The organism is Acinetobacter sp. KAM396 (genome assembly GCF_021602765.1).
Lineage (GTDB): Bacteria > Pseudomonadota > Gammaproteobacteria > Pseudomonadales > Moraxellaceae > Acinetobacter > Acinetobacter towneri_A.
This window is the reverse complement of record NZ_BPPH01000010.1, coordinates 57,672-100,717: the sequence shown is the minus strand read 5'-3', so window position 1 is coordinate 100,717 and position 43,046 is coordinate 57,672. Positions and strand designations below refer to the sequence as shown.

The 43,046-nt window shown below is 40.2% G+C and carries 37 protein-coding genes and 2 pseudogenes; 15 read left to right on the top strand and 24 right to left on the bottom strand.

The genetic code is table 11. The features are described 5' to 3' along the window. A pseudogene (locus tag L6C30_RS07550) lies at positions 1–102 on the top strand (IS30 family transposase); the annotation flags it as partial. A gap of 357 nt (positions 103–459) precedes the next feature. On the opposite strand, the gene L6C30_RS07545 reads toward L6C30_RS07550, so the two are convergent. From L6C30_RS07545 to L6C30_RS07530, 4 genes and pseudogenes are all read right to left on the bottom strand, one after another. Then, positions 460–2,415: an alkyl/aryl-sulfatase gene (locus L6C30_RS07545; protein WP_000693745.1), complete on the bottom strand. Its 1,956-nt coding sequence runs from the start codon at positions 2,413–2,415 to the stop codon at positions 460–462. Between the two features lie 81 nt (positions 2,416–2,496). Continuing rightward, positions 2,497–2,757: pseudogene (locus L6C30_RS07540) on the bottom strand (integrase core domain-containing protein); the annotation flags it as partial. 58 nt (positions 2,758–2,815) lie between these two features. After that, positions 2,816–3,010 carry a DNA-binding protein gene (locus L6C30_RS07535; protein ID WP_179996868.1) on the bottom strand — a complete coding sequence of 65 codons (195 nt, stop codon included), beginning with the start codon at positions 3,008–3,010 and terminating at the stop codon, positions 2,816–2,818. A gap of 122 nt (positions 3,011–3,132) precedes the next feature. Next, the gene (locus L6C30_RS07530; RefSeq protein ID WP_236094677.1) at positions 3,133–3,630 is read right to left on the bottom strand and encodes a hypothetical protein; all 498 of its coding nucleotides are present in this window, start codon (positions 3,628–3,630) and stop codon (positions 3,133–3,135) included. A 93-nt stretch (positions 3,631–3,723) separates the two neighbouring features. Here L6C30_RS07530 and L6C30_RS07525 point away from each other — a divergent pair, with 93 nt between their 5' ends. From L6C30_RS07525 to L6C30_RS07505, 5 genes are all read left to right on the top strand, one after another. Then, positions 3,724–3,930, top strand: coding sequence for a helix-turn-helix domain-containing protein (locus L6C30_RS07525; protein WP_032057260.1), 207 nt, complete (start codon positions 3,724–3,726; stop codon positions 3,928–3,930). 99 nt (positions 3,931–4,029) lie between these two features. Beyond that, the gene (locus L6C30_RS07520) at positions 4,030–5,511 is read left to right on the top strand and encodes a class I SAM-dependent DNA methyltransferase (RefSeq protein ID WP_087662175.1); all 1,482 of its coding nucleotides are present in this window, start codon (positions 4,030–4,032) and stop codon (positions 5,509–5,511) included. After that, positions 5,508–6,677, top strand: coding sequence for a restriction endonuclease subunit S (locus L6C30_RS07515; protein WP_087662176.1), 1,170 nt, complete (start codon positions 5,508–5,510; stop codon positions 6,675–6,677). The genes L6C30_RS07520 and L6C30_RS07515 overlap by 4 nt, the downstream gene beginning before the upstream one ends. Before the next feature lie 20 nt (positions 6,678–6,697). After that, positions 6,698–10,138, top strand: a complete 3,441-nt coding sequence (locus tag L6C30_RS07510) for a DEAD/DEAH box helicase family protein (RefSeq protein ID WP_087662177.1) — start codon at positions 6,698–6,700, stop codon at positions 10,136–10,138. A gap of 30 nt (positions 10,139–10,168) precedes the next feature. After that, positions 10,169–13,432, top strand: a complete 3,264-nt coding sequence (locus tag L6C30_RS07505; protein WP_087662178.1) for a DEAD/DEAH box helicase — start codon at positions 10,169–10,171, stop codon at positions 13,430–13,432. A 251-nt stretch (positions 13,433–13,683) separates the two neighbouring features. Here L6C30_RS07505 and L6C30_RS07500 read toward each other — a convergent pair whose 3' ends face one another. The 7 genes from L6C30_RS07500 to L6C30_RS07470 all read right to left on the bottom strand — a co-directional run bounded on the left by L6C30_RS07500 (position 13,684) and on the right by L6C30_RS07470 (position 18,342). Continuing rightward, positions 13,684–13,983: a hypothetical protein gene (locus L6C30_RS07500; RefSeq protein ID WP_178319533.1), complete on the bottom strand. Its 300-nt coding sequence runs from the start codon at positions 13,981–13,983 to the stop codon at positions 13,684–13,686. Positions 13,984–14,559: 576 nt separating this feature from the next. Next, positions 14,560–15,033: a peptidoglycan-binding protein LysM gene (gene lysM, locus L6C30_RS07495; RefSeq protein ID WP_070152986.1), complete on the bottom strand. Its 474-nt coding sequence runs from the start codon at positions 15,031–15,033 to the stop codon at positions 14,560–14,562. Between the two features lie 247 nt (positions 15,034–15,280). Next, on the bottom strand, positions 15,281–15,517 hold the full coding sequence (gene acpP, locus L6C30_RS07490) for an acyl carrier protein (RefSeq protein ID WP_001279871.1): 237 nt from the start codon (positions 15,515–15,517) through the stop codon (positions 15,281–15,283). A gap of 83 nt (positions 15,518–15,600) precedes the next feature. Next, positions 15,601–16,335: a 3-oxoacyl-ACP reductase FabG gene (gene fabG / locus L6C30_RS07485; protein WP_019837736.1), complete on the bottom strand. Its 735-nt coding sequence runs from the start codon at positions 16,333–16,335 to the stop codon at positions 15,601–15,603. Continuing rightward, positions 16,332–17,318 (bottom strand): ACP S-malonyltransferase, encoded by a 987-nt coding sequence (fabD, locus tag L6C30_RS07480; protein WP_019837737.1) that lies wholly within the window; start codon positions 17,316–17,318, stop codon positions 16,332–16,334. Before fabD ends, fabG begins: the two co-directional genes overlap by 4 nt. 204 nt (positions 17,319–17,522) lie before the next feature. Further along, the gene (gene rpmF, locus L6C30_RS07475; protein WP_000290730.1) at positions 17,523–17,708 is read right to left on the bottom strand and encodes a 50S ribosomal protein L32; all 186 of its coding nucleotides are present in this window, start codon (positions 17,706–17,708) and stop codon (positions 17,523–17,525) included. Positions 17,709–17,784: 76 nt separating this feature from the next. Next, complete coding sequence (locus tag L6C30_RS07470; protein WP_019837738.1) at positions 17,785–18,342, bottom strand: DUF177 domain-containing protein; 558 nt, start codon at positions 18,340–18,342, stop codon at positions 17,785–17,787. 98 nt (positions 18,343–18,440) lie between these two features. On the opposite strand from L6C30_RS07470, the gene L6C30_RS07465 reads away from it, so the two are divergent. The 5 genes from L6C30_RS07465 (at position 18,441) to rluB (ending at position 22,598) form a co-directional block, all read left to right on the top strand. Continuing rightward, positions 18,441–19,103, top strand: coding sequence for an elongation factor P hydroxylase (locus tag L6C30_RS07465; RefSeq protein ID WP_236162772.1), 663 nt, complete (start codon positions 18,441–18,443; stop codon positions 19,101–19,103). Between the two features lie 91 nt (positions 19,104–19,194). Then, positions 19,195–19,812, top strand: a complete 618-nt coding sequence (locus L6C30_RS07460) for an L-threonylcarbamoyladenylate synthase (RefSeq protein WP_236162771.1) — start codon at positions 19,195–19,197, stop codon at positions 19,810–19,812. Between the two features lie 232 nt (positions 19,813–20,044). Next, entirely contained in the window at positions 20,045–20,839 is a 795-nt protein-coding gene (locus L6C30_RS07455; protein ID WP_236162770.1) for a ScpA family protein, read from the top strand. After that, positions 20,836–21,429: an SMC-Scp complex subunit ScpB gene (gene scpB / locus L6C30_RS07450; protein WP_019837742.1), complete on the top strand. Its 594-nt coding sequence runs from the start codon at positions 20,836–20,838 to the stop codon at positions 21,427–21,429. The genes L6C30_RS07455 and scpB overlap by 4 nt, the downstream gene beginning before the upstream one ends. A gap of 41 nt (positions 21,430–21,470) precedes the next feature. Next, the gene (gene rluB, locus L6C30_RS07445) at positions 21,471–22,598 is read left to right on the top strand and encodes a 23S rRNA pseudouridine(2605) synthase RluB (protein WP_019837743.1); all 1,128 of its coding nucleotides are present in this window, start codon (positions 21,471–21,473) and stop codon (positions 22,596–22,598) included. Positions 22,599–22,687: 89 nt separating this feature from the next. Here the strand turns inward: rluB and bioD are convergent, their stop codons facing one another. The 6 genes from bioD to bfr all read right to left on the bottom strand — a co-directional run bounded on the left by bioD (position 22,688) and on the right by bfr (position 28,062). Next, positions 22,688–23,338, bottom strand: a complete 651-nt coding sequence (gene bioD / locus L6C30_RS07440; RefSeq protein ID WP_236162769.1) for a dethiobiotin synthase — start codon at positions 23,336–23,338, stop codon at positions 22,688–22,690. Continuing rightward, a complete protein-coding gene (bioC, locus tag L6C30_RS07435) occupies positions 23,335–24,144 on the bottom strand; it encodes a malonyl-ACP O-methyltransferase BioC (protein ID WP_236162768.1) in 810 nt (269 codons plus the stop codon). The genes bioD and bioC overlap by 4 nt, the downstream gene beginning before the upstream one ends. Positions 24,145–24,152: 8 nt before the next feature. Further along, positions 24,153–25,310 carry an 8-amino-7-oxononanoate synthase gene (locus tag L6C30_RS07430; RefSeq protein WP_236162767.1) on the bottom strand — a complete coding sequence of 386 codons (1,158 nt, stop codon included), beginning with the start codon at positions 25,308–25,310 and terminating at the stop codon, positions 24,153–24,155. After that, positions 25,307–26,590 (bottom strand): adenosylmethionine--8-amino-7-oxononanoate transaminase, encoded by a 1,284-nt coding sequence (gene bioA / locus L6C30_RS07425; RefSeq protein WP_019837747.1) that lies wholly within the window; start codon positions 26,588–26,590, stop codon positions 25,307–25,309. Before bioA ends, L6C30_RS07430 begins: the two co-directional genes overlap by 4 nt. A gap of 98 nt (positions 26,591–26,688) precedes the next feature. After that, a complete protein-coding gene (locus tag L6C30_RS07420) occupies positions 26,689–27,420 on the bottom strand; it encodes a hydrolase (RefSeq protein ID WP_230244020.1) in 732 nt (243 codons plus the stop codon). Positions 27,421–27,597: 177 nt separating this feature from the next. Continuing rightward, positions 27,598–28,062: a bacterioferritin gene (gene bfr / locus L6C30_RS07415; RefSeq protein ID WP_004972356.1), complete on the bottom strand. Its 465-nt coding sequence runs from the start codon at positions 28,060–28,062 to the stop codon at positions 27,598–27,600. Positions 28,063–28,386: 324 nt separating this feature from the next. On the opposite strand from bfr, the gene L6C30_RS07410 reads away from it, so the two are divergent. Continuing rightward, positions 28,387–29,448, top strand: coding sequence for an aldehyde reductase (locus L6C30_RS07410; RefSeq protein ID WP_230244019.1), 1,062 nt, complete (start codon positions 28,387–28,389; stop codon positions 29,446–29,448). 88 nt (positions 29,449–29,536) lie between these two features. On the opposite strand, the gene ligA is transcribed toward L6C30_RS07410, so the two are convergent. The 5 genes from ligA to L6C30_RS07385 form a co-directional block, all read right to left on the bottom strand. Continuing rightward, complete coding sequence (gene ligA, locus L6C30_RS07405; protein WP_230244018.1) at positions 29,537–31,573, bottom strand: NAD-dependent DNA ligase LigA; 2,037 nt, start codon at positions 31,571–31,573, stop codon at positions 29,537–29,539. Between the two features lie 181 nt (positions 31,574–31,754). Then, positions 31,755–32,804: a cell division protein ZipA C-terminal FtsZ-binding domain-containing protein gene (locus tag L6C30_RS07400; protein ID WP_236162766.1), complete on the bottom strand. Its 1,050-nt coding sequence runs from the start codon at positions 32,802–32,804 to the stop codon at positions 31,755–31,757. Position 32,805: 1 nt separating this feature from the next. After that, positions 32,806–36,270 carry a chromosome segregation protein SMC gene (smc, locus tag L6C30_RS07395; protein ID WP_236162765.1) on the bottom strand — a complete coding sequence of 1,155 codons (3,465 nt, stop codon included), beginning with the start codon at positions 36,268–36,270 and terminating at the stop codon, positions 32,806–32,808. A 10-nt stretch (positions 36,271–36,280) separates the two neighbouring features. Then, positions 36,281–36,976, bottom strand: a complete 696-nt coding sequence (locus L6C30_RS07390; protein ID WP_178319268.1) for a GntR family transcriptional regulator — start codon at positions 36,974–36,976, stop codon at positions 36,281–36,283. Between the two features lie 234 nt (positions 36,977–37,210). Further along, the gene (locus tag L6C30_RS07385; protein WP_070152947.1) at positions 37,211–38,020 is read right to left on the bottom strand and encodes a sulfite exporter TauE/SafE family protein; all 810 of its coding nucleotides are present in this window, start codon (positions 38,018–38,020) and stop codon (positions 37,211–37,213) included. Between the two features lie 28 nt (positions 38,021–38,048). Between L6C30_RS07385 and L6C30_RS07380 the strand changes: the two genes are divergently transcribed. Continuing rightward, positions 38,049–38,816 carry a biotin--[acetyl-CoA-carboxylase] ligase gene (locus L6C30_RS07380; protein WP_236162764.1) on the top strand — a complete coding sequence of 256 codons (768 nt, stop codon included), beginning with the start codon at positions 38,049–38,051 and terminating at the stop codon, positions 38,814–38,816. After that, the gene (locus tag L6C30_RS07375) at positions 38,813–39,571 is read left to right on the top strand and encodes a type III pantothenate kinase (protein ID WP_236162763.1); all 759 of its coding nucleotides are present in this window, start codon (positions 38,813–38,815) and stop codon (positions 39,569–39,571) included. The genes L6C30_RS07380 and L6C30_RS07375 overlap by 4 nt, the downstream gene beginning before the upstream one ends. Here the strand turns inward: L6C30_RS07375 and L6C30_RS07370 are convergent. Both L6C30_RS07370 and ffh read right to left on the bottom strand, forming a co-directional pair. Further along, on the bottom strand, positions 39,558–40,124 hold the full coding sequence (locus L6C30_RS07370) for an alpha/beta hydrolase (protein ID WP_236162762.1): 567 nt from the start codon (positions 40,122–40,124) through the stop codon (positions 39,558–39,560). The genes L6C30_RS07375 and L6C30_RS07370 overlap by 14 nt on opposite strands. Before the next feature lie 174 nt (positions 40,125–40,298). Further along, the gene (gene ffh / locus L6C30_RS07365) at positions 40,299–41,705 is read right to left on the bottom strand and encodes a signal recognition particle protein (protein ID WP_236162761.1); all 1,407 of its coding nucleotides are present in this window, start codon (positions 41,703–41,705) and stop codon (positions 40,299–40,301) included. A 139-nt stretch (positions 41,706–41,844) separates the two neighbouring features. On the opposite strand from ffh, the gene L6C30_RS07360 reads away from it, so the two are divergent. Further along, a complete protein-coding gene (locus L6C30_RS07360; RefSeq protein ID WP_236162760.1) occupies positions 41,845–42,654 on the top strand; it encodes an inner membrane protein YpjD in 810 nt (269 codons plus the stop codon). Positions 42,655–43,046 lie beyond the last annotated feature (392 nt).

Below are 43,046 nucleotides of genomic sequence, written 5' to 3'. Positions count from 1 at the left end.
ACTCGTCCTAGAAAAGCGTTAGATTGGCTTACACCATTAGAGAAATTTGCTCAGCTTGTTGATTATCATAAGACTTTTCAAACTGTCGCACCTCATGTTTGAATTCGCCCTAATATAAAAGCTTATTTTCAATAAAAAACACATCATAATACCCCCTTGCCTTTTAACCACAAAAATATTGAAGTTATTATTTAGAAGCAATTAATAGAAAAATAAACAAATCTTTTTTAAACAAGCTACTAATAAAAATATCTCCATCGAAAATAAAGTATAAAAATTCAAAAACCATTTAATAAAGTATCAATAGAGTTAAAATACATATAGCTTACTTTTAATTTTAAAGAGGAATACAAGAAATAATTTCTTGTATTCCTGTTATAAGATTGGGAGAACCAAGTTGATAATTTCACCCATTTCTTTGGATCTATTAATTTAAGTTTCGACTTTACTTATTTGAGCTTAGCCATTTGGTCGAGTCACAATCGGGAAAATTGAATCTGGACGTTTAAACATTGCAAAGAATTTTCCAATTTTCAGTGGATTACCTTTGACTTTACTGTCTTTAGAAAGCAGGACTTTTACCCCTTCTATTTGACCTGTAATCATTTTTAGATATAAGGGCTTGGTTAAGGTTAATGTAGGGCAATCCAATGCCAAATCTTTACTTTCATCATAACGCTTAAACTGCATGACTGAGTTTTCAACCCATAATGAAAAATGCTCTTTGGTATCCGACAAAACCAGATTGATACACTGGTTTTCATTTTTTAAATTTTCCACATCTAAATTTGTCGCCATAGCTTCAAGAAATCTTTCAGTTGGTGTATGAATCAATAAATCACTCGGATCAGAAGTATTTTGTAGGGGTACATTATTTTGTAGCTCTTGAGCGCCCACCAAAAAGAAATTACGCCAAGTTGAAGCCTCAGCAGCATAGCCCAATTGACGATAAGTATTCGCCAATAAGTCTTTTGCTTGTTGGTTTTGAGGGTTATTCAACACAATATGTTTTAAAATCTCGGCAGCCCATCTATAGTCAGCTTGAGCGTAGGCATCCCGCGCATTTTTCAATGCATTGTTCTCCCCACCTGCTAACTCAATATATTTTTTTGCAACAGCTTTAGGGGGTAATGGATCTAAATTGGAAGGATGGGCATCGAACCATCCCATATAATATTGGTATACTGCTTTTACATTATGTTTTAGGGTTCCATAATAGCCATGAGCATATAGTTTTTGATCAAGTGCCGCTGGAAGCTTAATTTTTTCGGCAATTTCAGCGCCATTAAAACCAGAGTTCATATATCTCACCGTCTGATCATGCGTGAACTTATAAACATCTCGCTGGGTTTTAATAAAATCTTGAATATTGTCATTGCCCCAGACAGGCCAATGATGCTGTGCAATCAATACATCGGATGCTTTGGCATGCTGCATTGCTTGGTCTAGATAGCCCACCCATTTTAAGGCATCACGGACTTTAGCACCCCGAAGGGTATAAAGATTATGCATGGTATGAGATAGAATTTCTGCGCCGTTATAAAGTTTCAATGATGGGATAGAGAACGTTAATTCTGCTGGTGCTTCTGAACCCGGCACGTTATAAAACACAAAATCCAAGCCATCAACCGTCATTTTCTGTTCTGGTTGAGTGATCAGTTGTGTAGGCTCAAGGATGCCCATTTTTCCCACAGCAACAGCCTTACCTAAACCTGTATCCACCAATCCTTCCGCATTTTTAGGTAGAAAAGTTCCATACATATAAGTCGCACGACGTATCATGGCTGAACCTGCCATCACATTTTCACTGGTCGCTTCTTCCATAAAGCCTTTTGGCGCAATAATTGGAGTTTTTCTAGCGTTAATTTCTTCGCTAGAAAGAACGCCTAATGCACCACCAAAATGATCGATATGGCTATGGGTAAAGATAATGGCTGAAATTTTTTGCTCACCTAAATGCTGTCTAGCAAATTTAAGTGCTGCTTCAGCCGTTTCTTTAGAGGTTAATGTATCCACAATAATCCAGCCAGTATCACCCTGAATGATGGTCATATTTGCCAAATCAAAACCACGAATTTGCCAAACTCGATCTGTTACTTTAAATAGCCCAACATTGTTGTTTAATTTTGCTTGTCGCCATAGAGTGGGATTAACGGTATTTGGTGCTTGATCTTGTAAAAAACTAAATGCATCAAAATCCCAGATAACATTGCCTTTCTCACTTTTAATTTGACCTGTTGGCTTGGCAATAAAGCCCTTTTGAGCCTGATTAAACTCAGTCATATCCTCTAAGTTATACTTCGCCTTATATGTATTATTTGATTCAATGACCGCTTTTTCTACTACAGTATTTGCTGCAAAAACAGAAAATGGCAGAATAAGCATCAATGAAACTGTTAAAAACTTAATTTTCATCTTCTTTCCTTTTTTTAAATAGAGGTGGTCCCACATGTTTGAACAACTAAAAGCTTATTTATAAGTGATACTCTGCTCTAGTTAAGCTACCTTATTTTGTTGTGGTAGCTGGTCATAGTAAAACTCATCTGGAGTCATTTTGTCCAGACTCGAATGAGGTCGTTTCAAATTATAAAATTCAAAATATGCGTTTAATTGCTTCTTCGCATCCAAAACATTGCTGTAGGCTTTGAGATACACCTCTTCATATTTAACGCTCCGCCATAATCGTTCAACCATCACATTATCAACCCATCGACCTTTACCATCCATGCTGATTTGGATGTCATTTGATTTCAATACCACTCTTAAAGAGTGGTAGTTGTATCTAGCACTAAAAAAGAATAATTAAAAGTTAAAATTAATTCATATTTTTTTGCTCCTTAATACCCAATTTCACTGCAATTTTATGACTTTCACCGCGTTTCGGAACTCTATTGTTCTTTAAAATTCGATAAACTAGGTCTGGAGAAAAATGATTATCTCTTGCCCATTCAGCAATGGAAATTCCATTTGCTGAAAACTCTTCTCTAACTTGCTGAATCGATTTGATCATATCGGATAAATTTTGAATGATGTTGACGAAAAAATAGAATATTTTTCAGGATCAATCAATCACTTTTTTATTGTAAGTTATTGTTTTTATTATATTAATATTATATATAATGGTTTTTATAATCATCCATTATATATTTTAATAATGCTATTTATTGTTTTAATCTTTACTTCACAAAAATTAATCTGATAATCAATTTCTTCTTTATATTTTTGAATTGAATCACAAAATTCAGGGTAAGAAACTGCCAATTCATTAATAAAATCTACCTGATTTTTTAGAAAGCTTAACTCTTTGTTTATAGTGTTTTTTTGGGTAAATAGTGGGTTGTTTTCATCAATATCAATCAGTTTTTTTCGCAGTTCTTTTAATTTTGGCGTTTCACTATATAAATATAATCTTTTATTACATAGTGATCTTTGTGCTACCAAAAAATCATTTTTCAATAATACTTGAATTGCTGTGTACATGCGCTCACGTAATGTCTTCATACTTAAAATGCGTGGTCGATCTGATTGTTTAATAATTAACCAAAAGCATTTTGATTCCCAATTTTTAATTTCATTGTTTTTTATTATTTCAACGAAATCTTCGGCTAAGGGAATATTCAATTTCAACATTTTAGACCTCTTTCATAATGAAAATGAGGATTATAAGCCGTGGATGTTTAATCCTCAATTGGTGATATTTCTGTTTTTTGAGAAATTTTTCAAATGTCAGAATTATCTACTGAAATTGGTCGATTATTACGAAAAAAAAGAGCGGAGAAAAAAATTACCCAAGAAGCATTAGCATTACAATGTGGAATTGATCGTAGTTATTTAGGTCGTATTGAACGTGGTGAAGTAAACATCACTGTCTTAAAACTCTATGAGCTTGCTTCTGTGCTTCAGATTGATGCTAAAGAGTTATTGCCTTAAATTTCTCACGCCAAACCATGTCGCATCTCATTTAATTACAATAGCTTTTTCTATTAATATCTACCACAATATCCTCAAAGAAATTTGAGAGTCATCGGTGTGATTACAGGCGAAATTAAAAGCAAAATTGACCAAATCTGGAATGCATTTTGGAGTGGGGGTATTTCTAACCCACTCGAAGTGATGGAGCAGATGACCTATTTGTTATTTATTCGCCGACTTGATGAAATCCAGATTACAAAAGAGCGCAAAGCCAATCGTCTAAAAATAACAATAGAAAAACCAGTGTTCAAACCAGAGCAAGATCATCTGCGTTGGTCAAAGTTCACTACCTTGGGTGATCCTACTCAGCTTTACAATATTATTGCCAATGAAGTTTTTCCGTTTATTAAAAATCTTGGTAATGAAGGTGATACTACATACAGTCATCACATGAAGGATGCCCGTTTCACTATTCCTACACCTGCACTTTTAACGAAAGTGGTCGATCTCTTGGCTGAAGTGCCGATGGATGATAAAGATACTAAGGGTGATATTTACGAGTACATGCTTGGTAAAATTGCATCTGCAGGTCAGAACGGTCAATTCCGTACACCTCGCCATATCATCAAGATGATTGTGGAGTTGATGCAGCCAAAACCAACCGATACCATTTGCGACCCTGCTTGTGGTACAGCAGGCTTCCTCGTTGCTGCAAGTGAATACTTAAATGAACATCACAGCACAGAAATTTTTGCATCACCTGAAGCAGCAAAGCGTTTTAGTGAAGAAACTTTCTTTGGCTATGACTTTGATAGCACAATGCTTCGTATTGGTTCTATGAATATGATGCTGCACGGTGTTGAAAATCCAAGTATTGAAAACCGTGATTCTTTAAGCGAAGCACATTCACATATTGAAAGTCAGTTTAGTTTGATTCTTGCCAATCCACCATTTGCAGGCAGTTTGGACTATGAAAGCTGTGCTAAAAATATTCAGGCGATTGTTAAGACCAAAAAGACTGAATTGCTATTTTTAGCTTTGTTCCTACGATTACTGAAAACAGGTGGTCGTACAGCAATTATTGTGCCTGATGGAGTGTTATTCGGCTCATCTAAAGCACATAAGGATTTGCGTAAAAAGATTGTAGAAGAGCAAAAGCTTGAAGCGATTATTTCGATGCCTTCTGGTGTATTTAAGCCTTATGCAGGGGTTTCGACTGCGATTATGATTTTCACCAAAACCATGTCGGGCGGTACGGACAAAGTTTGGTTTTATGATATGCAGGCGGATGGTTATTCGCTAGATGATAAGCGTAACGAGCTAGATAGTTCAAAGCATGAAAATAATAACATTCCTGACATTCTTGCCCGTTTTAAAAATTTGGATGCTGAAGCAGATCGTAAAGCGACTGAGCAAAGTTTCTTGGTGGATAAAGCGGATATTGCTGCCAATGGTTACGACTTGTCGATTAACCGTTATAAAGAAGTGGTGTATGAGCAAGTGGAATATGAAGCACCAAGTAAAATTTTGGCGGATTTAGAAGTACTTGAGCAGGATATTTTAAAAGGAATGACTAAGCTTAAGGAGTTGTTGAAATGACTATTCCTGTTAAAAAAATAAGTACATTTTGTAAAACAGGTAGTGGTGGTACACCTTCTCGTTCAAATAATGCTTTTTTTGAAAATGGTACAATTCCGTGGGTTAAATCAGGCGAATTAAAAAACCGTTATATCACTGAGATTGAAGAATACATAACTGATTTAGCGGTAGAAAAATCTTCAGCTAAATTAGTGTCAAAAGGTTCTTTACTAATTGCTATGTATGGTGCAACAGTTGGAGAAGTTTCTCAGCTCACTTTTGATGCAACAACTAATCAGGCTATTTGTAATATTCAACCTGATGAAAATGTTTGTGATGTTAATTATTTATACAGATTTTTAGAAGCATCAAAACCATATCTTTTAAGTCGTCGAGTTGGTGGTGGTCAGCCAAATATTTCTCAAAGTGTAATTAAGGATTTAGACGTTCCACTCCCACCACTTTCCGAACAACGCCGAATTGCGTCAATTTTAGATCAAGCGGATGAATTACGCCAAAAACGTCAGCAAGCGATTGAAAAGTTAGACCAGCTTTTACAAGCTACATTTATTGATATGTTTGGCGATCCTGTGAGTAATCCTAAAGGATGGGACATCGGGTGCATTGGAGACATGCTTGAATCAGTAAAATATGGTTCATCTGATAAAGCTACATTGGAAGGCGAAATACCTATTCTTCGCATGAATAACTTGACGTATTCAGGTGAAATGAATTTAACCGATTTAAAATATATAACTAAAGTCCAAGCTGATGAAAAATACCTTGTAAAAGAAGGTGATATTTTATTTAATCGAACGAATAGTAAAGAATTGGTTGGCAAGACTGCTGTTTATAATGGCCCTGAACCAATGGCTTATGCAGGTTATCTTATAAGAGGTAGAACTAAAGCAAATTATACACCTGAATATATCTCTGCTTTTTTAAATTCTCCTTGGGGGAAAGAGAAATTGCAAAGTATGTGTAAAAGTATTGTTGGGATGGCAAATATTAATGCCAAAGAATTTCAATCAATAGTTTTACCTATTCCACCTGAAGCTTTACAAGCTCACTTCAAGAGTAAAGTTTTAGCAATCAGAGAGAAGAAACAATTACTTGCTAATCAATTGAAAGTTTTTGAAATTTTATTTAAATCATTACAAAACCAAGCATTTAGCGGAAATTTATAAAATTATTAGAGGGTGGATACATGAGCAACTTTCAGTTTTTAGAGCCTGAATTTAAAAGCTTGGCAAACACTGCTAAAGAAGCTGAAAAGCTCGTGTATATTTCCCCACAATTTGCCCTTGCTGCTGCAAGAACATCACTAGAAAATCTCGTGCTGTGGCTGTATCAATACGATAAAAAACTCACTCAGCCTTATGACCCATCACTCTACAACCTCATCACCGATGTAAAGTTTAAGGAAATTATCCCACCCTACATTTGGGACAAAATGGATAACATCCGCATGGTGGGAAACAGTGCGGTACACGGTAAAAAATTCAAACAACTGACGACTGAAGAAACAGTTAAACACATTAGCCATCTGTTCCTGATCTATGTCTGGTTTGAGCGTAATTATGGCTCACCATCAAAAGATCGCTCTCAGACCATTTTATTCAATCCTAGACTAATTCCAAATGCTGACCACACACAGCAAATGGCAACGAATCAGGAACAACTGCAAAAAGAAGTTGAAGCCAAAGAAAAAGCATTTGCAGAACAACACAAAGCATTGCGTGAACGTGAACAACAGCTATTTGAATTATCTGCAAGTCTAGAAGAACGTGAAAAACTACTTGCCAATATTGACGCTGAACTTGCTCAAAAACGTGCTGAAGTTGAACAGGCTAAACTTGCCAATAGCCAGATTCCTGATCATACCGACTACAAAGAAGACGAAACTCGTAAACTAAAAATTGATCTTTTACTAGAAGAAGCGGGTTGGGAAATTGGTGTAACGGCAAGAGAGGAAGTTCCAGTTACTGGCATGCCAAGTCCATCAGGTAAAGGTGCTGTCGATTATGTACTGTATGATGCCAATGGCTTGCCTTTAGCCTTGGTAGAGGCTAAACGTACATCGGTTGATCCTGAAGTGGGACAACAACAAGCAAAACTCTATGCAGATTGTCTAGAACAGCAAACAGGTCAACGTCCTGTGATGTTCTACACGAACGGTTATAAAACCCGTATCTGGAATGATGTGCAAGGTGGCCCACCTCGTTTGGTACATGGTTTTTACACGCAAACTGAACTAAAACGCCTAATCGAAAGACGCAAAAATAATCCAGATTTGGGGAGCTTTCCGATCAATGCGGAAATTGTTGAGCGTTATTATCAAACCCGTGCCATTAAAGCGATTTTGGCCGCATTTCAGCGTAAAGAACGTGCAGGTTTACTAATTATGGCAACTGGTACGGGCAAAACCCGTACCGCAATTGCGTTGGTTGATGTACTGATGAAAGCCAATGCTGTTCAGAAAGTTTTATTCCTTGCTGACCGTACCTCATTGGTCGTACAAGCCACCAATGCTTTTAAAGCCAATTTACCTGACTCTGCACCTGTTAATTTAGTAGACAGCAAAAACCAAAATGGACGGGTGTATTTATCTACCTATCAAACCATGATGGGGCTGATTGATGAAGTGAATGCAGATGGTACACGTAAATACGGTACAGGCATGTTTGACATGATTATTGTCGATGAAGCCCATCGTAGCGTGTACCAAAAATTCGGTGAGATTTTTAAATACTTTGATAGCTTATTGGTTGGTTTAACTGCTACCCCACGCGATGAAGTAGACCGTGATACTTATGCACTTTTTGGTTTGGAAAGTGGCGTTCCGACAGATTATTACGATTTAGACCAAGCTATTGCCGATGGTTATTTAGTTCCACCTAAAGCCTTTTCAGTCCCCTTAAAATTCATGCGTGAAGGTGTGAAATTTAATGAGTTGTCCGAACAAGAAAAAGAACACTGGAATGAGCTAGATTGGGGCGGTGATGATGCACCTGAAGAAGTAAATGCATCAAAAATTAATAAGGAACTGTTTAATACAGGCACAGTAGACAAAATGCTGCAGCACTTGATGGAAAATGGCATCAAGGTTGAAGGTGGAGATATGTTGGGTAAAACCATCATCTTTGCAGTCAATCAGAACCACGCCAATTTCATTGCAGAACGCTTTGATAAAAACTATCCACAATATGATGGTAAGTTCGCCCGTGTGATCACGCACTCCACCAAGTACGCACAAAGCCTGATTGATAGTTTTAGTAAAAAAGAGCTGGCTGATCCACAAATTGCTATTTCTGTCGATATGCTCGATACAGGCATTGATGTGCCTGAAGTGGTCAACCTAGTCTTTTTCAAAGCTGTACGCTCTAAAGTGAAGTTTATGCAGATGATTGGTCGTGGTACACGGCTTTGCAAAGACCTCTTTGCCCCAGGAATGGACAAAAAAGAATTCTATATTTTTGATTACTGCTCAAACTTTGAATATTTCAACGAAAATCCTGATGGTGCGCCTGTATCTACTGCTGAACCCTTGGGGCAACGACTATTTAAGGCACGTTTAAATCTTTTGAGTTTGTTGAATGCTCAAGACTATCAAACTGAAGAATTGGCAGCCGTCCGTCAAGACATACAACAAAGCCTACAAACTGAAGTGAAATCAATGAACAAAGATAATTTTATTGTTCGTGATGAGCTTGAGTATGTTGAGCAATTCCAAAAAGATGAGGCATGGAACAATTTAGATGATCTTGCTATTGGTACGTTGCGAGAACACATTTCTAAACTTCCAAATGAACTAGAAGCAGAAACACTAGAAGCCAAGCTGTTTGATATGTTGTGCTACAACATCGAACTTGCTGTGCTGAATAAGGATGCCAAAGCAGTACTTGCCTATGCTAATAAAGTGATTGAAATCGCTTCAAAACTGGAAAGTAAAGAGAATATTCCTGTGGTCGTAGCGCAGATTAAGTTGATACAAGACATACAAACCGAAGCCTATTGGGAAGGAATTACAGTCCCTATACTTGAGTCGATGCGTAAATGTATCCGCGGTTTAGTGAAACTCATTGAGAAATCGACCTCAACGATTGTCTATTCTATGTTGGATGATGAAATTGGAGTGATGCAAGCAGTCGATATCCCCGTCGTTTCAAGTGGTGTGAACCTAGCTCAATACCGTAAGCGTGTTGAGAGCTTTATTAAAGCCAATGAGAACCACATAACTATTGCCAAACTCAAACGTGGTTTAGCATTGACTCCAACCGATCTAAGTGAACTTGAACGCTTCGTATTCGAAGCTCAGGAAGTTGAGAGCAAAGAAAAATTTGAAGAATGCTTTGGTACAGAGAAATCTTTACCACTATTTATTCGTTCTTTAGTCGGCTTAGATCGTCAGGCAGTACAACAAGCCTTTTCAAAATATTTACAAGGCTCAAGCTATAACGAAAAACAAATCCGTTTTGTTGAAATGATTATAGATCATCTGACTCAAAACGGTGTATTGGCTGCTGCACAACTTTATGAGCCTCCATTCAATCAGGTTCATTTTGAAGGGATTGATGGTGTATTTAGTGATGGCGATGTCGATAACATATTTGGGGTTGTTGAAGTGTTTAATGAAGCGGTCGCGTAATTTTTATAATTTTGCATTAATGAGATAAAAATGAATCACATTGTATTACCTGAATTAAAGAAATTAATTTTCAAGAACGTAGACTGTAAAAATAAAGTTGAGCACTTAATTTTAGAAAACGATACTGTTGATTTTACATGGGTTGAGTCAAATCGAAGCTATGATGTAATCCAAGTTCAAAGTATAAATATACTAATCACCTCAAATAAAAATTTTGAAACATCAGCATTCGACTATGTAATTCACTCCAATCTTAAATTTAGTCAAAGTAATTTTTCACAAGGTAAGGTTCAACTAAAGGGCTGGATAAAACATCCTAGCTTCAGAGATTATAGTAATAGTGAAATTATTGGCTCTTGGGTTAATAACTTCAACTTCAAAGAAGAAAACCCTGCTACAAATTCTTATGGACTGCGTGAACCTCAGATTGCAGCTCTATATTCCATTTTAAGTCACTTAAAAAGTAAAGATGATGTCATTGGAACTGTAGTTATGCCTACAGGAACTGGTAAAACAGAAACAATGCTTTCAACACTAATCGCAAATAAACTAAATAAGATTATTATTGCTGTTCCGTCAGATGCTTTACGTGAACAAATATATGAAAAGTTTATTAAATTAGGTCTGTTAAAAAAATTTGGTATTGTAAGTAATGACGTTCTATATCCTAGAGTTGGCATTTGGTATGAAAATTTTAAAAAGTCGGAAGACTTAAACAACTTCGTTGATTCAAGTGATGTAATTGTTACCACTATGAATGTTCTAACAAACAACCATGGTGAAATTTTAGATGAAATTAATGAAAAAATAAGCAATATCTTTATTGATGAAGCACACCATGTCGAAGCTGATACATGGAAAAAAGTTAGTAATGCTTTCGCTAAACAAAAAATTCTACAATTTACTGCAACGCCTTTTCGTAATGATAGAAAACGATTAGATGGCAAAATTATCTATAGTTTCAGTTTAAAGAAAGCCCAAGAGCAAGGATACTTTAAACCGATTCACTTCAAATCTATTCGTGAATATGATCAAAAAAAAGCTGACGAATTGATCGCACATCAAGCAGTTGAAATTTTAAAAGAAGATTTGTCTAAAGGATTGGATCATATTTTAATGGCAAGATGTGCAGATAAAACTAGAGCTAATGAAGTCTTTGAATATTATAAGCAGTTTACCGAATTAAATCCTGTATTGGTTTATTCAGGGATTCCAAAGAAAAAAGAAATTCTAGAAGCTATTGTAAAAAAAGAGCACAAAATCATTGTTGCTGTAAATATGTTGGGTGAAGGTTTTGATCTTCCTCAATTAAAGATTGCAGCCTTTCATGATATTCGCAAAAGTTTACCCATAACCTTACAGTTTGCAGGTAGATTCACAAGAACATCAATAGACTCAACTTTAGGAAATGCGACCTTCATTGCTAACATTGCTATAGCAGAAACTGAAGAGGAATTAAGTGAATTATATGCTCAAGATTCTGATTGGAATTTACTATTATCAAACTTAAGTAGCGGGCAAATTAATGAACAGATTGATCTAGGAGATTTTATTAAAGGATTCCAAAATTTAGAAAATTCTAAAATACCTTTTCAAAATATTAGATTTGCTCTGAGCACTGTTGTTTTTAAAAATATTGGGAACTCATTTAATCTTTCTCGATTTAAAAAAGGAATAAAAGGATATGATGATTTAGAATATAAATTTTATGATATCAATAATGATGCAAATACAGCCGTAATTATTACAGCTTCAAAATCTGAAATAGAATGGGTGAATTATAAGGAAGTATATGGTTTAGATTGGACTCTTTACGTTATTTATTATGATGAAATAAATAAACTACTTTTTATTCATAGTTCAGATAAAAGTAGCCTATATCATGAGTTAGCTAATGCTGTTCTGTATAAAAATGCAACTTTAATCGAAAAACTAGATGTTTTTAAAAGTTTTTATGAAATTAAAAGAGTCTCTTTACAGAATGTTGGACTTAAAGAATATTTAAATAGAAAAATTCGTTTTTCAATGAAGGTTGGAACTGATATACAAGATGCATTATCTATTGCAGAACAACAAAGGGGAGAAAAAGCTTTTGTATTTGGCACAGGATACATTGAGGGGAAAAAAATTACTTTAGGTTGCTCTTATAAAGGACGGATATGGAGTTATTTAAAGAATGATATTAAGGAATTTATAAAATGGTGTAATGCAATTGGTGGAAAATTAATTAATCCTTCTATTGATCCAAATCAAATCCTTAAACATACATTGATTCCAGAATCAATAAGCAAACTTCCAGATATTCAACCAATCTATATTGATTGGAGCGATAGTTTTTATTTAAATACAGAATTTAAAATGAATATCAGAGATGAAAAAGATGAAACTAATATTGCTTTTTGTGAGCTAAAACTAATTAGCTATGATCTGATTAATGGTATTTCCTTTGAAATTTCAACGCCATCAAAGAGTTACAAGTTCAATAAATTGTTATTAGACGTTACAAGTCCAAATGGTAATAGTATTCCTGATTTCAACATATCTAAAGCTGACTCTGAAAATGCACAAATAAAAATTGGAAATAAAATTTATAGTTTAGAAGACTATTTAAATAGTAACCCTCCTATTGTTTGGTTTGCAGATGGTTCATCACTACAAGGTAATGAATTTGTTGAAATTAAATCTGTTATTCGTCCATATCCAATAGAAGCCCTAATTCCATGGAGTTGGGTTGGTGTTGACTTAAGTAAAGAAGCTCAAGGTGTTAATCCAATTCAAACAGATTCCATTCAATATAAAACTCTTCAAGTTTTAGAGCAGCAAGATTTTGATATTATTTATGATGATGATTTTTCAGGAGAAATTGCTGATATTATTACAATCAAAGAAACTACAGATAGTATTGATGTACAGTTTTACCATTTAAAATTTGCAAAAGATGGACTTGTGAGTGCCCGGGTTGATAATTTTTATGAGGTTTGTGGTCAGGCACAAAAGTCTATTCATTGGAAACATAAAAGTGGATTAGAGTTTTTTCAACACTTGTTACGCCGAGAAGAGAAAAAGAAAAATGGGTTTTCAAGAAGTCGTATTGAAAAAGGTTCAAAAGAAGATCTTGAAAGATTATTGAGAATTGCAAAAAACCATAAACCTATGAATTTTGAAGTATTCATTGTTCAACCTAGTTTATCCAAGCAGGCAACTACAAGTTCAATTATGACTTTACTTGGAGTCACAGAAAACTATCTCAGAGAAGTTGCAGATATCGATCTCAGAGTGATTGTTAATGAGTAGTTTTTAACTTTAATCTGTCAGATTTTTAATAAATTTAGAGTAATCCTTCAGATCAGTATGAGATGATTTTAGTTACGTTGAAGTTACCAAGTTAGATACGTCTAGCCATTAAAGTATTTTTGATATTTTGTATCCATGTTGATAGGAATTTGGACTACCTTTGTAAATATGTCTAAGATTAACTTGCTTGTTTTTGAGTGTATCCAGTGGACTACTCTTAAATGGAACTAGTGGACTACTATCAATGATATTTACAGAAAAGGTGGCATTCCAAGATGCTCTAAAATCTGTTCCTGTTCCCATCTATCCAACGACCCTCCTTCCAATCCAGATATCAACTCACTTGCTGTTTCCAAATATTGTGCTGTCTTTTCTCTGGACTCTCTTAAACTTAGCCACTGCATTTCTCTAGCGAGATGAAGAGGAGCAACTTCCTCAATTGAAAGCCAAACACTCCAATCATCTTTCGGTACATCAATATATCCTGGCGTATAAAAACGTTTAGGAATCGGCTGTCTACGTTCGATCCAAGATGACAAAGGCTTAAACATATACAAAAAATCCATTACTAATCAAACAGATCATAAAACTCACGTAAGAAGCACGAAAGAATATAATATTCTAGACATAATAATATAATCTAAAAACTGCTTTTCAGAAAATGACAGCTTATGTGTCGCAAAACTCGAAAAATGACACTAATTGTGTCGCAGAAGTTGTCATTAATTATCCCTAATGATGTCTAACTACTTGATTTTTCATATTCTCGATGACAACTTATGTGTCGCATGATGCGCTGCGTCACGCGATACATATGCTGTCATTGTGCGACACATGAGTTGTCATTGAGAAAACCGCCATCCATGGCGGTTTTTTTAAAGATACGATCTAGTATTTAATGGCTAGGTTGTACAAATATCTAAAAATTTGATTTTGTTTAATTTATTTATTTTTAAAATTTCCACAAACCTTTAAAATCGTCATCTTACAAAATATTTATAAAACAAAGCCGTTTTTTTACTTCTTTTGTTCATTATGAGAATAGGACAATAATCTAACACCACAAAAACGACAAAAAACAAAATAAATAAAGGCGCATCACACGCCTTTATTCAGGCTGCTCACATTTAAGCAGGAATACGCAACACTTGTCCTGGGAAAATGTCATCGGCATTTTTCAATAATGGACGGTTAGCTTCAAAGATTTTGTTGTATTGGTTGGCATCCCCATAAAACTCTTTAGAAATTTTAGATAAGGTATCACCAGATTTTACTGTATAGAACTTACTTTCTGGTTCTGGGGTTGCAACGGTAAGTTGATCATCCACTTGCGCAACGTGGTCAATATTACCCACAGCAAGAATAATTTTTTCACGATCTGCCTGACTGTTGACCTGCCCACGCACTGTCGCTAAGTCCGTAGTTGAGTTATAACTCACCGATAAACCTGTCACAGGTAAACCTAAACTTTTCACATGCCCCAAAAGTTTATTGGCAATTTCTTGTGCTGAAGGTTCTACTGGTGTACTTGGTGCAGCTTGTGGCTCTGCAGCTGCTGTATTTTTCTTACCAATCCCTTTTACAAAATCAAAAAGACCCATGAGATACTCCTATTGTTCTGCTGTTATAAAGCGTGGCTCATTTACATAAGCACTTTGCGGTTCTCATTCATTTATAACTAAAAAATAAGTCACTTCGGTTGTGATTAGGCACGAGCTTGGTAACATAATGTAAATTAAATCACATATTCAATAAAAAAGCCGTTTTTCATGTTTCATTGTAAAAACGACAGCACATAAAAAAGCCACCTTGCGGTGGCTTTCATTTCAGCAGTGCTGAAATCAACAATTAACCAAGTTTTTTAGTTACGTAGTCAATTGCTGATTGAACTGTTGTGATTTCGTTAGAATCTTCGTCTGGGATTGTGATGTCAAAATCGTTTTCGAAAGACATTACAAGCTCTACTAAGTCTAAAGAGTCAGCACCTAAGTCATCCATAAAAGATGCTTCGTTTTTGATTTCTTCAGCTTTAAGACCAAGTTGTTCTGCAACCGCTTGTTTAACGCGTTGTTCGATATCGCTCACAGGAATTCTCCTCATTGCTTGTGGCGTTTTTAATGCCGTTAGTTTAATTGAATCTATAAAATTTTGAAAGTTTATACTTGAGCTTAGCTCATGTATAAACCACCATTTACGTGTAACACTGTACCAGTGATGTAACCAGCTTTGTCAGAAGCCAAGAAACTCACTGCATTTGCGATATCTTGTGGATCACCTAAACGGTTTAATGCCACTTGCTCACTCATTTTTTTGCGAATTTCTTCACTTAACTGATCTGTCATTTCAGTTGCAATAAAGCCCGGCGCAACCGAGTTTACTGTAATTTGACGACTGCCCATTTCTTTGGCAAGGCTTCGGCTGAATGCTTCAATACCGGCTTTTGCCGCAGAATAATTGGCTTGTCCTGGGTTCGCAAAATGTGCCACCACAGAACTAATATTAATAATGCGTCCAAAACGTGCTTTGGTCATGCCTTTCAAGACACGTTTAGATAAACGGTAAACTGCCTTTAAGTGAATGTTGAGAATGTCATCCCAATCATCTTCTGACATACGCAGTAACAAATTATCTTTGGTGATACCCGCATTGTTGACCAATACCAAAACTGAACCATAGCTTTGTTCAATGTCAGAAACTAAGGCATCAATGGCAGCACCATCACGAACATCTAAAACTTTACCTGCACCGTTTTCTGCAAAACTTGCCGATAATTTTTCTGCGCCCGCTTCAGAAGTGGCAGTACCTACCACAAAAAAACCGTCTTGAATAAGTTGCTGAGCGATGGCTGCACCAATCCCTCGGCTTGCACCTGTGACTAATGCAACTTTACGTTCTTGTGTCATGCAATTTTCCCTTCTGCCACCAAAATGGCATTTAGCGCATCTTCCATACGACTTTGTGTGTCGAGTGGGAATGCTTTTTCGATATTCTGTAAACGCTTCGCAAGATTCGCCAATACGTTGCCTGGGCCACATTCCACGATATATTCAATACCTTGATCTTGTAGGTATTGCATAGTTTGTGTCCACTGCACCGATTGATACAATTGCGCAGTGAGTGCCTGACCTAATTGCGCAACATCTGCCGCGATTCCAGCGTTGACATTTTGTATTACAGGAATACGCGGTAGCTCAATGGCAGTTTGTTCCAAAGCTTGTGCAAACTGTTCTGCCGCAGGTTTCATCAATGAACAGTGCGAAGGTACAGATACAGGCAGGGCAATAGCTTTACCACCATTTTCTTTGGCCAATGCCATAACAGCTTCGACTAAAGTTTTATCGCCTGCAATCACGACTTGGCCTTGCGCGTTGTAGTTCGCTGCTTCTACCGAGCCACGACCTTGCACATTGACTTGTTCACATAGCTCTAGCACTTTGGCATCTTCAAGACCCAAAATAGCCGCCATAGCGCCCTGCCCTTGTGGTACAGCATTTTGCATTAACTTACCACGTAAGTTCACCAATTTGACTGCATCGCCCAAGCTTAGGCTGCCTGCTGCAACCAATGCGCTGTATTCGCCTAATGAGTGCCCTGCCAAGTATTTTGGTGCAACACCACCCAGCTCTAACCACACACGCCATAAAGCGATACTTGCAGTGAGTAATACCGGCTGAGTAAATTCTGTTTGGTCTAAACCTTCACCACTTTGTGCAATGTGCCATAAGTCAAAGCCAATTGCTTCAGAGGCTTCCACAAATGTTTCGCGCACACCGCTAAACTGTTCTGCAAGCTCAGCCAACATACCGGCTTTTTGTGAGCCTTGACCAGGAAAAACAAATGCAGTTTTAGTGGCTTGAGCCGCTTGCTCGAGTCGTTTAGCAGACATAAAAAATCCTTTAATTAAGATGCGCAAATTGTAGTTTTTAGCCACTACAACCCACACCTTCTCATGTAAGCTCAGTTATGGAGCGAAAATTTAACACTTAATTTTGCTTTTAGTAATTGCCAAATACAACAAAAATCGGGCACAAAAAAAGGGAGCTTACGCTCCCATTTTTTCTACTAAGCTTGACGCTTAATACATCACCAATTATTCAGCATCTGCTGCTTTAGCGAATAATTGACGACCACGGTAGAAACCATCTTTAGTTACGTGGTGACGACGATGAGTTTCACCAGTAGCTTGGTCTACAGTTAATGCATTCTCGGTTAAAGCGTCATGTGAACGGCGCATGTCACGGCGAGAGCGACTTTTACGGTTTTGCTGAACGGCCATGATGGCTCCTTACAAAGATCGAAAAAATGGATCAGAACAAATTGAGTTGTCTTAACTGGAAATTATAACATAATTTTCAGTTAAGTTTACCTTTCAAACTTGCCAAAACATCAAACGGATTATCACGTTTTTCTTCGGCAATGTTCTGAATGGCAGGTTGATGCTTATGCTCGCAAGCGTCATGCTTAGGAGATAAGGGCAACAACAATAACAATTCATCTTCTATAAGTGACAGTAAATTAGCCGTCGCAGGCGAATCATAATCGCCTTTGGTGGTGGCTTCACTTTCACCTAATACAATGAAATCAGCATCCTCATCCAAGCGCTCTATCAGTGACTCATCATCCACAAGAGCTAGATGAAAATCTAAAACGAGGTCTATTTCTACAGAACCCAAGCAGCGCTGGCATTCCATTGGAACTTTCGTTTCAATATGACCATCTAGCCATACAATGCGATGATACGCATCCATTGATAGCTTACAGTCTATGTTAACCAATTGATCATCAATTGATCCAACAGCTTCACGGGCGATACGAGCAAAGCGATACGATGGCAGGTTACCTGACCATGTAAAGCCCTGTTCAGCCCATTTAAACGGCTCAATCTGTGCCGGAAAGGTATTTGCTGACATAATTAAGGCGGCAATTCTACAAATTCATCAGTACTCTGTCAAAGATTAAGATACAATTTTGTACTTATTTAGACAGACCAATTTTGGGTAAAACAGTCATGCATCTGTTGCAGCCGCAAACAGAAGTGAATTTTTCATCACTTGTGAGCACACTTCCAACCACCAATTCTGACACTTCGCACCCCCAAGTGCAACTCTCGGACTGGGCAAAACTCAATACAGAAACGGAACAGGTGGACTGGCTCATCTTACACTTTAATCACTGGTTTTCCCACCTAAATGTGAACTTGGTCAAAGGTGATTTTGAACCTGAGTACTTTCCTGCCACAGCAACACAGCCTGCACGAATTCAATTTGCTCATGGCTTCTTTAATAGCGCACTGCATGAAATTAGCCATTGGTGCATTGCAGGTGAACAAAGGCGCTTATTACCAGACTTAGGCTATTGGTATGCCCCCGATGGTCGTACTCAAGAACAACAGGCCTTGTTTGAACAAGTCGAAATTAAGCCACAAGCCATAGAATGGCTATTTGCTCAAGCGTTTGGGCGTAAATTCCGTGTGTCTTTAGATAACCTAACAGGTGAAGGTGGAGATGGCCGCACATTTAAAGACAATGTCTTTGCCCAAGTACAGCGTTATTTTAACGGAGAAGCCAAACTGCCACGCGATGCAAAACGCTTTATCGAATGTATTTGTTACTGCACCCGAGGTGGCAAAACATTACAAAATGCAGAGTTTGAACGTAAAGATCTAGATTAAATGCAATAAAGCACAAGACAATGATTGCAAGTGACATCAATCCCCTTTCATAATGATCCTAACGTCACACATACGCTACTGAGGAATTCGCATGTTGCATTTAAGAGTACATCCTGAAAATCCACAGCCGCGTCTCATCAGCCAAGCGGTTGAACGCATACGCGCAGGCGATGTGGTGGTTTATCCAACCGATGCAGCCTATGCAATTGGTTGCCAAATTGGTAATAAAACCGCGATGGAGCGCATTTCACAAATTCGTGGTTTAGGTGCTAAACACCAGTACGCCATTATTTGTGCCGATTTATCGGATATTGCCACCTACGCCAAAGTAGACAATGCCATGTATCGTCTACTGAAAAACAATACCCCTGCGGTCACGACCTTTATTTTACCAGCGACCAGTGAAGTGCCACGCCGCTTAATGCATCCCAATAAAAAAACCATTGGTTTGCGCATTCCAAGCAACCCCATTTGTCGCATGCTACTGAAAGAACTGGGTGAACCTTTACTAACCAGCACCCTCATTTTACCAGGTCAGGAAGACCCTTTAGATGATCCATACGAGATTGATCTACAACTCAACAAACGCATAGATGTACTGATTGATGGTGGCTTAGGCACACTCAGCACCACCAGTATTGTGGACTTGTCGGGTGACAATCCGAAAATTGTGCGTCGTGGTGTGGGAGATGTGAGTGCTTTTGAATAAGCACTCCTTTATACACATCGTATTTGTTTTCTTTGTGGCATCATCACCTAAGAAAATACCCCTATTTATTTTTGGCTTTTTTTGATATTTGGTCGTAGAACAGATTTATTTCAACCTTGATATCCTTTAGACTAGCCGCTATTAATTTTGTGCTATTTCTCTACCGCTCCTCCTATCTAAAGCGGAAATAGCGTTTGCATGCTTTTGAAAATTCGCGTGGCCCAATACTGTAATGAATCAATCCCTCCACAATGCGATGGAACCTGCCCAACACATTCGTGTGTTAGATGAATGGCAAGAGTCGATTCCAGAGGATTTGTATATCCCTCCTGCAGCTTTTGAAATTCTATTAGAGCATTTCGAAGGACCTCTCGACTTTTTAATTTACCTGATTCAAAAAAATGGCTTCGATTTACTCCAGTTAGATATCGCCCCAATTGCATCGCAATATCTGTCGTATATGGATGCCATGAAATCACTGAATATTGAACTTACAGCCGACTATATGGTGATGGCTGCACTATTGGCCGATTTAAAATCACGGCTATTATTGCCCAAAGCACCAAGCACTAGTGCAATTGAGAAAGATCCGAAACAAGAACTGATTGACCGCTTAGAAACCTATTTAAGAGTCAAGCAAGCAGCGGAACGCCTTGGGCAAATGCCAGTTTTAGAGCGTGACACCTTTGCCACCAATGTGAGTTTAGGACACACTGCGGTGAATAATGTCGGCTATGCAGCCGATCAATTACGTGATGCCTTATTCTGCATTTTTAACCGTCCTGAACCTGTCACGCATCAAATTTTGCAAGAACCTGTCTTACTTGAAGAACGGATTGCATTTATTGAAGCCAAACTCGCCTCGGGTGAAGTACTGAGTTTTGATGCGCTGCTTAAACCAAGTCAGGGTCGAATGGGCATGGTGGTGACCTTTATGGCGATTTTAGAACTGACCCGCCAGCAAAAAGTGTGCATTATCAGTAGCGGTATTGAAGCACCATTGAGCATTCAAGGGGCGCAAGCATGAATCCAGAACCAATGAATTCAAGTTTGTCCGATGGCGAACAACAGCATGAAGTACTGATGCAACTTGAAGCCATTATTTTTGCCAGTGATAGCGCCGTATCTTTGGCGCGCTTAAAAGAAGCGTTTCAAAACAAATATAGCAAAGCACAATTGCGCCAGTTTTTACAACAATTGGCCATGTTACAACATGGTCGCTCGATTGAACTGATCGAAACCGCACAAGGTTTTCGTTTTCAGGTAAGGGCAAAGTATCGTACAATAATTACACAGGTATGGCCTGAACGTCCGACTAGACTTTCGCCGTCACTACTAGAAATACTGGCAGTGATTGCCTACCACCAGCCTGTGACCCGTGCAGATATTGAACAAATTCGTGGAGTATCAAACAATAGTCAAATTCTTCGAACATTATTTGACTGGAACTGGATAAAAGAATCTGGTTTCCGGGAACTCCCAGGAAGACCTGCGTTGTTAGTTACAACGCCCCAATTTTTAAATGCGTTTGGCTTGAATTCCTTAAGTCAATTGCCTCCCCTACAGGATGCCAAGGAAGCTTTCATGGCACTCGATGTATCTGCATCTGTGTCTTGAATAGGTAAACTGTTGATGATCATTTCTAAGGTTGTGCTGTTATGAGTGAAAAGTTGCAAAAGGTACTCGCACGAGTAGGCTTGGGTTCTCGCCGTTATATGGAAGAAGTCATTGCCGCTGGTCGTGTGAGTGTCAACGGCCAAGTTGCCCAAGTGGGTGAACGTATTGAACCAGGTGATGAGCTTCGCATCGATGGTCGTAAAGTTCAGTTCCAAATTGAAGATGAAATTCGTCGTCGTGTTCTGATTTACTATAAACCAGAAGGCGAAATTTGCTCACGCAACGACCCTGAACAACGCCCGACTGTATTTGATAACTTACCTGCAATTGCCAATGATCGTTGGGTGATGGTTGGTCGTCTAGACATTAATTCGACAGGTTTATTACTATTCACCAACGATGGTGAATTAGCCAACCGTTTAATGCACCCATCGAACGAAATTGAACGTGAATATGCGGTTCGTGTGATGGGTGAAGTAACACCACAACTGAAAAACAACATGTTACGCGGTGTAGTGCTAGATGATGGCCCTGCCAAATTTGAATCTTTCTCTGAAATTGGTGGCGATGGTATTAACCGCTGGTATCAAGTGGTAGTAAAAGAAGGTCGTAACCGTGAAGTTCGTCGTATTTTTGAATCACAAGGTCTGAAAGTCAGCCGTCTATTGCGTACCCGTTACGGTACAGTGATTTTACCACGTGAATTGCGAACAGGTCGCTGGATAGAGTTGGATAAAAATGAAATCGACAACCTTGCCAAAGCAGTTGAATTAAAACCACGTCAAGGCACAGGTTTGTACGGCATGGCAAAACGCCGCAATGAACGTATGCAGGAAAAACCGTTGGCAGCACGTCGTGGTGGTTTCTTACGTCAGCAACGTCGTGATACTGAAGAAGCTGCACAAAATACAGGTTTTGCACCGCGTGAACGTCGTCAGGATGGTAATAGCTACGGCAACCGTGAACCACGCCAAGAAGGGAACAGTTACGGCAACCGCGAACGTCGCCAAGATGGCAACAGCTATGGCAACCGTGAGCGTCGCCAAGATGGTAATAGCTACGGCAACCGTGAACCACGTCAAGATGATAACAACTATGGCAATCGCGAGCGTCGTGATGAAAATGCACCACGTAAACCGTTTGGCAATAAAAGCTTTAAGAAATTCTAAAAGCTGAATATGCCAAATTGACTAAATAAGCCACACATTCATGTGTGGCTTTTTATTAGGCAAATTTATTGGACAAAAAATAATAACCATTAGAGATTCAGCAATACAGGAATTTCAATCCACTGTGCATTCGGAAAGCTTTTTGCCAAATTATTTTTTAAATACTTGGCAGTATCCTGCGAAATTAAAGGGTCTTGTGATTCATCGTTCAAATTATATGCCAAGGCATGCAAATTCAAACCACGTGTTTTTAAAGCTTCCAAACTGAGCAAAGTGTGATTAATACTACCCAAGCGCCCAGAACTCACCAAAATAACAGGATATTGTTTTTGCGCAATATAGTCGATTGTCAGCAGGTTTGGGGTCAGTGGTACCATGAGCCCACCTGCACCTTCTAATAATACCGCATCATACTTTGCCGCCAATTGCGCAGTTGCAGCCTCAATTTTAGCAAAATCAATCTCACGACCATCAATTTGTGTGGCCAAATGCGGTGAAGCAGGGTAACTAAAAATTTCAGGCATAGTGAGCTTGTCATCATCTTCAGGTAACCATTCACTGCCCATAATTTTCCGATGCTGTTCAATATCTTCTGAAACATCTTGATTGCCTGTTTGAATCAACTTTTGGGTAATGGTTTGAATACCCTGTTCATTCATAGTTTTGGCCAAATAACCTGTGGCATAGGTTTTGCCAATCCCTGTATCAATACCACTCACAAAATAAACTTGAGCTGTCATGGCATTCTCCGTGCAAGACAATAAATAGGATGATACGTGAGCGTATAATTTTTTTGCTGTGAGCTATGCTGCTGACTAAACTGTTCATAGCCCCGATAAAACTCGGTTAAAGTCGTTTTATTCCAGCGCTGCCCTTGCGCTGTACCCGTGACACCTGTGGCTTTTAAGTGCTGCAAAATCTGTTTGGGATGTTCAAAACTTAATGATTCAAGCTGCTCTGAACAATGTAATACTTCAAAGCCGTGCTGTTTAAGCTGTTGTTGTAACGTATCCATACTCAAATAATGCAAGCCCTGACCTGTTAATTGCTTAATTTCAGTCAGGTTTTGGGGACCAAACGTAGAAAAGCACAAATACCCTTGCGGTTTTAAAGCCTGATACACCTTGCACAATAAGGCTCCAAAATCTTCCACCCATTGCAAAGCCGAACTCGAACAAATTAAATCCAAAGACTGCGGAAAATCGAGCTGTTCTATATCGCCAATTAAGCCATGTATTTGCGTAGTACTTGACTGCGGATGATGCTGATACGCTTGTAACACTTCGGCATATAAATCATTTAAAATCAGGTATTGAATTTGAAATTCACGCAGTAACAAGTTGGTTAAGTTTCCCGAACCACAACCGATTTCTAAGACTTTTTTAAAGTAAAGCTGAGATTGATCTGACAACTTTTGCTGCACAATATATTTTTGCATTTTTGCCATTAACTGCTGACAAATGTGGTGTTGTACCACGGCATGCGTTTTATAACTCTGATGTGCGCGGGCAAAACGCTGTGCAACTTGTGCTTTATCTATACGCATATGCACACTCAAAGCAAATCCAGTAACGGCATTAAATCTACCGTTTCAAATTGCGTATTTAAACAAATACGCAGTCTGGAGCTGCCTTGCGGCACAGTCGGTGGACGTACAGGCATCACATAAAAACCTGCGGTCTGTAATTGTTGGGCTTTGCTTACAGTTACAATAGAGTCCCCAATCACCACAGGTACAATTTGCGAAGTGGATGGGCAAGCAAAACCTTTGGCCCGAATCCCATGCTGCATATATTGGCTCAAGGCAGCCAAATGCTGACGCTGTGTCTGCATCTGCACAATCTGATTCAGCGTAAATTGCGTCCATGCCATGCAAATAGGTGGCTGCGCAGTACTAAAAATTAGCGGACGCATCCGATTAATCAAGTAATCACGGATAATCGGATCACAGATCAAATATCCCCCAATTGAAGCAACGGCTTTGCCAAACGTCCCGACCAGAAAATCAATGGCATCAATTACGCCATATTGTTCGGCACAACCTAAACCTTGCTGCCCACGTACGCCAATGGCATGTGCTTCATCGACATATAACATGACTTTGGCAAATTGCTGTTTCAGCGCGACCAAAGCGGCTAAATCAGTTTCATCACCATCCATACTAAAAATAGATTCAGTCACCACAATAATACGTTCATAATTTTCATCAGCATGATATTGCGTCAGCAATTGCTGCAAATGCGCCAAATCATTATGTCGATAACGCAAATATTTGGCAGATGACAAACGAATGCCATCAATCATGCTGGCATGTACCAGTTTATCGGCCAAAATGAGAGTTTTCGCATCTGCTAATGCAGGTAAAATACCAATATTCATGTGATAGCCGCTATTAAACAACAAGGCAGCTCGTCCATGAAATAATTGCGTTAATGTGTCTTCAAGCTGTTCATAAGCAGGAAAATTTCCAGTCAGCAAACGTGATGAAGAGGCACTCATTAAACGCTGTGCATTCGGTATTTCATCAAAAAACTGTTCACGCAAGCGCAAGTCAGAAGCTAAACCCAAATAATCATTGGAAGATAAATTCAGCATGTGTTGTTGCTGAATTTCAATGGTTTTACCTTGCTGCTGATTGCTGCGAAATTGACGAAAATTGCCCTGTTGACGAAGTTGATCAAGCTGTTCTGCATAGTGATCGAGTAAACTCATACGCTCGCTCCTTGCATGCCTGTCACCACTTCAACCAATTGTTGTAATAAGGTATTCAGTTCTGCAGCTGTAATCACAAAGGGTGGCATCACATAGACCAATTGACCAAATGGACGCACCCAAATACCGCGTTGCACAAATTCTTGTTGCAGGCTTTGCATATCGACAGCATGCTTAAGTTCTACCACACCAATTGCACCTAAAACCCGCACATCTTGCACCCATGCCAAATTAGCCAATGGCGTTAAATGCTGTTCAAGTTGCTGCTGAATACGTTGAATATTGGTTTGCCAGTCTTGTTCTAATAATAATTGGGTACTTTTGACTGCAACCGCACAAGCCAGTGGATTTGCCATAAAGGTCGGACCATGCATAAACACACCTGCCTCACCTTGCGAAATCGTTTCTGCAACATGCTTCGTGGTCAAGGTAGCAGACAAAGTCATATAACCACCTGTCAGTCCTTTGCCAATACACATGATATCGGGTTCGACCTGAGCATGTTCCCATGCAAACAACTTACCTGTACGCCCAAAACCTGTGGCAATTTCATCAAAAATTAACAACACATCATATTGTTCACACAGCAATTTGGCTTGACGCAAATATTCAGGATGATAAAAACGCATACCGCCTGCACCTTGCACAATCGGCTCAATAATCATGGCGGCAATCTGCTGATGATGCTTTGCTAAACTTTGCGCCAATTCTGCAATATCGGCAGCATTCCACTCTTGATCAAAGGCTGTTTTCGGTGCAGATACAAAATAACGACGTGCCAAACTTGAGCCAAAAACCTGGTGCATGCCTGTAACAGGATCACAAACCGACATGGCATTCCAAGTATCGCCATGATAGCCAGAACGGGTGGTTATAAAATTGGTTTTTTCAGTTTTGCCTTGTGCAGTCCAGTATTGCACCGCCATTTTCAGCGCAACTTCGACAGCAACTGAACCTGAATCTGCATAAAAAATTTTATCTAAACTCGGTGGGGTAATTTCGAGCAACAAACGCCCTAACTCAATGGCTGGGCTGTGGGTTAAACCACCAAACATGATATGTGCCATGCTGTTAAGTTGTTCGGTCACAGCACGGTTCAATTCTGGGTGATTATAACCATGAATCGCGCACCACCACGATGACATGCCGTCAATCAATTGACGATCATCTTCAAGTTCAATGGTGCTACCAAATGCTCGCTTGACTTTGAAAGTTGGCAAAGGCTGAGTCATAGAGGTATAAGGATGCCAAAGATGTTCACGATCAAAAGCCAAATCCATCTGTTCTATCATCCCACCATCACCCTTGAACTTGTAAAAACTTGATGTGCCAAATCTTAAACCTGTCTGTCTGCAAATAAAATTGCGAGATTTATCACTTATACCCGAGTTGACGGATTTTTCTGTAAATATTGGCAGATTTTGCTAGTCAGCTCATTGGCATGGAACAATGGCAGCCCATGTGAGCCTGGTAAAACGTCTACGCTTAAAAACTTTGCAGCTAAATTTTGCAGTTTAGCCCCAACTTTGCAATCAACTAAAACATCCTGCTCGGCAAAAAAATGATACTGCTGACCTGGGTAACTTTTAAAGATCTTCACCAAGTTTAAGTTTTCCAATAAATTTAAACCCTGTTGAAGCAAAGATTGCGGCTGTGGCTGAACCAAACTTTGTAATTGTAATAAGTCAGTTTTACTGCTAGTGACGCCTTGACACACCATAAAACCAAAACGCTTTAGGGTTAGAATCGGGTCTTGTGCAAAAGATTGTTTAAACTGGGCAAATGTCGCTTGTGGCATGGCTGTATCCCAATCTGCTTGTGCAACAAAACACGGATTAGATGCAATGCTAATTAAGGTTTTATATTCTCCATATTGACTGGCAATCGCATCGACCAATAGCGTTGCCAATTGTCCACCTAGTGACCAACCGATAATCACATCAAACTGACGTGCAAATTCGACCTGTTGCTGCATGACCTGCGCATCGGCAGCATTAAAAATATTGATGAGATCAACCCGAAAACCTTGTGCGGTCAAGGCTTGCTGTAACGGATTTAAGAGTGCAATACCACCGCCCCAGCCTGTAATCAATAAAATCTGTTGTTGCACCTAGCTTTTGCTCTCAAGTTAGAAAATCAGCTCAGTATAATACTGATTCGGCTCAATCAACATCTACCAAGCACCAAGATACATCCTTTAAAAAAACCAATTAATCTAAAGAAGCCCATCTATAAAAAAACCCGATTTATCAAAAATCGGGTTTTGGTCTATTTTGCTTTGATCAGATTACATTTGCGATTGAATGTAGTTTTGTAAACCAATCAATTCAATTAAACGTAATTGTTTTTCCAACCAGTACGTATGATCTTCTTCTGTGTCGGTCATTTGCTGACGCAACATATCACGGCTGACATAATCGCCTTTTTCTTCACACAATTTTACGCCTTGCGCCAATTTTTCACGGACTTCATATTCGAGTTTTAAATCGGCTTTTAAGCAAGACACCACATCTTCACCCACGTCGATGTCATCGCGCTGCATATTTGGAGTGCCTTCAAGGAACAATACACGACGAATTAAAGCATCGGCATGCTGCGCTTCTTCCTGCATTTCATGGTCAATGCGTTCAAAAATTTTGCTTAAACCCCAATCTTCATACATACGTGAATGGATCAGGTATTGATCGCGAGCAGCCAGTTCGCCACCAATCAACATATTTAAATAGTCTACGACTTCTGGATTGCCACGCATTTGCTGTACTCCTTTTCTTAATCTAGTCATTATGACCACATTTATGCAAAATTGCAAAAGTTAATTGTTGTAAATATATGATTTTTATAAAATAAAAATGATAAACATACGCATTTGCAATATACCTTAAAAATTCCCATATATAAAACAACTGTTTGGCAAAAATCAGCTTTTAAACTGGCAATACAATGATTTTGCTTCAATTTGTAAAGAGTGAAAGAAGCCGTACTGTGACACTCAGGTATCGTAAAAAATGCCTCAAAAGCAGATTTTAAAATTCAACTGCTATATGATAGTCACGAGTTCCATCAGTTTCCTAAAATAATGACAAATCTAAATACATCAGCACCCATTTTAGTCACAGGCGCAACAGGCTATATTGCCAGTTGGGTCATTAAAAACCTGCTTGAACAAGGACATACTGTACATGCCACAGTTCGTGATCTGAATAAAACTCTCAGTTTTCAACATCTGACGGATATCGCCGAAAAAGGCACAGGAAATTTACAATTATTCCAAGCCAACTTACTTGAAGAAGGCGCTTTTGATGTTGCCATGCAAGGTTGTGAAATCGTGCTACACATGGCTTCACCTTTTGTGGTCACTAATTATAAAGATGCAATCAAAGACATTATTGAACCTGCCGTAATTGGCACCGAAAATGTGTTAAACAGCGTAAATCGTACTGCATCGGTAAAGCGTGTGGTGGTGACTTCAAGTATTGCTGCAACCTACGGCGATGCGATTGATATTTTAACGACGACCAATAACTGTTTTGATGAAAGTCACTGGAATACTAGCAGCAGCCCAGAACATCAGCCTTATCCTTATTCTAAAGTGGCGGCAGAACGCAAAGCATGGGAAATGGCGCAGGCACAAACCCGCTGGGATTTGATCTGCATCAACCCTGCGTTGGTGCTTGGCCCATCTTTGACCAAAAACACCCAATCGGGTAGCGTGGAAGTGTTATTGCAGTTTGCCAATGGCATGACCTTGGCAGGCGTCCCTGCTATGTGGAATGGCATTGTCGATGTGCGTGACGTGGCCGATGCTCACATTCAGGCCGCATTCAACCCAGCGGCTGAAGGGCGCTATATTATTAGCGGTGGTACACTCAGCTTATTAGAAATGGGGAAAATTTTAGCGCAGCACTTTGGACGCAAATATCCATTCCCACGCAATCAGTTACCTAAATTTGCCTTTAAAGCCTTTGGCCCTCTACTTGGTTTTTCCCGTAAATTTGTAGAACTGAATATGGGCTACCCAATTTATTTTAATGCAGAAAAAAGTCAGCGTGAATTGGGGATGCGCTACCGTAATATTAAAACCAGTTTAATCGAACATTTTCAGCAACTCATTGATGATGGCATTGTAAAGAAGCGTTAAATCTTCGATTTCTCTCAGTAAAAACAAAGGCACTTCATCGTTGAATTGCCTTCGTACTTAATAGTGGATAAAAATGTATGGATGCTGTTTATTCAAGTACACCATATTTCTGCATCAGCTGAATAAACTCTGCTTCATTCATAACTTGTACACCCAACTTTTCGGCTTTTTCTAGCTTTGAGCCTGCTTTCTCACCCGCCACGACACATTTGGTTTTAGTCGAGACACTGCCACTCACCCGTGCACCCAAAGCCTGCAACAACTGAGTCGCTTCATCGCGTCCCATTTGGCTCAAGGTCCCTGTAATCACCCAGCTTTCGCCATTCAAAGGCTGACGTGTCGGTGCAATTGGAGCATCCCAGTGAATGCCTGCCGCCAATAAACGATCCAACACTTCTAAATTATGCGGCGCTTGGAAAAAGTCCAAAATCCATTCTGCGGTAATATCTCCCACATCTGGAGTTTTCTTTAATGCTTCTAAATCAGCGTCACGCAAAGCCTCTAAAGTTTGAAACGTATTGGCAAGCATCCGTGCGGTGGTTTCGCCAACACCACGAATTCCCAAGGCATAAATAAATGCTGCCAACGTGGTTTTTTTGCTGTTTTCAATTGAGTCAATCAAGTTTTGAACCGACTTCTCACCCATTTTTTCAATGCCGAGCAAGGTGTCGCGGTGTTCGTGTAAATGATAAATATCGGCCACATTTTGCAGCAAGTTCAAATGCAGCAATGACTCCACCCAACGATCCCCCAAACCTTCAATATTCATGGCTTTACGCGATACAAAATGACGAATCGCTTCAATACGCTGCGCAGCACAATACAAACCACCTGAGCAACGCGCCAACGCCTCACCTTCAGGCATCACCACAGGTGAATCACACACAGGGCATTGTTTAGGTAAATGCACTTCTTGTGCATCGGCAAGGCGAAATTCAGGCCAGACTTTTTCAACTTTGGGAATCACATCTCCACTACGGTAAACACTGACCGTATCGCCTAAACGGACATCCAAACGATGAATTTCACCAATATTATGTAACGTAACATTGGATACCGTCACACCGCCTACGGAAACGGGGTTTAAACGTGCCACAGGGGTTAACGTACCTGTGCGCCCCACTTGCCAATCAATATTCTCAATGGTGGTTAAAGCTGTTACTGCAGGGAATTTATAGGCAGTCGCCCAGCGCGGCTCACGACTTAAAAAACCCAATTGCTGTTGTTGCTTCAAATCATTGACCTTAACCACCATGCCATCAATTTCAACGCTTAAATTCGGACGCTCAAGGTTAATTTGCTCATAGACCGCCTGAACCTCTTGAATGCTCTTACAGACAAAATGACGTTCACCAATTTCAAAGCCAAACTGCTCCAACCATGCCAAACTGTCGGACATGGTACTTTGTCCATGAGGTGGCACACATTGCGCAATGCCATAAGCATAGAATGCCAAAGGACGTGATGCCGCTATATTTGGATCTAACTGACGCAAACTTCCTGCTGCTGCATTACGTGGATTGGCAAAGGTTTTTTCACCTTTTGCTATATTGGCCGCATTGAGTTTCTCAAAACCAAGTTTTGGCATCAACACTTCACCGCGCACTTCCAAAAGTTCAGGAATGGCAGCTTCTGTTGCTGTCAAGACTTTAGGTAAATTACGGATGGTTTTAATGTTGTGGGTAATATCTTCCCCAGTTTCCCCATCACCACGGGTCACACCACGCACTAAAATACCGTGCTCATACCAAAGTGAAATCGCCAAACCATCAAATTTAAGTTCGACATCGTATTCAATATTTTGATTAGGCAAACGCTCTTCGACACGTCTTGCAAAAGCAAATAATTCTTCCTGATTAAACACATTGCCTAAAGACAACATGGGTACGGCATGCCTAACCGTAGTGAACTTCGCCAAAGGGGTGCCACCGACTTTATTGGTCGGTGTATCGGGTTGTACTAAATCTGGATGCTGTTGCTCTAACGCTTTGAGTTGATGGAAAAGCTGATCATATTCGCTGTCTGCAATTGTCGGTTGATCCATCACATAATAGGCATGATTGTGCTTGGCAAGTAGTTGAATCAATTGACGCATTTGCGCCACGACAGTTAAATCTACAGACATATTTCCACCATAAAAAAAGGCGGTCTTGTTCCGCCCTTCAATTTTTCTATGTAGCGTATGCTACCGCTTGTATTGCTGCACATTATAAAAATGCAGCTGTAAAGTTGCAATTTATCTAGCTGCACTCAGTTCAATTACACAGCACTTGAAAACAGCTTGCACCAAGTGCGAGATCGTAATTTTAAGCATGACTTGCTTGACCAGCACGATAATCGATTGCCTGATGACGCCAGTGCTCGCGTAATTGTGGGGTAAATTCCAAATGGTTTTGGTCATAGACCGTTCCATCAATTTCACGTGCAATCAGTCCCGAAATACTAACCATGGTGTCAAAGGCATTTTGCACATCGCTATGCGGCAAAGCGAGGAAGAACGCCAAACCTTTGACTTGTTCAGTCGATAAGGTTTCTAAATCAAAACCATCTGCGCCTTCATCATTAATTTGTAAAACCGAGAATAATAATTTGGTGCCATCTTCGTTATAACGATGAAAACATGACATTTCACCAAAACGTAAACCGTATTTCATCAATACTTTTAGGGCTTTATCGCCCGAAAGTATGCGACGTTCAGGGAAGATATTCAGCGCAATAAAAGATTCAGCTGTTGCTAAGGCACTTTCTTCATCCATGATTTTTTGTTCGTGCAAGTGTGAATCTAAAATGCTACTTTCTTCATTAAAGTCAGAAATTTTTGCAGTTTCAATGTGTTGATTCAGTCTGTATTCAGTCGAAGCTTTGTTTTGCTCAGCAGTCTCTGCATTCGGTTCCGTTTCTGCAATCACTTGCTGAATTTCATCCGACAATGAATATTCTGTAGTTGCAGCTGTCGGCGTTGGCGTATCTTGTTCTGCTTCAGATTTCGATACTGTAGCGGATGGATCAAGCGCAGAAGTTTTTGTATCTGCCTGCAAACTCGGTTCAACTTTGTCGGTTTCCGTATTTGAAGAAGCTACAATATCATCTGTTAAAGCCTGCGGTTCCGACTTGGTAACCGCCTCTGGTGGAACGTCATCTGCTATTAAAGTCGGCTCCACACGTGGTGGCTTAGCGTCGCTTTGCAATTGGTCTCGTACATGGCGTGGAATAATCGGTTGTTGACAATCTTCATTGAACTGCAATTCAGAATCCAATGACGGTGCTGAATCTGTAGGTTTTTTGAGAATCATTTTCAAACCAAACGCCATGATCACAATAGCGATGACAATTCCAACGATTGTGGTGATTTCCATATTATGCCTCCGCGACTAGGCCGTATTCTGCGGCTTCTTCTATATTTACGGTTACTAATTTTGAGGTTCCCGGTTCAGGCATGGTAACACCTAAGAGGTCGGTTGCCATCGTCATAGCAAGTTTATTATGTGTAATGTAAATGAATTGCACTTGTTCAGAAAGTTCTTTTACTAAATTACAAAAGCGTCCCACGTTGGCATCATCCAACGGCGCATCAACTTCATCTAGCACACAAAATGGCGCTGGGTTTAAACGGAAGATTGCAAAAACCAAAGCCAAAGCTGTCAGGGCTTTTTCGCCCCCTGAAAGTAAGGCCAAAGAACTGTTGCGCTTACCTGGTGGACGCGCCATCAATTTGACCCCAGATTGCCAATCATCTTCCAAACTCAGACTGGCTTCACCGCCATTAAAGACTTTAGGAAACAGCTCCTGCAATTCGGTATTGATCTGATCAAAGGTGTTCATAAACAGTTTACGAGTTTCCTGATCAATACTTTTCATTGCCGCCTGCAACTGCGAAACAGTATTTTGTAAGTCTTCAATTTGATAGCTTAATTCTGCAAAACGAGCGGTGACTTCTTCATATTCTTCCGAAGCTGCTAAATTGACCGCTCCCAATTTATCAAACTGCTGCTGTGCTTTCAGCAGTTTTTGTTGATGCGAGGCAACATCAATCTGCAAACCTGTGATGATCTCGCTGTTTAAATCTTTCAACTGTTCAGAATAATGCTGATAGTCTGACTTTGCCGACTGCCATGCCAAGCGTTTTTCTTCAAGTTTGGCACGTAATTGTTCGTCTTGTTGCTGTTGCTGCTGCCGCTGTTCGGTCAGTTGCTGCTGCTTGGATTGGACACTGTGCAATTCCACTTGCCATTCCTGCCAAGTTTTTTGCAGCTTTTCAGTCTCTTGCTGCTGCTCTGAAAACTGAGTTTCCAAAGCAGGTAATTCCAACTGAACAGGATCGACAAACTTTTTGGCTTGTTCCATTTGCGCCATAATTTGTTGATATTGTGCTTTTAAGAAAGTGGCATCTTTTTCTAACAGCTCAATTTGCTGCTGAGTTTGTACCGCTTGACGGCGTAACAGCTCCACTTCTTGTTGTTGCTGCTGAAATTGCTGCTGTGAACTATCAAGTTGTTCATTCAACTGCTCGACCTGAAATTGCAAGGTTTTATACTGCGGTAAAGCTTGCTCAAGTTTAAAAGCCAAAGCATGTAAATCAATTTCCAGATCATCTTTTTGCATGGCATCTTCTTCGAGCTGTTCATCTAATTGTGCCAATTGATGCTGTAATTGTTGCTTCTGCACCGCAAAAGCCTGTGCAGCACTTTCAGCTTTCGCCATTTGTACATCTAGCGTTTGCAAAGCTTGCTGCTGCTGTTTGAGCTGATGCTGTTGTTGCTGCAATTGCTGCTGTAACTGTTGTACTTGTTGCTGCAATTCAGGCAGTTGCTGTTCTGCTTGCTCATATTGTGGCAGGTGCTGCGCCAACGCCTGTTCAATTTGCTCCAAGCGAATCCGATGACTCAGCGCCCCTTGCCCCGCCTGTGCGGCTTCATCATAAAACAGCCCGATGACCCAATCTGGCCCCACATGATAACCATCTAAACTAAGAATGGATTGCCCTGCCTGCAGTTGCGTTTGCAATGCCAAAGCCTGCGATAAACTTTCTGTAATTGCGACACTTTGCCACAAACTACTTTGCGGTGACACAATCCAGTCACTGAGGGACTCACACCCCGAAAGCTGTATTTTCGATGTTTGCGAGTCTAGCGTCACTTGGACTTTTAACTGACGTGCGCGGCTGTCCTGAAATTCAGTATCTGCCTCTACCACCTGCGCAGACAGCCATTTAGCCAAAAACTTTTCAATCAAATTGGCATGCGGTTTCGCCACCTCTGTAAGTTGTAATACTTGCATCAACTGCACCACATCGGCTTGTTTTTTTGGACTTTGCTTAATGAGCAATTGATTGAGGTTTTTCTGTTCTGACTGCAAAATCTGAATCTCAGATTTTAAGGTCGCACACTGCGCTTTGTGCTCATTATAGCTTGCCTGCAACGTGGCGAGTTGCTGAGTGCTGTCTTGAATATTCAGTTCTAGTGTCAGCATTTCAGCCTGCAAGCGGGTTTTTTCGTCCTGCAGTTGTTGCATTCCCTCTTGCTGATCTTGCGGCTGAATTTGTGCAAACTGCTGTGTCAGGGTTTGTTTTTGCTGTTCAATACGGCTGATGTTTTTCGCCAGTTGCTCACTTTGCGCCTGCATGTGCACATGCTTTTGTTGTTGCTGTTCTACTTGCGCTTTGACTTGGGCATATTGTGCCGCTTGGGTTTGCTGCTGCGCTTTTAAATCCTGAAATTGCTGACTCTGCTGCTGTGTCAAATGCTCTTGCTGCTGTAGATTTCCCTGTTGATTTTCTTGCTGATCAACCAGACTCTCTAGCTGCAATTCAATCAACTGCAAACGCTCTTTGGTTTGTGCTTTTTGTTGTTCGAGTTGCGATAAAGTCGCGGTATTTTGCTGAAACAGACTTTGTTTTTGTTCTAAAGTCATTTTCAGTTCAGCCAGTTTCTTTTCTGCCTGTTGCCATTCTTGCTGTAGCGGTGTCGATAGATGAATTAAACGCTGAAATAACTCACTGGTTGCGGTTAAGTCATGTTCCAAAGTGCTTAGCTCAGAGCGCACTAATTTAAAGCTTTCCCCCAACTCATTCATACTCAGGGTATATTCTTGCTGTAAACGTGCACTTTGTTCACACTGAAAAGACAACACTTCGACTTTAATGGTGCGAATTTCGCTTTCGAGCGCTTTGTATTGAATTGCTGTTTCTGACTGACGTTTTAAGGTTTTCAGCTGCGATTTTAGTTCCGAAGCAATATCTTCCAAACGCGCCAGATTCTGCGTGGTGTGATCCAAATGCAGCATAGTTTCACGACGACGCGCCTGATAACGTGATACGCCTGCCGCTTCTTCAATAAACACTCGCATTTCTTCAGGCTTGGCATCGACCAAACGGTTGATCATACCCTGTTCAATAATTGCATAAGAACGCGGGCCTAAACCTGTACCCAGAAAAATATCGGTGATGTCACGACGACGACACTTGGTTCCATTTAAAAAATATTCAGACTTACCATCACGGTTGACCTGCCGACGTACCGACAGTTCATTATAGGCGTTATAAGCACCGCCCAATTTGCCATAGGTATTGTCAAAACGCAGTTCAACACTGGCTACACCTACAGGTTTGCGTTTGGCAGTTCCTGTGAAAATTACATCCTGCATACTGCCGCCACGCAACTGGCGCGCACTAGATTCGCCCATCACCCAACGAATGGCGTCAATCACATTGGATTTACCACAACCATTCGGCCCCACCACAGCGGTACGGTTGGCTTTAAAATGTAAGGTCGTACTGTCGGCAAAAGATTTGAAGCCAGAAAGTTTTAAACTGCTTAAACGCATAATGTCCCAATTAACGGCGTGAACGTCTTGCCCATGCAAGCTCGATCTGTTTCATACGGGTCAGAGATTCCAACACCAAGTTGCGCAAGTGTCGGCAAAAATCTTCCATAAATAAAGTGGCTTGTTGTGATTTTCTGCTTAAAATTGCATCACTCACCAGTTTAAATAATTCAAAAGATTCCTGTAACTCCCGACGCGAAGTATTTAAGGTCAAAAAGTAACTGCGTCTTAACGATGGCAATAACTCTTGATAGAACTTCATTAAGTATAAATTTCCCACCATATCAGGCTGCTGCGCCAGATATTGAAAAATTAGATCATAAAATTTTTCGGTATGGCCCTGCCGGTATTCGGCCTCAATCTGCTCCATCAGCTTTTGCAGCTGTTCAATTTCATGATGGCGCCAGGTTTCTGCAATGCGCTGTACAATCTGCCCCAGCAGCAGGCTGCAGGTATCAAACAGGGCACGCACCTGCTGGGCCGACATTTCCGACACAATCGCGCCGCGCCGCGGAAAAATTTCAATGAGATGGGTACGTTCCAATAACAACAACGCTTCACGCACCGAACCACGACTGACGTCCAATTCTTTGGCAATACGCAATTCCTGAATACGTTCACCTTCAACCAAATCACCGCTAATAATCTGTTCTGCGATGTGGCGGGCAATTTGTTCCGATAAACTTTCTGATTCTTGTTGTTGCATACTGTTCCTATCTTGTTTTTATAAGATGCAGTGATGAGAATTCAGAGCCACACTCATTGAGGACATCTCAAGATCATCCCTTGACTGCAAGCACAGCTCCGATACAAGCATCTTTCTTTTTACTGCGAAACAGCTCACAACGCCATGACATTGTCCGACAATTTGATGGCGCTAGAGCCAATTTTACCCGGCTTAAAAAAAACACAGCTTAAAACAAAAAAGCAGCGACTCAACTTAGAAAAATACTCGCATGCCCTGATAAACAAAATAACACCCAACGGTGGTGAGCAAGCAGGCAAAACATTTTTTCAGCATTGCTGGCGATAACAAATGCGCCACTTTTGCACCGACCTTGGCAGTAATAAAGCTCATCACACTAATGCCTATAAACGCATAAATGTGGATATAGCCAATGGTATTGGGTACTGTAATTTCGGCTTGCTGACCAAACCACATAAACCCGAGTGCCCCTGCCACCGCAATTGGCAAACCACAAGCAGCTGAGGTGGCTACCGCTTTTTGCATGACCACGCCATAACGGTTTAAATACGGCACGGTTAAACTGCCACCGCCAATCCCGAAAATTGCAGAGGCAATGCCAATCCCACCTCCCGCCATGACTTGCTTGGCTGTTGAAGGCAAATGATGTGAAGGATCAACCGCAATATTTGCGCCTCTAAACATCTTAAAAGCCACCCACAGTGCAAAACCGCCAATCAATAACTGCAAACCCTGACCCGAAAGGAAATCGGCAATACCTGCACCAACAAATGCACCCACAATTAAACCCGGTGCAAGATTACGAAATACAGGCCACATCACCGCACCTTTTTTATGGTGTGCCGTAACCGAGCTGATCGAAGTTACAATAATGGTTGCCAACGATGTCCCAACCGCCATGTGCATTAACACCGATGGGTCATAATTGAGTTGAGTGAAGACAATATATAAAATTGGCACAATAATTAAGCCGCCGCCCACGCCAAACAGCCCTGCTGCAAATCCAGCAATTGCACCAATCAATAAATATATGATTAACTCCATAAATATATTCCACTATGTGTAAATTCGTATGGATGTAGAAACCCGACAACTGCAACAACAACTCACAGATGCAGGACAGCTTCCAGAAGTACTCATCCTGAAGCCGATTGCCACTTCCACCAATGATGATGTACGGGAAATTGCACAAAAAGGTGTGCAGAGTGTCTTGGTGTGTAGTACCAGACAAACGCATGGTCGAGGACAACGTCAACGGCAATGGGTATCACCCGAAGGGAACATCTATTTAAGCACATTGCTAAATTTACGAATACCTGTAAATGGGCGTTTAGCTTTAGAAGTTGCGTTAAATATCTTGCAAATGCCAAGTCTACAAGCGCTGGATTTACAAGTAAAATGGCCAAATGACTTATACAGCCCGCAGGGCAAATGGGGCGGCATCTTAATTGAGCCAATTTCTGCACAGCAAGTCATAGTTGGAGTTGGGCTTAATCTTGCTCCTGTCAGCTCACCCGTTATTGATCAAAAAACCACATCGCTGACCGAACTAGGCTTAGTATCTATTGACCGTGTGCGCCTGATTGCAGAACTTTATCTTGCTATTCAACAAGCCTGTGACTGGTTTAATCATGATTGTTATAATTTGGCCTCCCGCTTCAATCATCATGCCGCATTTATGCAACAACAAGTTGAATTTAAACATTTTAAAGGCAGTTGTCAGGGTACTTTCTTAGGCATTCAGGATGATGGCGCGGTACAAATTGAAACGGTACAAGGACTTGAAATTTTTTATCAGGGACGTTTACGCCCTATCGATCATGCCGAGTCATCTTCATGAAAAATTTATGGTTAGATATTGGTAATACCCGACTCAAATACTGGATTACCGAACATCAGCAGATTGTAGAGCATGCCGCTGAACTACATCTTCAATCTCCAGCCGATTTACTGCTGGGCCTGATCCAGCATTTTAAAAGCCTGAACCTGACCCATGTTGGGGTATCTTCTGTTCAGGACCAGAAAAATAATGAACGGATTCAGCAGATTTTAAAACCCCTGAATATTCCAGTGATTTTTGCCCGAGTACAGGCCGAATATGCCAACCTGAGCTGTGGCTATGATATTCAGCAGCTCGGAATTGACCGCTGGTTGCAGGTATTGGCCGTAGCTGAAGCCGACAAAGATTTATGCGTGATTAGCTGCGGTACCGCACTGACCATTGATCTGACCCAAGGCCATCAGCATCTGGGGGGCTATATTCTGCCCAACCTATATTTGCAGCGTGATTCGTTAATTCAGCACACCAAAGGCATCCGGATTCCAGAAGCAGCCTTTGATGACCTAAGTCCCGGCACCAATACCCTGGATGCTGTGCATCATGGCATTTTACTGGGGCTGCTCAGCAGTATTGAATATGTGATGCAGCAATCTGCGCGTCAACTTGTACTGACCGGTGGTGATGCACCCCTGTTTGCCAAATTCTTGCAACATTACCAACCATTAGTTGAGCAAGATTTATTGCTGAAAGGTTTGCAGCGCTACATCCAGCATTGCTCCACGGCCAATGAGCCTAGACGGCTTATTCCACAATAATATGAGGCAGTATCGCCTGCCAGACTTCCACCAGTTGGGTACAGCCTTGAGAGTCAATAAAATGTCCTTGATGCTGTGCCTCAATAATCCTTGCATCCAGACTGCGCGCCTGTTCTAGACTAAATTTTGGCAGTACCCGGTCATCGCCAGCCGAGTAAATCACAACCCGATGCGCAATTTGGCGCTTTAGCAAGTCAAAATCAATTTTACAGGCATCAATAAAAGGATTGACCTCGTCCAGCCGGCCCAAACGGCCATTAAAGCCGGCCACCAGCACCACCTGTTTAATTTTCTGGGTTTTCAGTTTTTTGGTCAGAAAGTGCAAAGTAGCAATACAGCCCAGACTGTGAGCAATGAAAATGGTGTTTTCGTCAATCTCATCGACCTGCTCATCCATTTGCCGCTTCCACACTTCCAGGGTTGGCGTAGGCGATGGATCGAGTCTTAACACTTTCAGACTGGCTTTTTGCTGGTCGGCATACTCCTGAATCCAAGGAAACCAGTTTTCATCTGGACTGGCGGTATAACCATGTACCACATAAATTTGTGCCATTGTTGTGCTCGCTGTTCGTTCCTGATGCACATCAGTGTGCCCGAAACAGCGCGGCTTTTGGGTAAGCGTCTGTTGGGTTTTCTTAAAGATCACCGCAGCACGCTCGCCTGAATAGTTTAAAAATGGAGAGCAACAAAAAGGCGCACCCGGCGCCTTGATGCTTTGAATTCCATACTATTTCGGTTCTTTACCGCCGAACAGCGGACCCATACCGCCACCACCGCCAAACTGCTTTTGCAGATTGCCCAATGATTTCATCATTTTTGCCATGCCCGATGGATTGGCAAATTTTTTCATCATTTTTGCCATTTGTGCATGTTGCTTGATGAGTTTATTCACTTCCGCTACTTCCATACCACAACCCGCAGCAATACGTTTTTTACGGCTTGGGTTCATCAGGTCTGGGTTACGGCGTTCTTTAATGGTCATCGACTGGATAATCGCTTCCATCTTTTTCACTTGCTTTTCAGGGTTGGCTTGTGCAATCGCATCTTGAATACCTGAATTGCTCATGCCAGGCAACTTGTCCAGGAAGCCCATCATGCCGCCCATTTTGTTCATTTGTTCAAACTGCATCAACATATCTTCAAAGTTGAAGCTACCGCCTTTTTGCAGTTTTTTCGCCATTTTTTCGGCTTTTTCTTTGTCGATTTTACGTTCAACTTCTTCGACCAAAGACAGCACGTCACCCATGCCCAAAATACGTTGTGCAACACGTTCTGGGTGGAATGGCTCTAGGGCATCGAGTTTTTCACCCATCCCCAGGAATTTAATTGGTTTACCTGTAATCGCTCGCACTGAAAGTGCTGCACCACCGCGTGCATCACCATCAGTCTTGGTCAGGATCACACCCGTTAATGGCAAGGCATCATTAAAGGCTTTGGCGGTATTTGCCGCATCCTGCCCCGTCATAGCATCCACCACGAACAAGGTTTCAGTCGGTTTAATCGCTGAATGTAATGCCTTGATTTCGTCCATCATGTCATCATCGACATGCAAACGACCTGCGGTATCGACAATTAAAACATCAGCAAACTGAATTTTTGCCTGTTCGATAGCACGGATGGCAATATCTACAGGGTTTTCATTGGCATTCGAGTCAAAGAAAATTGCACCAACTTCACCAGCAACTGTTTGTAGCTGTTTAATCGCTGCAGGACGGTAAACGTCGGCAGACACCATCGCCACTTTTTTCTTTTGACGTTCTTGTAAGAAACGTGCCAATTTTGCTGCAGTAGTGGTTTTACCCGCACCCTGCAAACCTGCCAACAACACCACAACTGGTGGCTTGGCAGCTAGGTCAAGGCTTTCATTGGCCTCGCCCATCATTTTGGTTAATTCGTCATAAACGATTTTAACGAATGCCTGACCAGGCGATAACTGAGTCATCACTTCCTGACCCAATGCCTCTTCCTTAACTTTCGCGATGAATTCACGAGTTACAGGTAACGCCACATCGGCTTCAAGAAGTGCCATACGTACTTCACGTAACGTATCTTTAATATTGTCTTCGGTTAGCTGCCCTGAGCCAGTAACATTTCTTAAACTCTGCGTGAGTCGTTCTGTTAAGGTATCAAACATTGCAAATTCCGCTTAAAATAGCCATTAGCAAAAAAATGTTTCTTTAAAATAGAAAATTTATGCACAAGATGCTATAGGATACTGTAGTTCGCATCGAATTTATATAAATGAATATTCATCATCCTGAAAAAGGTTTGACATGATCAGTCTCCCCTTGGTTTATACGATTTTAGCATTAATCGCTTATACCAGTTCTTTTTGGTATTTATTTTCACATTTAATGTCTAAACGTGCGCCAAATCACTGGTTTATTCGTTCTCTGCTCAGTTTGGGCTTATTGCTGCATGCTGCCGTGTTGTATAACGATATGTGGACGCCGATGGGTGTCAATTACAACGTATTTAACCTGATGTCATTTACTTCAGGTTTAATGTTGTTATTGAGCTTGTTGTTTAGTACTTACCGGCCTGTGATTGCGCTGAATTTGATTGGTATTCCTGTAGCCGCAGTGGGTTTAATTACAGGCTTTACATTCAGCCAACATAATTTATTTATCAACCAAAACTCGATTGGCTTAGACATTCATATCATTTTGTCGCTGTCTGCTTATGCCGTATTGTTGATGGCGACCATTCATGCCGTATTAATGTGGTTTCAAAACCGCGAACTCAAAAACAAACAAAAGCGTCGAGTTTGGGTCAATTTACTACCCTCTTTGCAAGATATGGAATCTTTGCTATTTGACATGTTGATTGCAGGCTTTGCTTTACTCACAGTCGCACTAGGCTTTGGTTTCTTTACGATAGAACATTTCTTTGCACAGCATTTAGCGCATAAAACTGCCTTTAGTATAATTTCATGGTTTGTCTATGGGGCATTATTACTTGGACGTTATAAGTTTGGCTGGCGTGGACAAAAAGCGATTCGCTTTACCATTATTGGTTTCTTTTTGTTGGCGCTCGGTTTTATTGGTTCTAAATTTGTGTTGGAAATGATTTTGGGGAAGTAATATTCTTTTGTTCAGTTTACCTCATTAAAAGCGTGGAACATGATAAATTATTTAAAAAGCCCAAGTATCTGTACTTGAGCTTTTACCGAACGATAAGATTATGATTAATATAATAAAAAATAGCATTACGTATAAGCTGTATTATGTTAATTTTAGATAAGCTAAATTATATTCCGCTAATAATTTTAGTCAGAAAAAGAGGGATTAAATTTTTGACTATCTTTTAACAGTCATAGAGATAAAGCATAAATAAATAATAAGGAAAGCAATTTTTGATTATAACAATCTGTATTTTTACAATTATTATTGGTTTCATCATATTTATTAAAACCTTATTTGATAAAAATTATATTAATACTCAAATTTATTTATTTATGAACCGTAGTTTTTGG

What these genes read in the sequence shown, in the direction of transcription:
- L6C30_RS07545 (WP_000693745.1), bottom strand. Translation starts at nt 2,415, where the DNA reads ATGAAAATTAAGTTTTTAACAGTTTCATTGATGCTTATTCTGCCATTT.
- L6C30_RS07535 (WP_179996868.1), bottom strand. Translation starts at nt 3,010, where the DNA reads ATGATCAAATCGATTCAGCAAGTTAGAGAAGAGTTTTCAGCAAATGGA.
- L6C30_RS07530 (WP_236094677.1), bottom strand. Translation starts at nt 3,630, where the DNA reads ATGTTGAAATTGAATATTCCCTTAGCCGAAGATTTCGTTGAAATAATA.
- L6C30_RS07525 (WP_032057260.1), top strand. Translation starts at nt 3,724, where the DNA reads ATGTCAGAATTATCTACTGAAATTGGTCGATTATTACGAAAAAAAAGA.
- L6C30_RS07515 (WP_087662176.1), top strand. Translation starts at nt 5,508, where the DNA reads ATGACTATTCCTGTTAAAAAAATAAGTACATTTTGTAAAACAGGTAGT.
- L6C30_RS07510 (WP_087662177.1), top strand. Translation starts at nt 6,698, where the DNA reads ATGAGCAACTTTCAGTTTTTAGAGCCTGAATTTAAAAGCTTGGCAAAC.
- L6C30_RS07505 (WP_087662178.1), top strand. Translation starts at nt 10,169, where the DNA reads ATGAATCACATTGTATTACCTGAATTAAAGAAATTAATTTTCAAGAAC.
- L6C30_RS07500 (WP_178319533.1), bottom strand. Translation starts at nt 13,983, where the DNA reads ATGTTTAAGCCTTTGTCATCTTGGATCGAACGTAGACAGCCGATTCCT.
- lysM (WP_070152986.1), bottom strand. Translation starts at nt 15,033, where the DNA reads ATGGGTCTTTTTGATTTTGTAAAAGGGATTGGTAAGAAAAATACAGCA.
- fabG (WP_019837736.1), bottom strand. Translation starts at nt 16,335, where the DNA reads ATGACACAAGAACGTAAAGTTGCATTAGTCACAGGTGCAAGCCGAGGG.
- fabD (WP_019837737.1), bottom strand. Translation starts at nt 17,318, where the DNA reads ATGTCTGCTAAACGACTCGAGCAAGCGGCTCAAGCCACTAAAACTGCA.
- rpmF (WP_000290730.1), bottom strand. Translation starts at nt 17,708, where the DNA reads ATGGCCGTTCAGCAAAACCGTAAAAGTCGCTCTCGCCGTGACATGCGC.
- L6C30_RS07470 (WP_019837738.1), bottom strand. Translation starts at nt 18,342, where the DNA reads ATGTCAGCAAATACCTTTCCGGCACAGATTGAGCCGTTTAAATGGGCT.
- L6C30_RS07465 (WP_236162772.1), top strand. Translation starts at nt 18,441, where the DNA reads ATGCATCTGTTGCAGCCGCAAACAGAAGTGAATTTTTCATCACTTGTG.
- L6C30_RS07460 (WP_236162771.1), top strand. Translation starts at nt 19,195, where the DNA reads ATGTTGCATTTAAGAGTACATCCTGAAAATCCACAGCCGCGTCTCATC.
- L6C30_RS07455 (WP_236162770.1), top strand. Translation starts at nt 20,045, where the DNA reads ATGAATCAATCCCTCCACAATGCGATGGAACCTGCCCAACACATTCGT.
- scpB (WP_019837742.1), top strand. Translation starts at nt 20,836, where the DNA reads ATGAATCCAGAACCAATGAATTCAAGTTTGTCCGATGGCGAACAACAG.
- rluB (WP_019837743.1), top strand. Translation starts at nt 21,471, where the DNA reads ATGAGTGAAAAGTTGCAAAAGGTACTCGCACGAGTAGGCTTGGGTTCT.
- bioD (WP_236162769.1), bottom strand. Translation starts at nt 23,338, where the DNA reads ATGACAGCTCAAGTTTATTTTGTGAGTGGTATTGATACAGGGATTGGC.
- bioC (WP_236162768.1), bottom strand. Translation starts at nt 24,144, where the DNA reads ATGCGTATAGATAAAGCACAAGTTGCACAGCGTTTTGCCCGCGCACAT.
- L6C30_RS07430 (WP_236162767.1), bottom strand. Translation starts at nt 25,310, where the DNA reads ATGAGTTTACTCGATCACTATGCAGAACAGCTTGATCAACTTCGTCAA.
- bioA (WP_019837747.1), bottom strand. Translation starts at nt 26,590, where the DNA reads ATGGATTTGGCTTTTGATCGTGAACATCTTTGGCATCCTTATACCTCT.
- bfr (WP_004972356.1), bottom strand. Translation starts at nt 28,062, where the DNA reads ATGCGTGGCAATCCAGAAGTCGTAGACTATTTAAATATGTTGATTGGT.
- L6C30_RS07410 (WP_230244019.1), top strand. Translation starts at nt 28,387, where the DNA reads ATGACAAATCTAAATACATCAGCACCCATTTTAGTCACAGGCGCAACA.
- ligA (WP_230244018.1), bottom strand. Translation starts at nt 31,573, where the DNA reads ATGTCTGTAGATTTAACTGTCGTGGCGCAAATGCGTCAATTGATTCAA.
- L6C30_RS07400 (WP_236162766.1), bottom strand. Translation starts at nt 32,804, where the DNA reads ATGGAAATCACCACAATCGTTGGAATTGTCATCGCTATTGTGATCATG.
- smc (WP_236162765.1), bottom strand. Translation starts at nt 36,270, where the DNA reads ATGCGTTTAAGCAGTTTAAAACTTTCTGGCTTCAAATCTTTTGCCGAC.
- L6C30_RS07390 (WP_178319268.1), bottom strand. Translation starts at nt 36,976, where the DNA reads ATGCAACAACAAGAATCAGAAAGTTTATCGGAACAAATTGCCCGCCAC.
- L6C30_RS07385 (WP_070152947.1), bottom strand. Translation starts at nt 38,020, where the DNA reads ATGGAGTTAATCATATATTTATTGATTGGTGCAATTGCTGGATTTGCA.
- L6C30_RS07380 (WP_236162764.1), top strand. Translation starts at nt 38,049, where the DNA reads ATGGATGTAGAAACCCGACAACTGCAACAACAACTCACAGATGCAGGA.
- L6C30_RS07375 (WP_236162763.1), top strand. Translation starts at nt 38,813, where the DNA reads ATGAAAAATTTATGGTTAGATATTGGTAATACCCGACTCAAATACTGG.
- L6C30_RS07370 (WP_236162762.1), bottom strand. Translation starts at nt 40,124, where the DNA reads ATGGCACAAATTTATGTGGTACATGGTTATACCGCCAGTCCAGATGAA.
- ffh (WP_236162761.1), bottom strand. Translation starts at nt 41,705, where the DNA reads ATGTTTGATACCTTAACAGAACGACTCACGCAGAGTTTAAGAAATGTT.
- L6C30_RS07360 (WP_236162760.1), top strand. Translation starts at nt 41,845, where the DNA reads ATGATCAGTCTCCCCTTGGTTTATACGATTTTAGCATTAATCGCTTAT.